The 57,406-nt window shown below is 33.1% G+C and carries 65 protein-coding genes (1 of these 65 cut by a window edge); 24 read left to right on the forward strand and 41 right to left on the reverse strand.

The features are described 5' to 3' along the window. Positions 1–162: 162 nt before the first annotated feature. Together IKS50_RS03120 and IKS50_RS03125 are read right to left on the reverse strand one after the other, a co-directional pair. Entirely contained in the window at positions 163–456 is a 294-nt protein-coding gene (locus tag IKS50_RS03120) for a hypothetical protein (protein ID WP_292845200.1), read from the reverse strand. Then, complete coding sequence (locus tag IKS50_RS03125) at positions 453–836, reverse strand: flagellar protein, FliL (RefSeq protein WP_292845203.1); 384 nt, start codon at positions 834–836, stop codon at positions 453–455. Before IKS50_RS03125 ends, IKS50_RS03120 begins: the two co-directional genes overlap by 4 nt. Before the next feature lie 95 nt (positions 837–931). Between IKS50_RS03125 and IKS50_RS03130 the strand changes: the two genes are divergently transcribed. Together IKS50_RS03130 and IKS50_RS03135 are read left to right on the forward strand one after the other, a co-directional pair. Further along, positions 932–1,138 carry a hypothetical protein gene (locus tag IKS50_RS03130; RefSeq protein WP_292845206.1) on the forward strand — a complete coding sequence of 69 codons (207 nt, stop codon included), beginning with the start codon at positions 932–934 and terminating at the stop codon, positions 1,136–1,138. Positions 1,139–1,234: 96 nt separating this feature from the next. Then, entirely contained in the window at positions 1,235–2,731 is a 1,497-nt protein-coding gene (locus IKS50_RS03135; protein ID WP_292845209.1) for a hypothetical protein, read from the forward strand. Between the two features lie 29 nt (positions 2,732–2,760). On the opposite strand, the gene IKS50_RS03140 is transcribed toward IKS50_RS03135, so the two are convergent. After that, a complete protein-coding gene (locus tag IKS50_RS03140; RefSeq protein WP_292845212.1) occupies positions 2,761–3,276 on the reverse strand; it encodes a flavodoxin family protein in 516 nt (171 codons plus the stop codon). Positions 3,277–3,558: 282 nt separating this feature from the next. Between IKS50_RS03140 and IKS50_RS03145 the strand changes: the two genes are divergently transcribed. From IKS50_RS03145 to IKS50_RS03160, 4 genes are read left to right on the forward strand one after another with little or no spacing between them, the layout of a single operon-like run. Continuing rightward, positions 3,559–4,320: a uroporphyrinogen-III synthase gene (locus tag IKS50_RS03145; RefSeq protein WP_292845222.1), complete on the forward strand. Its 762-nt coding sequence runs from the start codon at positions 3,559–3,561 to the stop codon at positions 4,318–4,320. 4 nt (positions 4,321–4,324) lie between these two features. Further along, positions 4,325–4,594: a signal recognition particle subunit SRP19/SEC65 family protein gene (locus IKS50_RS03150; protein ID WP_292845225.1), complete on the forward strand. Its 270-nt coding sequence runs from the start codon at positions 4,325–4,327 to the stop codon at positions 4,592–4,594. Positions 4,595–4,599: 5 nt separating this feature from the next. Next, a complete protein-coding gene (gene recJ / locus IKS50_RS03155; protein WP_292845227.1) occupies positions 4,600–6,006 on the forward strand; it encodes a single-stranded-DNA-specific exonuclease RecJ in 1,407 nt (468 codons plus the stop codon). A 60-nt stretch (positions 6,007–6,066) separates the two neighbouring features. Beyond that, positions 6,067–6,870: a winged helix-turn-helix transcriptional regulator gene (locus tag IKS50_RS03160; protein WP_292845229.1), complete on the forward strand. Its 804-nt coding sequence runs from the start codon at positions 6,067–6,069 to the stop codon at positions 6,868–6,870. Here IKS50_RS03160 and IKS50_RS03165 read toward each other — a convergent pair whose 3' ends face one another. Further along, a complete protein-coding gene (locus IKS50_RS03165) occupies positions 6,871–8,145 on the reverse strand; it encodes a DEAD/DEAH box helicase (RefSeq protein ID WP_292845231.1) in 1,275 nt (424 codons plus the stop codon). A 35-nt stretch (positions 8,146–8,180) separates the two neighbouring features. Then, positions 8,181–9,041, reverse strand: coding sequence for a radical SAM protein (locus IKS50_RS03170; protein ID WP_292845233.1), 861 nt, complete (start codon positions 9,039–9,041; stop codon positions 8,181–8,183). 59 nt (positions 9,042–9,100) lie between these two features. Between IKS50_RS03170 and cas4 the strand changes: the two genes are divergently transcribed. Both cas4 and IKS50_RS03180 read left to right on the forward strand, forming a co-directional pair. Beyond that, complete coding sequence (gene cas4, locus IKS50_RS03175; protein WP_292845235.1) at positions 9,101–9,787, forward strand: CRISPR-associated protein Cas4; 687 nt, start codon at positions 9,101–9,103, stop codon at positions 9,785–9,787. Positions 9,788–9,792: 5 nt separating this feature from the next. Beyond that, positions 9,793–10,257, forward strand: a complete 465-nt coding sequence (locus IKS50_RS03180) for a thermonuclease family protein (protein ID WP_292845237.1) — start codon at positions 9,793–9,795, stop codon at positions 10,255–10,257. On the opposite strand, the gene IKS50_RS03185 is transcribed toward IKS50_RS03180, so the two are convergent. From IKS50_RS03185 to IKS50_RS03215, 7 genes are all read right to left on the reverse strand, one after another. Further along, positions 10,258–10,896: a hypothetical protein gene (locus IKS50_RS03185; protein ID WP_292845239.1), complete on the reverse strand. Its 639-nt coding sequence runs from the start codon at positions 10,894–10,896 to the stop codon at positions 10,258–10,260. A gap of 2 nt (positions 10,897–10,898) precedes the next feature. After that, a complete protein-coding gene (locus IKS50_RS03190) occupies positions 10,899–11,300 on the reverse strand; it encodes an RDD family protein (RefSeq protein WP_292845242.1) in 402 nt (133 codons plus the stop codon). 9 nt (positions 11,301–11,309) lie between these two features. Then, a complete protein-coding gene (gene hypE, locus IKS50_RS03195; protein WP_292845245.1) occupies positions 11,310–12,329 on the reverse strand; it encodes a hydrogenase expression/formation protein HypE in 1,020 nt (339 codons plus the stop codon). Between the two features lie 111 nt (positions 12,330–12,440). Next, positions 12,441–12,815 (reverse strand): 30S ribosomal protein S8e, encoded by a 375-nt coding sequence (locus IKS50_RS03200; RefSeq protein ID WP_292845248.1) that lies wholly within the window; start codon positions 12,813–12,815, stop codon positions 12,441–12,443. Between the two features lie 192 nt (positions 12,816–13,007). Next, positions 13,008–13,247, reverse strand: a complete 240-nt coding sequence (locus IKS50_RS03205) for a hypothetical protein (protein WP_292845251.1) — start codon at positions 13,245–13,247, stop codon at positions 13,008–13,010. Between the two features lie 5 nt (positions 13,248–13,252). Further along, entirely contained in the window at positions 13,253–13,543 is a 291-nt protein-coding gene (locus tag IKS50_RS03210) for a hypothetical protein (RefSeq protein WP_292845254.1), read from the reverse strand. A gap of 91 nt (positions 13,544–13,634) precedes the next feature. Next, a complete protein-coding gene (locus IKS50_RS03215; RefSeq protein WP_292845257.1) occupies positions 13,635–13,982 on the reverse strand; it encodes a hypothetical protein in 348 nt (115 codons plus the stop codon). 190 nt (positions 13,983–14,172) lie between these two features. On the opposite strand from IKS50_RS03215, the gene IKS50_RS03220 reads away from it, so the two are divergent. Then, the gene (locus IKS50_RS03220) at positions 14,173–14,856 is read left to right on the forward strand and encodes a DNA polymerase domain-containing protein (RefSeq protein ID WP_292845260.1); all 684 of its coding nucleotides are present in this window, start codon (positions 14,173–14,175) and stop codon (positions 14,854–14,856) included. Positions 14,857–14,892: 36 nt separating this feature from the next. Next, on the forward strand, positions 14,893–15,588 hold the full coding sequence (locus tag IKS50_RS03225) for a TIGR02253 family HAD-type hydrolase (protein ID WP_292845263.1): 696 nt from the start codon (positions 14,893–14,895) through the stop codon (positions 15,586–15,588). 10 nt (positions 15,589–15,598) lie between these two features. Here IKS50_RS03225 and IKS50_RS03230 read toward each other — a convergent pair whose 3' ends face one another. The 8 genes from IKS50_RS03230 to hemB form a co-directional block, all read right to left on the reverse strand. After that, on the reverse strand, positions 15,599–16,372 hold the full coding sequence (locus IKS50_RS03230; protein WP_292845266.1) for an exodeoxyribonuclease III: 774 nt from the start codon (positions 16,370–16,372) through the stop codon (positions 15,599–15,601). After that, positions 16,372–17,913 carry a phenylalanine--tRNA ligase subunit alpha gene (locus IKS50_RS03235; protein ID WP_292845268.1) on the reverse strand — a complete coding sequence of 514 codons (1,542 nt, stop codon included), beginning with the start codon at positions 17,911–17,913 and terminating at the stop codon, positions 16,372–16,374. Before IKS50_RS03235 ends, IKS50_RS03230 begins: the two co-directional genes overlap by 1 nt. 128 nt (positions 17,914–18,041) lie before the next feature. Continuing rightward, positions 18,042–18,425, reverse strand: coding sequence for a putative zinc-binding protein (locus IKS50_RS03240; RefSeq protein ID WP_292845270.1), 384 nt, complete (start codon positions 18,423–18,425; stop codon positions 18,042–18,044). Positions 18,426–18,542: 117 nt separating this feature from the next. Beyond that, on the reverse strand, positions 18,543–19,274 hold the full coding sequence (locus tag IKS50_RS03245) for a flavodoxin family protein (protein ID WP_292845272.1): 732 nt from the start codon (positions 19,272–19,274) through the stop codon (positions 18,543–18,545). Continuing rightward, positions 19,275–19,886 carry a GNAT family N-acetyltransferase gene (locus IKS50_RS03250; protein WP_292845275.1) on the reverse strand — a complete coding sequence of 204 codons (612 nt, stop codon included), beginning with the start codon at positions 19,884–19,886 and terminating at the stop codon, positions 19,275–19,277. Continuing rightward, the gene (locus IKS50_RS03255; protein WP_292845278.1) at positions 19,883–20,503 is read right to left on the reverse strand and encodes a TetR/AcrR family transcriptional regulator; all 621 of its coding nucleotides are present in this window, start codon (positions 20,501–20,503) and stop codon (positions 19,883–19,885) included. The genes IKS50_RS03250 and IKS50_RS03255 overlap by 4 nt, the downstream gene beginning before the upstream one ends. 92 nt (positions 20,504–20,595) lie before the next feature. Further along, positions 20,596–21,474 (reverse strand): triphosphoribosyl-dephospho-CoA synthase, encoded by an 879-nt coding sequence (locus tag IKS50_RS03260; RefSeq protein WP_292845281.1) that lies wholly within the window; start codon positions 21,472–21,474, stop codon positions 20,596–20,598. Further along, positions 21,474–22,475, reverse strand: coding sequence for a porphobilinogen synthase (gene hemB / locus IKS50_RS03265; RefSeq protein WP_292845284.1), 1,002 nt, complete (start codon positions 22,473–22,475; stop codon positions 21,474–21,476). Before hemB ends, IKS50_RS03260 begins: the two co-directional genes overlap by 1 nt. Positions 22,476–22,572: 97 nt before the next feature. Here hemB and aroC point away from each other — a divergent pair, with 97 nt between their 5' ends. Beyond that, positions 22,573–23,667, forward strand: coding sequence for a chorismate synthase (gene aroC, locus IKS50_RS03270; protein WP_292845287.1), 1,095 nt, complete (start codon positions 22,573–22,575; stop codon positions 23,665–23,667). Here the strand turns inward: aroC and IKS50_RS03275 are convergent. Continuing rightward, on the reverse strand, positions 23,664–24,587 hold the full coding sequence (locus tag IKS50_RS03275) for an MBL fold metallo-hydrolase (RefSeq protein WP_292845290.1): 924 nt from the start codon (positions 24,585–24,587) through the stop codon (positions 23,664–23,666). The genes aroC and IKS50_RS03275 overlap by 4 nt on opposite strands. 11 nt (positions 24,588–24,598) lie before the next feature. Further along, positions 24,599–25,519 carry a DUF2121 domain-containing protein gene (locus tag IKS50_RS03280; protein ID WP_292845293.1) on the reverse strand — a complete coding sequence of 307 codons (921 nt, stop codon included), beginning with the start codon at positions 25,517–25,519 and terminating at the stop codon, positions 24,599–24,601. A gap of 278 nt (positions 25,520–25,797) precedes the next feature. Between IKS50_RS03280 and acs the strand changes: the two genes are divergently transcribed. Then, positions 25,798–27,894 (forward strand): acetate--CoA ligase alpha subunit, encoded by a 2,097-nt coding sequence (gene acs / locus IKS50_RS03285; RefSeq protein ID WP_292845295.1) that lies wholly within the window; start codon positions 25,798–25,800, stop codon positions 27,892–27,894. 73 nt (positions 27,895–27,967) lie between these two features. Further along, positions 27,968–28,594 carry a DUF447 domain-containing protein gene (locus IKS50_RS03290; RefSeq protein WP_292845298.1) on the forward strand — a complete coding sequence of 209 codons (627 nt, stop codon included), beginning with the start codon at positions 27,968–27,970 and terminating at the stop codon, positions 28,592–28,594. 19 nt (positions 28,595–28,613) lie between these two features. On the opposite strand, the gene IKS50_RS03295 is transcribed toward IKS50_RS03290, so the two are convergent. Then, a complete protein-coding gene (locus IKS50_RS03295; protein ID WP_292845301.1) occupies positions 28,614–29,585 on the reverse strand; it encodes an ABC transporter substrate-binding protein in 972 nt (323 codons plus the stop codon). 171 nt (positions 29,586–29,756) lie between these two features. Next, on the reverse strand, positions 29,757–30,692 hold the full coding sequence (locus IKS50_RS03300) for an ABC transporter substrate-binding protein (RefSeq protein WP_292845304.1): 936 nt from the start codon (positions 30,690–30,692) through the stop codon (positions 29,757–29,759). Positions 30,693–30,741: 49 nt separating this feature from the next. Between IKS50_RS03300 and IKS50_RS03305 the strand changes: the two genes are divergently transcribed. The 3 genes from IKS50_RS03305 to IKS50_RS03315 all read left to right on the forward strand — a co-directional run bounded on the left by IKS50_RS03305 (position 30,742) and on the right by IKS50_RS03315 (position 33,441). Next, positions 30,742–31,356, forward strand: coding sequence for a class I SAM-dependent methyltransferase (locus IKS50_RS03305; RefSeq protein WP_292845307.1), 615 nt, complete (start codon positions 30,742–30,744; stop codon positions 31,354–31,356). Positions 31,357–31,669: 313 nt separating this feature from the next. Further along, positions 31,670–32,677 (forward strand): ATP-binding protein, encoded by a 1,008-nt coding sequence (locus IKS50_RS03310; RefSeq protein ID WP_292845311.1) that lies wholly within the window; start codon positions 31,670–31,672, stop codon positions 32,675–32,677. Between the two features lie 8 nt (positions 32,678–32,685). Next, positions 32,686–33,441 (forward strand): HesA/MoeB/ThiF family protein, encoded by a 756-nt coding sequence (locus IKS50_RS03315; protein ID WP_292845314.1) that lies wholly within the window; start codon positions 32,686–32,688, stop codon positions 33,439–33,441. A 26-nt stretch (positions 33,442–33,467) separates the two neighbouring features. On the opposite strand, the gene IKS50_RS03320 is transcribed toward IKS50_RS03315, so the two are convergent. Continuing rightward, positions 33,468–34,259, reverse strand: a complete 792-nt coding sequence (locus tag IKS50_RS03320; protein WP_292845317.1) for a hypothetical protein — start codon at positions 34,257–34,259, stop codon at positions 33,468–33,470. 192 nt (positions 34,260–34,451) lie between these two features. Between IKS50_RS03320 and IKS50_RS03325 the strand changes: the two genes are divergently transcribed. The 3 genes from IKS50_RS03325 (at position 34,452) to IKS50_RS03335 (ending at position 37,944) form a co-directional block, all read left to right on the forward strand. Further along, entirely contained in the window at positions 34,452–35,636 is a 1,185-nt protein-coding gene (locus IKS50_RS03325; RefSeq protein ID WP_292845320.1) for a coenzyme F420-0:L-glutamate ligase, read from the forward strand. Positions 35,637–35,815: 179 nt separating this feature from the next. Further along, positions 35,816–37,132 (forward strand): hypothetical protein, encoded by a 1,317-nt coding sequence (locus tag IKS50_RS03330; protein WP_292845323.1) that lies wholly within the window; start codon positions 35,816–35,818, stop codon positions 37,130–37,132. A gap of 257 nt (positions 37,133–37,389) precedes the next feature. Then, positions 37,390–37,944 (forward strand): hypothetical protein, encoded by a 555-nt coding sequence (locus IKS50_RS03335; protein ID WP_292845326.1) that lies wholly within the window; start codon positions 37,390–37,392, stop codon positions 37,942–37,944. Between the two features lie 32 nt (positions 37,945–37,976). Here the strand turns inward: IKS50_RS03335 and IKS50_RS03340 are convergent, their stop codons facing one another. From IKS50_RS03340 to IKS50_RS03360, 5 genes are all read right to left on the reverse strand, one after another. Then, a complete protein-coding gene (locus IKS50_RS03340) occupies positions 37,977–38,996 on the reverse strand; it encodes an adenylosuccinate synthetase (RefSeq protein WP_292845329.1) in 1,020 nt (339 codons plus the stop codon). 208 nt (positions 38,997–39,204) lie between these two features. Next, on the reverse strand, positions 39,205–39,798 hold the full coding sequence (locus IKS50_RS03345; protein ID WP_292845332.1) for a hypothetical protein: 594 nt from the start codon (positions 39,796–39,798) through the stop codon (positions 39,205–39,207). A 1-nt stretch (position 39,799) separates the two neighbouring features. Next, on the reverse strand, positions 39,800–40,390 hold the full coding sequence (locus IKS50_RS03350) for a DUF6891 domain-containing protein (protein WP_292845335.1): 591 nt from the start codon (positions 40,388–40,390) through the stop codon (positions 39,800–39,802). Between the two features lie 4 nt (positions 40,391–40,394). Beyond that, the gene (locus IKS50_RS03355; RefSeq protein WP_292845338.1) at positions 40,395–41,087 is read right to left on the reverse strand and encodes a DUF6882 domain-containing protein; all 693 of its coding nucleotides are present in this window, start codon (positions 41,085–41,087) and stop codon (positions 40,395–40,397) included. Positions 41,088–41,096: 9 nt separating this feature from the next. After that, a complete protein-coding gene (locus tag IKS50_RS03360) occupies positions 41,097–42,332 on the reverse strand; it encodes an LL-diaminopimelate aminotransferase (protein WP_292845340.1) in 1,236 nt (411 codons plus the stop codon). A gap of 282 nt (positions 42,333–42,614) precedes the next feature. Between IKS50_RS03360 and IKS50_RS03365 the strand changes: the two genes are divergently transcribed. Continuing rightward, on the forward strand, positions 42,615–44,021 hold the full coding sequence (locus IKS50_RS03365) for a hypothetical protein (RefSeq protein WP_292845343.1): 1,407 nt from the start codon (positions 42,615–42,617) through the stop codon (positions 44,019–44,021). 17 nt (positions 44,022–44,038) lie between these two features. On the opposite strand, the gene IKS50_RS03370 is transcribed toward IKS50_RS03365, so the two are convergent. Together IKS50_RS03370 and IKS50_RS03375 are read right to left on the reverse strand one after the other, a co-directional pair. Beyond that, positions 44,039–44,509 (reverse strand): hypothetical protein, encoded by a 471-nt coding sequence (locus IKS50_RS03370; protein WP_292845346.1) that lies wholly within the window; start codon positions 44,507–44,509, stop codon positions 44,039–44,041. Positions 44,510–44,517: 8 nt separating this feature from the next. Continuing rightward, positions 44,518–46,188 (reverse strand): glutamate--tRNA ligase, encoded by a 1,671-nt coding sequence (locus IKS50_RS03375; protein ID WP_292845348.1) that lies wholly within the window; start codon positions 46,186–46,188, stop codon positions 44,518–44,520. A gap of 97 nt (positions 46,189–46,285) precedes the next feature. On the opposite strand from IKS50_RS03375, the gene IKS50_RS03380 reads away from it, so the two are divergent. Both IKS50_RS03380 and IKS50_RS03385 read left to right on the forward strand, forming a co-directional pair. Beyond that, complete coding sequence (locus tag IKS50_RS03380; RefSeq protein WP_292845351.1) at positions 46,286–47,296, forward strand: aldo/keto reductase; 1,011 nt, start codon at positions 46,286–46,288, stop codon at positions 47,294–47,296. Continuing rightward, the gene (locus IKS50_RS03385) at positions 47,293–48,102 is read left to right on the forward strand and encodes a class I SAM-dependent methyltransferase (protein WP_292845354.1); all 810 of its coding nucleotides are present in this window, start codon (positions 47,293–47,295) and stop codon (positions 48,100–48,102) included. Before IKS50_RS03380 ends, IKS50_RS03385 begins: the two co-directional genes overlap by 4 nt. Positions 48,103–48,117: 15 nt before the next feature. On the opposite strand, the gene IKS50_RS03390 is transcribed toward IKS50_RS03385, so the two are convergent. Together IKS50_RS03390 and hcp are read right to left on the reverse strand one after the other, a co-directional pair. After that, entirely contained in the window at positions 48,118–48,447 is a 330-nt protein-coding gene (locus IKS50_RS03390) for a cupin domain-containing protein (RefSeq protein WP_292845357.1), read from the reverse strand. A gap of 3 nt (positions 48,448–48,450) precedes the next feature. Further along, entirely contained in the window at positions 48,451–49,761 is a 1,311-nt protein-coding gene (hcp, locus tag IKS50_RS03395; RefSeq protein WP_394357517.1) for a hydroxylamine reductase, read from the reverse strand. Between the two features lie 116 nt (positions 49,762–49,877). Between hcp and IKS50_RS03400 the strand changes: the two genes are divergently transcribed. Beyond that, positions 49,878–50,654, forward strand: coding sequence for a TrmB family transcriptional regulator (locus IKS50_RS03400; protein WP_292845363.1), 777 nt, complete (start codon positions 49,878–49,880; stop codon positions 50,652–50,654). Here the strand turns inward: IKS50_RS03400 and IKS50_RS03405 are convergent. Continuing rightward, on the reverse strand, positions 50,651–51,442 hold the full coding sequence (locus tag IKS50_RS03405) for an ADP-ribosylglycohydrolase family protein (protein ID WP_292845366.1): 792 nt from the start codon (positions 51,440–51,442) through the stop codon (positions 50,651–50,653). The genes IKS50_RS03400 and IKS50_RS03405 overlap by 4 nt on opposite strands. Positions 51,443–51,660: 218 nt before the next feature. Here IKS50_RS03405 and IKS50_RS03410 point away from each other — a divergent pair, with 218 nt between their 5' ends. After that, positions 51,661–52,482, forward strand: a complete 822-nt coding sequence (locus IKS50_RS03410) for a nicotianamine synthase family protein (protein ID WP_292845369.1) — start codon at positions 51,661–51,663, stop codon at positions 52,480–52,482. Between the two features lie 44 nt (positions 52,483–52,526). Here IKS50_RS03410 and IKS50_RS03415 read toward each other — a convergent pair whose 3' ends face one another. The 6 genes from IKS50_RS03415 to idsA all read right to left on the reverse strand — a co-directional run. Next, a complete protein-coding gene (locus IKS50_RS03415; RefSeq protein ID WP_292845372.1) occupies positions 52,527–53,357 on the reverse strand; it encodes a F420-dependent methylenetetrahydromethanopterin dehydrogenase in 831 nt (276 codons plus the stop codon). 383 nt (positions 53,358–53,740) lie between these two features. Then, complete coding sequence (locus tag IKS50_RS03420; protein ID WP_292845375.1) at positions 53,741–54,145, reverse strand: hydrogenase iron-sulfur subunit; 405 nt, start codon at positions 54,143–54,145, stop codon at positions 53,741–53,743. Positions 54,146–54,154: 9 nt separating this feature from the next. After that, on the reverse strand, positions 54,155–55,297 hold the full coding sequence (locus tag IKS50_RS03425; RefSeq protein WP_292845450.1) for a Coenzyme F420 hydrogenase/dehydrogenase, beta subunit C-terminal domain: 1,143 nt from the start codon (positions 55,295–55,297) through the stop codon (positions 54,155–54,157). 8 nt (positions 55,298–55,305) lie between these two features. Next, a complete protein-coding gene (locus IKS50_RS03430) occupies positions 55,306–56,334 on the reverse strand; it encodes a hypothetical protein (protein ID WP_292845378.1) in 1,029 nt (342 codons plus the stop codon). A gap of 14 nt (positions 56,335–56,348) precedes the next feature. Continuing rightward, positions 56,349–56,714, reverse strand: coding sequence for a hypothetical protein (locus tag IKS50_RS03435; RefSeq protein WP_292845381.1), 366 nt, complete (start codon positions 56,712–56,714; stop codon positions 56,349–56,351). A 499-nt stretch (positions 56,715–57,213) separates the two neighbouring features. Next, a protein-coding gene (gene idsA / locus IKS50_RS03440; protein ID WP_292845384.1) for a short chain isoprenyl diphosphate synthase IdsA crosses the window boundary here: on the reverse strand, positions 57,214–57,406 show its end. 788 nt of this gene lie beyond the right edge of the window; the window shows 193 of its 981 coding nt (coding positions 789–981); its start codon lies beyond the right edge, outside the window — the gene reads right to left on this strand; it ends in the stop codon at positions 57,214–57,216.

Below are 57,406 nucleotides of genomic sequence, written 5' to 3' on the forward strand. Positions count from 1 at the left end.
CAAAAAACAATGCCAAAATCAAGAAAACGAACATTCAAGACCAAACGAGGCGTTTTAAAACGAATATATCGCAGAGATCTAATTTGGAATGACAATCGCAAAAAGGATTTTGAAAATCAACAAAGTTTTTGAAAGAGTCTAAAAATTAAAAAAAAATAGTAGTTATAATTTGTTAATCGGAAATTCTTCACCTTCATTTTGTCCAAATTTCATACCGTTCAGCAAACCGTTAGGAAGTTCAGACAGGATAATCAGTGGAAATTCCTCATTGGGCTTTATGAACATCATATGAATGACGTTTTGGCGTGTTTTAACTACTATCTTATACTCATTATCCTCAAAACTAAAGTCTCCATCAAGAAATACTTCATTGAAACGTTGATTTAGAAGATAATCCGGTAAATTTTCATTTATCTCAAAATGATTCAACAAATCTTTTAAAATCACTTTAATCATTCCAAACTAGGAAGTTTATCTTGATCTGAATCGTATGATGAACCTATCAACTCACCGGTTTCGGTGTCATACTGTCTAAATCCACCATCTTTATAGGTTACTTCACGATAATATCCTTCACCATTTTGAGCATTGAATTTTACTTCCTCTTTAACAATATCGTTTACAGTATCCACAACAGACCCTCCTGAATTTGAATTTGAGTTTGAACTTCCTGAAGATTCAACATTACGTACTTTATCTAATAATTTTCCAATGATATTAGAATCAGCATCATCGATTCCAACACCCGCTTCGTTCATCACTTCATATGCCACTGCGCCACCAACAACTAAAACGGCCGCAATGATGGCTAAAATAACTAAAATAAAGCCTTTCATATTTTCACCTCATTAAGCTTTTCATTAGTTATATGAATATAGTTATTAAAATACTTTTCTACTAATTTATATCTGATGAAAATTAATTATTAACTATGAATACGAAAGACACTGTAATATTGCTCATATTTTTCCTTTCAATATTAGGATTAATTATTGGAATTTACTATACAGAGGATATTAGTAGTGGCAAACCTCATGAAAAAAGTTTTGAAAGACTTTATGAGGATAATGGAGATGTTCTAACCATCACTTTGGAAAAAAATGAGAAAAGTAGAGATTTAAGTAAATTTTTCACCTAAAACCTTCTTTAAGATGTCATCATCACAATCTTATTTTGGCAAAATAGGTCTAAACTTTATTAATTATTTAAATAGTATATGGAAGTTATTATTTTTATGAATAAAAAATATCTGATTGCCCTTATTGCAATCCTAATCATAATTTGCTCATGTGCTTTTGTACTTACGAATTCAAATAATTCAAGCAGTTCTTCCATTAATATTGATACAAATGCCCTGGAAGATAGAGGGAGTCTTGTTGTAGACTCCGAAAGTTTAGATGAAAGTAATGGTAACTACCACACAGATGATGCCGATGTCAATGCCATTTTAATCAAAAATAATGGAGCATTGAAACTTGCTGATTCATTCGTTAATAAGACTGGAGATACATCAACAAGTGGGGATGATGCTGATTTTTATGGAGTGAATTCCGCTATTTTAGTAAATACTAATGGGTCATTAGAAATTTCAGACGTTGAAATTAACACTAATTCCAAGGGGTCAAATGGAATTTTTGTAACAAATGCTGAAGCTTCCTCCACAGACGGCGGCCAGTCTTCCCAAGGTTCTGGAGAAGGAGGACAACCTCCTGAAGCACAGGGTTCAGGTGAAGGTGGACAACCTCCTGAAGCGCCAGATGGTGGTGGAGCTCCTGATGGGAACGGAGGAAGTCAACCTGGAGAAACAACAGTTGAAGGAACAACAGAAGCCACAATCAAAAATGTAAAAATAACTACTCATTGCGACAAATCAAGAGGTTTGGATGCAACTTACAATGGTATAATTAATGCTGAAAACGTTATAATCAATACTGATGGTCAAAGCTGCGCCGCTCTTGCAACCGACCGTGGAGAAGGTCAGGTCCATGTTAAAAATTCTGAAATTAACACCGGCGTGAGTAAAGATAGCGGCAGAGGTTCACCGCTAATCTATTCAACAGGAAACATTACCTGTGAAAATACCCAAGGTACCTCTTATGTATCTCAAATTGCATGTATCGAAGGTAAAAACTCAATTGAATTAACTAATTGTGATCTAACAGGTTATGCACAAGGAAACAGGCAAGATGGAGACAATTATGTTGATTTAGGAGGAATATTCATTTACCAAAGCATGAGCGGGGATGCAGATGTTGGGACCTCCACATTCACCGCTAAAAATTCAAATCTTGAGATAGCTAAAGAGTCATCAGTTTATGACACCGCCCCAATGTTTCATATCACAAATACCGCTTGTATAATTAATTTAGAGAATACTGGAGTTTCATTTGGTAGTGGAACATTCCTAGAATCCTCCGGTCAAAATCAATGGGGAAACGAAGGATCTAATGGAGGAGTTTGTGAATTAAACACTGAAAACGAAGACATTGAAGGCAATGTTATTGTCGACTCAATCAGCAGCCTCGATTGGAATATGAAAAACACTGCATTTGATGGAGCAATTAATTCAACTGGAAACACTACCGTTAATGTTGGTGAAGGATCTATCTGGACTTTAACTGGCGACAGTTCTGTTTCTTCCCTGGAATTGACTGGAAACATTGAATATGGTGAATTTAGCTTAACAGTTGATGGTCAAGAATATAACAGTTCAAATCCTTTCAAAGGATAGGAAAGATTCAATTCTTTCCTAATTTTTTTTTAACAATCAAAACCTGCTTCATAAACTTCTTTTAACAATTCCGGTTGGGATTTGGCATCACCAAAAACAGAAAATACTCCTTTTTCTGTAGGATTTTTGGAAAAGCTAATAAAGTCCCTGATTCCAGTTAACACATTACCATTATTTGAACCAGCTGCAGTTATAATATAATACTCCTTATTTTCCAGATGCCTGAATATCGGATAACACCTGTCAAAGAACCTTTTTAATGTCCCACACATTGAATAATAGTAAACGGGTGTTGCATATACGATTACATCAGATTCCATCATTTTATCCAAGACTTCAGCAAGGCCATCTTCCTGGAAGCATTTCATTTCAGGAGTCTGGCATTTGTAACATGCCTTGCATGCATGGAACCTGATATCCTCCAGGTTGTATTTTACAACTGCATTATCCGCATCAAGCGCACCCCTTACAAACTCATCGCATAATGTGTCTGAATTTCCCCCGATTCTAGGGGAAGAACTTAAAACAATAACTTTTTTTGACATAATAACTAACTCCCATTGATTCTTAATTAACCTTTAATCTATTCATTATTTGCATAATCCAACTGCAGAATTCCAAATTATCATATCCGTTTCATAGCCATCTTTCCAAGGGTTTTTCGTAAATCCCCTTGCGGAAAAATCAGCGACTGAAATATCAATCAATTCATCGCTATTTAAAAGTAAGTTTTCATATTATATACTTGTTTACATATTAATTATTAAAAAAAAATATAAACAAACAAAAACAAAATATTAATATTATAAATTGAGAAGGTAATATAAATGTCAAAACCTGTCATTGCAATAACAAGACCAAAAGACAGAGCTAAAAAAGCATGTGAAATTGTTGAGAAATTAGGTGGTGAAGCGTTTTTAGCGCCGACACTTGATTTGGAACCTGTGAATTCTCAATCACTTAAAGATTTGGTAGCCAAAAAAGATGAACTTGACTGGTTAATATTCACTTCACCGACAACAATCGTTTCACTGAAAAAATTTCATCCAGACTTTTTGAAAGACTTGAATTGCAAATTAGCAGTTATTGGAAATAAAACCGGCAAATTAGCTGAAAAACAAGGTTTGACAGTTGATTTAATGCCTGAAGAGTTTACAGCCGAAGGTCTTATTGAAGAGTTTAAAAGACAAGGCATAACCGGAAAAACAATTGGAATTCCGAGAACTGCCTCCGCAAGACCAATATTGCCTGAAGAATTAGAAAAACTTGGAAATAAAGTAATATTAGCTGAAGCATACAAATCACTGTTCCCAATGGATGAAAAAGCGGTGCAGAATCTTATTGGAAAAATCGAAAATAAGGAAATTGACGCTATCACATTTACCAGTCCACTGACTGTTGAAAATTTCTTTGAAATAGTGGATGATAAAGAAAAAATAGCTGAATTATTATCTAACAATTTATTAACTGTTTGCATTGGTCCGATTACTGCAAAAGTTTTAGATAAATATGACATTGCAAACATTTACCCTAACACTTACACAGTTCCTGATATGATGGAATTATTATTTGAAGAATTAAATAGGTGAAAAAATGATAACTGTATGGCCACAATATTTAAATAATAAGTTAACTCTTAAAGAAGGACGTAAAATCGCTAAAATAGATGCTGTGAGTGATCCTACACTTTCAGATATTGAAAGAGCCGTTAAAAGACTTGGATTAACATATGAGATTCAAAAGGATGTTGCATATCCTGGAAAATGGTATGAAAAATCTGGAAAAATCCTTGTAGAATGGGAAGGAACAAAATTAGAGCTCATACGTGAAATCAGTAAAGAAATCAAACAAATGAAAAAATGATTAATATGCAAATGCCACAATTAATGTCTGAACAATACAAAGAAGCTAAAAAAATCATTGAATCCTCTGAAGATATTAAAGTATATTCCCATATTGATTGTGATGGAATTTGTTCAGGCGCAATACTATCAACCATACTAGACAGACAAAATAAAGACCATGAAATTGAATTTGTTAACTTAGATGTCTTAGACAACATTGAACTTGACCATGAACTTACAATATTTTCAGATTTGGGGTCCGGTCAATTAATAGATACAAAAGCAAAAAAAGGTCAAAAGATTATAATTCTAGACCACCACCCCCCGCTAAGAGAATTAGATTATAAAAATGACAAAGAATATACCTATTTAGAAATTAATCCTATTCATCATGGCATTGATGGATCATATTATGTCTGTGGAGGTGGCCTGTGTTACTTCCTTGCAAAAGAATTTGGATATGATGATTTAAGCTGGATTGGAGTTTTATCTGCTATTGGAGATATGCAGAATACCCAAACTGGTCATTTTGAAGGATTGAATGAAATTATCCAGCAAGACGCGATTGATGGAGGATATCTTGAAGTTATAAAAAACGACATTAACATATATGGAAGAAATACCCGTCCATTATTTGTCGCTCTTTCTTATTTTAATGATGTTAAACTCCCCATTACCAATAACACAACTGAAACAATGGCAGTTTTGGAAGAACTTGGAATTGATGAAAAAAATAATAGGAAAACATTGAATGAACTTACTATGGAACAAAAAGCTAAGTTATACCAGTGCCTTTCTGGAATGATTGCTAAAGTAGTTCCCGGCAAATATGTTCAATATATCTCACAATTAATTATTGGAGATTCATATACCTTCCTAAAAGAAGATCCTCATAGCTTTTTAAGAGATGCATCCGAATTTTCAACAGCTATGAATGCTTGTGGAAGAAATCATGAAGAAAAAGTTGCAATGGAAGTTCTGAAAGGAGATAGAGTTGTAGCTCTAGATGAACTTGAAGTTGTAAGTCGCGACCATAAGCGCAATTTAGCTCAAGCAATAGAAAAAGTTGCTGATGGTGAACACTCAAATATAATTGAACTGGAAAACTTGCAATATTTTGATGGAACCGGCATAAAACCTGAAATTGTTGGTACTATTACTGGAATGATTTTAGGATATTGTAATTGGAAAAAACCAGTGATTGGATTTACCCAAACAGATACTGACGGCGTAAAAGTTTCACTTAGATGTTCTAGACTGCTCTCCTATGATGGAATTCATTTTGGAAATATTATCCGCAAGATAGCTGGTGATGTTGGAGGTACTGGCGGTGGGCACTCAATGGCATGTGGTGCATACATACCTATTGATAAAAAATCTGATTTTATTGAACGATTCAATAATGAACTGCAAGGCAAACTTACAAATTAGTATATATACTAGTAAAGATAAAAATAATAATTAATCAATTTTAATTGAGGAATGATTATAATGAAAACATTTAAAAAAAGAGGTGCACTCACACATTTCCAAATATTGAGTGAAATATCTAAACAAGATCCTCACCTTAAACAAAAAGATTTGGCTGATAAATTAGGAATAACTATTCAAGCAGTTTCTGAAAATATTAAATCATTAATTGAATTAGGCTATATTACTTCAAAAGATGGAAGATCACCTTATAAAATAACCCAAGCAGGCATTGATAAAGTAAAAAAAGATGCAATAGTTTTAAGGAAATATAGTGACTCCGTTTTAGAAACTATGAATCATTACAAAACAATATGGCCAGCTATTGCAAAAGAACCCCTTCAAAAAGACGACATTGTAGGACTATACATGGATGATGGAGTATTATATGCCCATAAAAAAGAAGAAAGCGCAACTGGTGTTGTTTTAGATGATGCTGAAGCGGACATGGATGTGGCATTAACCAATCTTACTGGAATTATAGATATGAGTGTTGGTGAAGTTACTGTTATTATTGTTCCTACCATCAAAGAAGGCGGAACTAAAGTTTGCGACATAAATTTAATTAAAAATGTCTACGAAAAAGGAACAAATAGCGGAGATAAAATTGATAAAATAGCCGTAGCAGGTACTGTTTCACGTGCAGTAGTTAAAAAACTTGGTTTGACAATAGATATTGAATACGCTGCTCCTCAAGCAACCGCCAATGCTGCTCGTAAAGGATTAAATGTTCTTGCAATTTGTGTTGGAGATATGAGCAAATCATTTACTCGTGAACTTGAAAAAGAAAAAATTAAATTTAATATTATAGATGGTGGAAAATAATCAATTTTCCCTCATCATTTTTAATAACGCCGCAGATAATTCTAAACCATCATATTCAGATTCATCTTTAATTATATTAATATACTCATCTAGATTGCCCTCATTAATCAATGATTTAGCATCTTTCAATATTTTCCTATTTTTTATTAAATTTATTTTCTGAATCGTGGGCAAATCTTTTTCAATTATGTTACCAGGATTTTCCTTTTTAATATTATTAAATCGGGAAATCTCATCTTTAGAAACTAGTGTAAATGCAAAACCGGTATTTCCTGCTCTGGCAGTTCTTCCAATCCTGTGAATATAATCATCAGTATTTTGCGGAACATCATAATTAATTATTACATCAACATTTGCAATATCTAATCCTCTAGCAGCCACATCGGTTGCAACTAAAATGTTAATGTTTCCATTTCTAAATTTATTCATTACTTTATCCCTAGTCTGTTGAGCCATATCTCCATGAAGACTATCAACTTTAAATTCCTGCTTTTTTAAGTGTTTGGCAACGAAATCAACACTTTTTTTAGTATTGCAAAATATCAATGCCAAATTTACATCATAAGCTTCTATCAATCTAATTAATGAATTCAATTTATATTTTATATCGCATTTAAAAGCGTATTGAACTATTTTAGGAATATTTTTCTTTTTATCTGCAATTTTGATAAATTTTGGATTCTTTTGATATTTTTCAGCTATTTTTCTTACTTCTGATGGAATGGTTGCTGAGAAAAGTAAAGTTTGCCTTTGAATTGGTACATTGGTTAAAATTCTTTCAATATCTTCCCTAAAACCCATTTCTAACATTTCATCTGCTTCATCCAATATGACACTTTCAATACCGATTAAATCAAGATTGCCCCTCTCGATATGGTCAATTATACGTCCCGGAGTTCCGACAACTATATGGACGCCTTTTTTGAGAACTCTTGTTTGTTTGCCTATTGGTTGACCTCCATAAACCGCTAAAACCTTGAGTTTCTTGATATTTGCACCCACTTTTGAGATTTCAGATGCCACCTGCATACATAACTCCCTTGTTGGACATAAAATAATGGCCTGTGGAGATTTATCAGGAATAAAAATCTTTTCAAGGACAGGAATTGCAAATGCAATTGTTTTGCCCGAACCGGTTTGTGCCTGACCAATTACATCAAAACCCTCCAAAGCCTTAGGAATTGCTTTTTCTTGAATTGGAGTTAATCTGGTAAAATCCATATTGGCAATAGCTTTTTTAATATCCTGTGAAATGTTTAAATCATCAAAATTCATTACTTTAATATTTAAAAAACAAGTTATATAATTATTTAGATTAATTTAGATTGAACAGTTGTTTGAGGAAATCCAGATAAATATTCGAATATTTTCTCATTATCACTTAAAATACCATGTTCAGATGTTCTTTTTTTAAAAATATTCATTAATTTATTGTTATTTGGACTTGGCAAAACATAATTTTTTCCAAATTTTTTAATGTATTTCTCTTTTAAGCCTGGAAAATTTTCATCTAATTTCTGATAAAAATACTCGCGATTACCTTCTCTTAAAGTAAGACCCATTTCAAAGCATAATACTCCATAAACATTGCTTTCAACACAATAATCTATAATTGCATTAATATTTTCCTCGGTATCGTTAATGTAAGGCAATATTGGACATAACCACACAACAGTTGGAATTCCTTCATCATTTAAAATCTTTAAAACTTCCACCCGTCTTGAAGTTGGGCAAACGTTTGGTTCTAATATGCTGCACAAATCGTCATTTGCTGTTGTTATGGTCATTTGAACAACAACCTTTGTTTTTTCATTGATTTTCTTAAGCAGATCCAGATCCCTTAAGATCAAATCCGATTTTGTAATGCAAGTAAAACCAAATCCATATCGATAGATCAACTCTAGTGATTTTCTAACATACTGCAGCCTTTTTTCAAGAGGAATGTAGGGATCGGTCATTGCCCCCGTTCCAATCATTGCCTTAGGGCGCTTGATTAATTCTTTTTTGAGCAGTTCCAGTGCATTCTGCTTAACTTCAATATCCTCAAATTTATGATTCATGTTATATATTTCGCTTCTAGAATCACAGTATATGCACCCATGACTACATCCCCTATAAAGATTCATCCCATTTTTTGGTGACAGTATACTTTTAGAATTTACATAATGCATAAAATTAGTTTAGCTTTCAAAGTTAATTAATTATACTACCACGAACAAAAAAAACAAACATGGAACAAAAAAACATTACGGGATTTGAAAAGGAGTATGACACAAAAGACCATCCTTCAATAAAAGGCCTTCAGATAATTGAAGGCAAAAACAATTTCCCCATTAGCTGGCTGAACCAACAGGGATATTGTGAATACCAGCTATATCTCGAGTACATGAAAGGTATAGAAACACAACCTACAGAGGCAATGACTCAAGGAACTCGAATGCACAAACAACTTGAAGATACTTTTAAACAAGATTCAACCCCCTCCACATTTGAAGATGCCGTGGAAGCTTCTAAGGAAAACGCATCAATGTCAAGGGAATGTTTTGTAGTGGCTCCAGAATATGGCATTAGAGGATATATTGATGAAATCTGGATGAAACCGGATGAAATCGTGATAATTGATGATAAACCCGGCAGAACACCTTATGAATCAACAATGAACCAAGTAAGAGCATATTGCCTTGCATATAAAGACATGACCGGTGATGAAAGGAAAATCAAAGCTGCTTTAAGAGAAAGAGGAACTGAAAATCTGTTTTGGATTGAAGTATTCACCCCTGAAGTTGAAAAATCAATTAAATTCACAATTAATAGAATTCATGGTTTATTTGATGGAACAAAACCCTTCATAGCCACCAAAAATCCTAAAAAATGTAGGTCATGCAGATTTAAAAACAATTGCGAACATGCCAAATGATTAAAATGAATAAAAAAACTATCTCAATAATTTTATTAATACTGTTTCTAATAACAACAATGCTAACATTAGTTAATGTTTTTCTAGATGATTCCAACACTCAAGAAAATCAAACAGGGACCTTAACCCTTGACAATAAGACCATACGCTATGAAAAAGTAGGAAAATGTCTTGAAGTTATTGACGGCAATACCATCCAGGTTTATGGTGTTGGACGAGTGCAATTAATACAAGTTGACACCCCCGATACGGAACCAGAATTTAGCCAAGCAAAGAACTTTGTTAGTGACAGATGTCTTGGAAAAACTGTTTATCTAGATATTGACGATAAAAATCCAACAGATAAGTATGGACGGACATTGGCCATTATATATACAAAGGATAGTGACATTAACAAAGAGTTAATAGACAATAATCTGGCAAAAATATCTTACTTTACTCCAAGTGAGTTTAAAAAAGGAGAAATATGATTAAACAACTCTATTCAAACCTAAATAAATTTTGTTTTTCTTATACACTTTATCTAAGATTTCATTCCATTCATCAATAGTTATGTGGCCTTTATTTGGAATTAAATTATCTAGCGACGATTCAGTTACATTCAAAATATCTGCAAGAACATAGGATAATGTCCTGCCGGTTAAAGATAAATCATAAGGGTCATAGCCTGTTACTGCTAAAACCCACACATTTTCTTTAGATGAACTATCATATTCCCTCCTAAGTGAATCATACCAGCTAGCTATTTGTGTATTGTCATTTCCAATTCCTTCACCAATGGAGATGTAATAATCTTCACCACTAAAATCAATAGAATCAATAGCTTTTTGGATTTTACTTTTAAGTTCAGGAGAATCTAATTCCAAGTCAAATTCATTATTAGTTATCGTATCTGATAAATAGTTTTCTAGTTCTTTCTTATTTTTAAAATAACCTAAAGGCTCTAATCTATCAGGATCTCGGTCACACAAATCATAAATCAAATCTTCATCAACATCAACAATCTCATATCCGTCTAATTTATGTGATTTATACTCCTTAAAGTCAATGCAATAATTTTCTAAATCTTCTTTGTTCAAATACCAAAGAACCTGCACTTTTTTTATCATATCTATCTATTATCATTAATAACGACAGTACGTGTAATATTGCCTAATATCCTATCAGTATTTAAAAATCTGCCAATTAACCAATCAAAAATAATAGGAACCCAATAGATTTTAGTTAAATTACGTACGACTGCTTGTGGCCAAGATAAATCCGAACCATTTTGTGATTTAACTTGAATATACATTACAGATTTGCCAACAGTGGCCCCAAAATATTTTTCACATAACACAAAATAAATCATTATTAAAATAGGCACCAAATAAGGTAAATATTGATAAACAATATGAACTGTGCTTGGGGTCATTACTGCAAATATAAAGTAAGATAAAATCCACATAATTGCTGAGACTACAAAAAAATCAACAACATATGCAATTACTCTTCTTGTAAATACTGTAGCCATATTATCACCTTAACATACTCTAGGAACTGGATCCGCTATTGGGGCTTCAAGGATTCTTTCACCACCAATTGGAGTGTTAACAATAACATAATCTCCTTCAACAACTTCACCAATTATTGCTGCATTTTCACCATATTTTTCGCTTTTAATAGCTTCAAGGACTGCATCAGCTTTATCGGCTTTAACACCCATCACTACTTTTCCTTCATTAGCTACTTCAAATGGATCAATGCCTAACATTTCAGATACAGCATGAACTTCCTCTCTTATTGGAATTGCATCCTGTTCAAGTACAACACCAACACCCGCTTTGGAAGCCATTTCATTAATTGCATTTGCAAAACCTCCACGAGTAGGGTCTTTCATTGCTGTAACTCCTCCAACATCTAAAGCTTTTTTAATTATATTCCACATAGGAGCAACATCTGATTTTAAATCTGTTTCAAAACCAAATCCTTCCCTAAATGACATAAGACTCATTCCATGGTCTCCTAAACTACCGGTGACAATAATTTTATCACCTACTTCAAGACCAGAATCACGAACCACTTCGCCTTTTTTAGCTATTCCTATACCTGTTGTGACCATAACAATACCTTCAAGCTTATCTTGAGGCATTACTTTGGTATCGCCTGTAATTACTGCAACTCCAACTTCTTCGCAAGCCTCATTTAAAGATTTCATAATCCTATCTAAATCTTCAATTGGAAATCCTTCTTGCATAATAATTGCATTTGAAATAGCTAATGGTTGAGCGCCCATTACAGAAACATCATTTATTGTTCCGGCAGCTGAAATCCTACCGATATCTCCGCCTGGGAAAAATAACGGATCTATTGTATGGCCATCGGTTGTAAAGATAATTTCATAATCTCCTAAAGGGATTGATGCGCCGTCATCCAAATCATCTAAGCTAATTCCGCCATTTACGCTTTTTTTAGTAATATTGTCTAAAACTGTACTAGCAATAAGATTAGCCATGACTTCTCCGCCAGCTCCATGATTCATATTAATTTTATCTTCTGACATTTTATCTCCTAATTCTAATAATAACTAACAAAATAATTTTTGTAAAAACAAGTATATTAAAATTATGAAAAAAAGTTGTATAAAAAAAAGAGAATTTAAAGATAAAAATCTTTAAATTAAAATTCCGTTAATAACACCATCTTGACCAGGTCTAGATGTTACTTTAGCATTACCTTCAGGAGTTTCTACAATAGCCCCTTTGGTAATGATGTTCCTTCTTACATAGTTAGGGTTTGCGGTGTTTTCAATTACTCCTAATATGTCCACTACTTGAGTTTTACCGTTTGCATCGGTAACATTGATTTTATTACCAGTAGCTAATCTGAGTTTTTCGTTTCCACCACGAGTTCTAATTTTTCTTAATTTTTTTTCATCTAACCTAGTTTCAGCTGGGTCTCTTCCTAATTCTGATTTTCTTTTTCCACGGTGTGCAACATTCCTTGCACCAGATGGACTTCTAGTTGATTTTCCTTGAGAAATTGCCATTATTTCACCTAATAAATATAATCTGTAATATAATAATCGCTGTCAATAAGTCCCTTTTCAATTAAGTTATTTGCAAGATTATTAATAACTTAATTTTTGAGAGCAAAAAAGAGCCTTAAAGAATAATGATATTTAGATATTACTTTATCATTATATATAAATGTTATATTTTTAAGGCTAAAAATAAGAATTTTAATTTTTATTTTTTAAAATAAATTCATCAATTAATTTGTCAAATTCCTCTTCACTCAAATTTTCATCTGATGCAGCTTCAAGAATTTCTTGAATATCTTCATCAGAAACATTTTCTCCCAATAATTCAAGCAATAGTTCTTTTAAATCTCCATCATCAATATATGCTTCACCATTAGAAGAAATTGACTGTGAGTTTCCATCTTCATCAAGAGTATAATACGGAATTTCTTTAGCCATTTTAATTATTCCTCATCATCCTCATCGGGAAATTCGTAGTAGACCACATTATATGGATCATCATCAAATTGCCATTCATTCGGTTCATCTAAATAATCTTCATCATCCAAGCCATCATCGCACAATTCTTCAGCTCCTTCCACCTGAATAACGATATTGACCTCTTCACCTAATGATTCAATGTCAATTCCTAATTCCTCTAAATCAAGTTCCAGCTCACCATCTTTAATGGCTTCTTCAGGCACTACAATAACAATTTCATCAACAGAATTAACATCAATTTCTGAATCTTTCAAGATATCACTTCACAATTATTTTATTCTATTATACATTTAAAAGAAGTCATATATAAAATAATCCAAATTTTAAAAAAAAAGAAGATGTAACTTATATGTTACAGTCTATCAGATAATTCAAATTTGGAATTCCGAATCCATTCCTGCATTTTAGGGAACATATTTCAGAATTTTCAACATACATGTTAAATGACAAACAATTCTCATTGCAATCAATACTGATTTTAATATCTGCACTTTCCAAACATTGTTTTGAAACATTTAAAACTTCAGAAGCATTATTTACAACAACTGAAGTAGGAATATTGTTTTTATCAATGTTTAAAAAAACACCTTCAGAAATGCTATAATTAGCATCATATCCATTTCTGCCTTCAATCTTTCCAACGAATGTATCGTTTAACTCATCATAACTTGAAATCAATCTTTGTTTTTCCATGATATCAACTCCATACTACATTATACCCTATAAAACATATATCCAAAGTCCAAGAGCATTTGAAAAGTAATATTATAAATTTTAAACTAAATTTTATCATTTTAAAGCAATGAAATTGAATTGATTTAATAAAATTGACTTCCAAAAAAATATTAACATCATCAAATAAATAATAAGGTAGGTGTAAAAATTGGTTGAAGAAAGCTCCGAACAAATAGCCCTTGAAGCTGAAATTAAACAACAAGCTCAAAAATTCCTAAAATATCTTAATTCAACACTTCCCGAAAGTATGGAATTAGAATACGAAGGATTCTACAGAAGAGGATTTTTTGTAAGTAAGAAGAGATATGCCGTAATTGAAGATGGAGAAATTATAGCAAAAGGTTTAGAGTTAGTTAGGAGGGATTGGGCGCCAATTGTAAAAAATACACAGGAATCCGTTTTAATGGCTATTTTAAAAGAAGGTGATTCTGATAAAGCCATTGAAGAAGTTAAAAAAGTTCTAAAACGAATCAAAAAAGGCGAAGTTGATAAAAAAGAACTAATTATTCACACCCAAATTACCAAACCATTAAACCAATATAAACAAGTTGGACCCCATGTTGTTGCTGCTCAGCGAATTGAGGAACATGGAGTTAAGGTTTCACGTGGAACTATCATTCAATATATCATTGTTAAAGGAAAAGGCTCAATTAGCCAAAGAGCTGTTCCTTATGAATACTGCGAAGGTTATGACTACGATAAGGACTATTACATCAACAATCAGTTAATTCCCGCTGTTGAAAGAATTATGTATTCCTTCGGATATAGTAAAAAAGACTTGCAAGATTTAGCTGCCGGCGAAGTCCAACAAAGTTTAGATGCATTTTTCTAAAAATTTAAATATTTTTAAAATTATAATAAAAATCATATGATTAAGAATGATGATGACCGTGTTGTATTTTTTGATGTAGATGGTACATTACTTGATACCTCTGATTTTGCAGAAACTGCAAGAAAAGCAGCTATAGGATTAATGGTAGATAATGGTTTGCCCCTTGATAAAGATGAGGCATATGGTGTTTTAAAAACTATAATTCGTGAAAAAGGTTCTAATTATGGAAAACACTTCAACGTATTAACTCAAGTAGTTCTAGGCCATGAAGACCCTATGTTAGTTGCTCTTGGTATGATTACTTACCACAATGTTAAAATGGCGCTTTTAAGACCATATCCAGAAACAATTGACACATTAATTTATCTTAAAAGTCAAGGATATCGTCTTGCAGTTATATCCAATGGATTGACCATCAAACAATGGGAAAAACTAGTTAGACTCAATATTCATTCATTTTTCGATGAAGTAATCACATCCGAAGCGGTTGGTAAAAATAAACCAAATAAACTAATTTATGATGTGGCGCTTAGAAAAATGAAAGGAAATCCTGAAAAATCGGTTATGATCGGTAATAAGTTTAAAGAAGATGCATTAGGTGCAGTGAATGCGGGAATGAGCGCAATTCTCGTTAATGCAGACATTACCGAAGAAGATAGGGAATACATTAAACAAGAAAAATTAGATATCACTATCATTGACAATATTGGTGATGTAAATACTATTTTATAATCACCAAATTTTAAAACTTTAATTCTAAAGTTACTGGACAATGATCAGATCCGTAAATGTCTGATAAAATTTTTGCTGATTTTACATTGTCTTTTATTTCTTCATTTACATAAAAATAGTCTAATCTCCAACCAGCATTTCTCTGACGTGCACGGGTTCTGTAACTCCACCAAGTAAAGTTATTTTCACCTTCATCAAACATTCTAAAAGTATCAACAAAACCTGCTTCTTCAAGCCTGTCCAACCATGCTCTTTCTTCAGGCAAATACCCGGATTTCCCTTCACAGTTTTTAGGATTGTAAACATCAATAGGGTTGTGGGCAATGTTGTAATCTCCTGTGATAACCAGGTTCTTGCCTTCATTTTTAAGCTCTACCAGCTGTTCCAATAATGCATCGCAAAAAGCAACTTTAAAATCCAATCTTTTAGCTTCCATTCCGCTGTTCGGGAAGTAGATATTGTATAATATAAAGTCGGGATATTCCACTCTTAAGACTCTGCCTTCAGCATCCAGCTCTTCAACTCCAAGGCCTTTTGTAACACTTAACGGTTCTATTTTAGAGTAGGTTCCAACCCCGCTATATCCTTTTCTTTCAGCTTCATTGAAGCATTGATGGAAACCCTCAACATTAGCTAATTTCTTTGGAATCTTATCTTGTGTTGCTCTAACTTCCTGAAAATTTATAATATCCGCATCAGTATTGTCAAACCAGTCCCAAAATTCTTCTTTTTTGGAGACTGCTCTGATTCCGTTAACATTCCATGAAACTAGCTTTATTGACATTACAATTCGACTCCATTAACTGTAGGCAATTCACGAAGCCATTTAATGTCACTTTTATAAAGCATACGGATGTCTTCCACATCATATCTTATCATGGCAAGCCTTTCGATACCCAAACCGAAAGCCAATGCAGGCTGGTTAATGCCTAATGGTTTTAAAACTTCAGGCCTGAACATTCCTGCCCCTCCAAGTTCAATCCAACTTTCTTTTTCTTCCAAATATATTTCGGTTTCAGTAGATAAATATGTGTAAGGGAAGTATGCCGGTCTGAACCTTACTTCAAATCCTAATTTTTTGTAAAATTCTTTTAAAGTACCTAAAAGATTTTGATAGCTTATTCCTTCATCACAAACTAAGCCTTCCACTTGATGGAATTCAGGCAAGTGTTTATAATCAAAAGTCTCTCTTCTGAATACCCTTCCAACTGAAAACATTTTAATTGGAGGTTCATGATTGAACAAGTGTTTTGTAGAGATTCCTGTGGTGTGGGTTCTTAAAACACTTTGGCGTGCAATGTCTTCACTCCAGTCATATTGCCAGCCGATTGAACCTGTATCCGCACCGGTTTCATGGGTTTCGGCAGTGATTTTTACGAGTGCATCATCAGGCAAATCACAAGTTAAAGGGTTTTTAAGGTAAAATGTATCCTGCATTTCACGGGCTGCATGGTCCTGTGGCTGGAAGAGTGAGTCAAAGTTCCAGAATGCAGATTCGACAAATTCTCCATTGTCTTCTGAAAAACCCATGTTTAAAAAGATTTCCCTGATTTCATCAATGATTATTCTTAATGGGTGTTTTTTACCTGCGAAAATTACGGGAGCTTCAGCTTTGATATCATATGGACGATATTCTAAGCTTTTCCATTCTCCATCTTTTAAATGTTCATGAGTTAATTGAGTAGCTTGTTCTTTGATTTCAAAACCAACTTCAAGAATAGCTTCTCCTTTAGGCAGGATTTTAAATGAATGTGAGGTTTCTTTTTTAATATTTAAGATGTTTTTCCTACCGGTTAACTTTTTAAAACCATCTTTTAAGTCATCGGAAAAGAGTTTGACTCCATCAGCATTTGCTTTAAGATAATCTAAAACTTTTTCATCAACGCCAGCCTTATCTGCGAATTCCTTACCTTCATCAGTAATGTTGATTACGCCTTTATCAATTTGCGCCCAGTTTTTTTGACGTAGCCAACCAAGAGCAATTCCTGTTTCTTTTTTATCGATTCCTGCCTCATTAGCTAAATCTTTCATAGGAATTTGACTTTTTTTGGATAAAACATCTAAAATTTTACGCTCTGGAAGTCCGTTATTGGCATATTTAAGTCCGTCTTCTGTTAAAGAGTAAATCTTTTCAACATCTTTGCGCATTTCAATAATGTCTTTGGACGCAAGTGATCCGGCTGCACTCATTACAGATTTGATATCCATGCCTGTATTTGAAGCAATCCTTATAGGAGTAGCACCAGGATTAGCTTCCAGTTCTTTTAAAAGTTTCTTTTCATAAATATGTAATTCACTAATGGTTTTTTTAATATCCTCACTCATTCAAACACCATAATTTATAGATTAATAATATAATAATATATGTTTAAATTAATTTATAAAGATAATGTTAAATTTAAAAAAAATAGCAGAGAAAAGAAAAATAATAAAAATAATATTTCGCCAACATATTAAAACAATTTTTCGATTGTTTTAATTAATTCTTCTTTCAATATTTTCACACATTCTTCAGCTTCACTATCCAATCTGAACGGATCCTTTGCAGATACTTCAAGGTCGCTTAAAACATCAACAACACTAATTGTATCAGCCACATCAATTCCCTTATTTTCCAATATTTTATTTACGCATCCGTTAGAACAACCATTAACTGCAATTAATGGATACTTTTTAAGCATTTGGTCGTTCTTGCCTTCGATATCCGCTGAAGTTGAACCCATACAAATAGATATTACATTTTCATGTTCTTTTTTACAATCGCCTACTGCAACACGAGACACTAATCCATTTGGACTCATTCCGTTGCATGGAGCCAATGCAATTTTCTCGACCATAATACCCCCGCTTGCCTTTTTCAACATTCATTCATGATGAATTATTCCGTTGTATAAGAGTTATATGTATTATTACATCTTAAATTTTTCTAGAATAATCAATTCATGGAAGTGCACTTACTTTATGACTCTTTTGAGAATAAAAAACATCAATTTTGCAAATGATTTTTTCACAAAATTTAACTTCACGTCCGGCGAAAAATCATGATTCACCAAACCTGTCTTAAACCAATAATCCCTATCCGCTACAATAGGATCCTTTGATACGGCCATTGCCTTCCATACATTGAAAAACATGACATCTCCAAATTTGGGAGAATGCAATTTCTTTGATTCAACATCTTTGGAAAACTTTTGAGCGACTTTATCAATGCCCTTTGTCTCCAGTTCATCTTTTCCACCACATGCCATTGGAAGTTTAAAGACTTTATTTACACCCCAATGCCTTAAAGTTTCATCAATGTAATTGGCTACCTTTTTATGGCCCGCACCTGCTGTTGTAACTACTATCAGTGCTTTTTTGGTGAAAAACTCGGGCCTGTGATATAAATAAGCGGTATGGTCCATGAAGTTTTTCAAAATGGCCGTTACATTCATCGCATAAACAGGTGAGCCTATAATTATTCCGTCGCAGTCCCTTATCTTATCAATTATTGGTTTGATTTTTTTATGGTGAGGGCATTTATCCTCGCCAATCATGATGCAATTGTAGCATCCTTTACATAGTCCAATATCCTCTTTTGCTAAATGAATTTCCTCAAATTCCCCTTTCAAATTAGTTTTAACCTGTTTTATAACTTCACATGTATTTCCCACTCTTGGAGATCCATTGATAATAACATATTTCATTTAAACACCTAACTGTCCTTCTTTGATTAACTTTTCCTTATATTCAAACTGCCTGTCAAATTCATCCACTTCTTTTTCATCTACATTGAACACTTCAGGAATTCGGAATATTCCTAAATCTTTTTTAACTTTACCCTCATCGAATATTTTTATCATGAAAAATGGATTTTCTTCAGCCAAATCAGTTCCATCCAAGTAAAGATTATATTTTGAAGCGCTCTCAAAACCGAATCTTGAATAATAATTTTCATCCCCCACTACGAAAACATAGGGAATGCCGTCATTTTGAGCGATTTTTAATGTGCAATCTATTAATTTTGAGCCTAATCCCCTATTTTGACAATTTTTATCAATTGCAATTGGACCCAATATGGCTGCCGCTTCGATGCCATTTTCATAACCGATTTCGCCTTCAGAATAATTGATATGGCCTATGATTTTATCATCATCCTCGATGACATATGCAAGATTGCTTATGAAGCTTTCATCCTCCCTTAAGTTATGCACTATGAAATGTTCATATGCACCAGGCCGGTATACATTCCAGAAGGAATCTCTAACAAGATTTTCGACTTCTAGGTAATCATTTTCATTTTCCAGCCTTATTTTCATTTAATTCCCTCTATTTTAACTGAATCGAAAATTGTCCTTGCATGCTTTTCTGTCTTTGTTAAAAAATCCTCCAAGAACTTATCATCATCTTCAGGATAGTTTATGAAGAAATGTTCATACAGCAAAAACATTCCATAGTAAAAAAATGATTCTGAAAGCTGGCGCACATCGCAATCATCTTTAATCAATTTTTTTGATTTCATCAGGTTGAATAAGACCATCCATCCCTCAATCGGCCCCTCGATGATTGATTTTTTCAGGAAACTTTTTACCTCCTCGTTGTGATAGGATTCTATGAAAAACAATCTTGTTATCTTCATCATCTTGTCTTCCTTAAGCTTTGATAAAAATGCATCGCAACCAGCTTTATAGAAAAAGTCAAATCCCTTATCCAGGTTTATGCTTGCTTGATCCAATGGTATTTCATCATTTGTCATTTCCTCAACATAATAATCCAAAATAGAGTTCATGATTGCTTGTTTACTTGAATAATGATTATAAATTGAGCTTTCCTTTATACCCACTTCACTGGCAATCTGACGAACTGAAACACCATCAAATCCATATTGTGAGAACAAATCTATTGAAACGTTGAAAATTTTTTCCTTATTATTCATAATATCATAACTAACACTTGTTAGTTAATATTATCTCATAATGTTATATAAAACTAACGATTGTTAGTTTAAAAAATAAATAAAAAAAATAATTATTTGAAATGGGTTTTCAAATAACTTACAAAAATAGAGGCCGCTGTTAAGTCAGCAGTAGTTCCAGGATTATAACCATTTTTGAAAAGATAATCGTCAAATTCAGCAAGCTTATCCTTAAAATCAATTTCATCTTTAAGGTTAAGTAAATCCCTTGTCATCATAGATATCTTAAGAGCTTCATCTGAACCGTATTTTCTGGAAATCAGAGTGTCAGGAACCTGTGATAGAATAGTTAAGAATGTCAAAACGCAAGCGTCACATTGGGATTTCTCTTCTTTTAGCTGATGATAAGCGGGATAACCTATTTCAAAGACTGCCGGCATATCGGAAGTCATTTCACGAGCAAGCATGTCCCATGGAGCAGAAATTTTCAAAACATCATACATTGTCTGATTGTTTTGTCTTAATTCGTTTTTAGCATTATCACTAGCCACATCATATTCATCTTGGTCTCCCATCCCTCCAGCATCTGCAATGTTGATTGCATCATACAAATCACAAGCATCATCAACAGAAGTATTGGCCATTAACAATTTAACGTTTTCTCTTATATCATCAAATGAGTCACTGATGGCTGCTGCAACAGCAATTGGAGTTGTCATCATCACAATTCCCAGATTAGTGTTGTTTTTAATCCATCTGTCAGTTTCGGCAACCGCTTGTAAAATGTATTTGCCGAGTAATGGATTTTCAACATCAACATCACTGCATGCTTCACGGATTGTATCCCCAATTACAATACCGCTTATGAGGAAGTCTTCAAATTCCATATCATCATAATCACGGGTTCTGTGGACATTTCCCGGCTTTGGATATCCGCTCACTTCAAGTGCTGAAGCAATCTGTGCTATTTTTACTATCTCATTTACATCCATTATATCAACTCATTTAAAAGAATGTAAGGTGCAAAATTAGTGATTATTAAGTCTGCTCCAGCTCTTTTAATTGAAAGTAATGATTCTAAAATTGCCCTTTCAGTTAAAAATCCTTTTTCTATAGCTGCCATAATCATTGAATATTCTCCGCTTACATTATAAGCAACCAAAGGCAACATGAACTCATCACTGACCATGCGGACAACATCCAAGTATGGAAGTGCCGGTTTAACCATTAAAAAGTCACAACCTTCAATTACATCAAGTTCACATTCCCTTATAGCTTCAACTGCATTGCCAGGGTCCATTTGATAGGATTTTCTATCTCCCACATGAGGTGATGAACAGGCAGCAACTCTAAACGGTTCATAAAATGCTGATGCATATTTAGCAGAATAAGACATTATCATTACATTATAAAATCCGTTTTCATCTAAACATTCCCTAATTGCCCCGACTCTTCCATCCATCATATCTGAAGGAGCTACAATATCTGCACCCGCTTCAGCATGAGATAACGCAACTTTTGCAATAATCGGAAGAGATTCATCATTTAAAATTTCAATACCATCATCGGTATCCTCATTTTCAACAATCATACCGCAATGGCCATGTGAAGTGTATTGGCATAAGCACACATCACTAATGACAACCAGATTTGTCTCTTTTTTAAGTTTTCTAATTGCTTTTTGAACAATTCCAGTTGCGGAGTAATCAGGAGTTGCAATTTCATCTTTGGTTTCCTCTTTTGGTATTCCAAATACAATTATTGACCTTAAGCCCTTTGCTTCAAGCTGTTTGGCAAATTCAACACCACTATCTAAAGAGTATCTGTATTCCCCAGGAAGTGATGAAATTTCTTCCTTTTCGTCACCTTGAAGTTCTTCTTTAAAATAAATCGGATAAATCAGGTCTTCTTTCTCAAGTTTAGTTTCACGAACTATATCTCTAATTTTAGAATTTTTTCTAAGTCTTCTCATTCTTGTAGTTGGAAATTCCATAATAATCACTTGATTAATAATTTTGATTTAAAATTATTTAAAATTTTTACTTAAAATTAATATAATTAGAAAAACAAATAATTATGAGAGGTTAAAAATGTCAAATTCAATTGGAGAAAAATTTCAAATAACAACTTTCGGATCAAGTCATGGACCTGCTGTAGGAGCTATTGTCGATGGATGCCCAGCAAACTTGGAATTAAGTGCTGAAGACATACAAAAAGAGCTTGACAAAAGAAAACCTGGAACCAGTAGTGTCACCACTCCAAGGAAAGAAGATGATGAAGTCCAAATTTTGTCCGGAATTTTTGAAGGAAAAACTGATGGAACCCCAATTACCGGAATCGTTTTTAATAAAAATCAAAAATCCAAAGATTATTCAATGTTTAAGGATACACCACGTCCTTCCCATGGTGATTTCGGTTGGATGACAAAATATGGCAACTACGATTATAACGGAGGGGGCCGTGGAAGCGGCAGAGTTACAATTGGCCATGTAATCGGTGGAGCAATAGCTAAAAAATTATTGCAAACCCAAAATATTGAAATTATTTCTCATGTGACTCAAATTGGAGATATAAAAGCTTCAGAAAAAGATTTTGACACAATTAAAGAAAACATCGAGAAAAATCCCGTTCGCTGTGGAGATTTAAATGCCGCCCATGAAATGGAAGAGTTGATTTTAGCAAAAAAAGAAGAAGGCGATTCTGTAGGGGGCATTGTAGAAACAATAGCTATTGGAGTTCCTGCAGGATTAGGAGAACCTGTATTTGAAAGACTTGATGGAGACCTTGCAAGGATTCTAATGAATATCGGTGCTGTTAAAGGTGTTGAAATTGGTCTTGGATTTGATGTTGCAAGCCATACAGCTTCTGAGATAAATGATGAATACCAAATTGAAAATGATAAAATTACCACTAAAACAAATAATTCAGGTGGGATTATGGGTGGTATGAGCAATGGCATGCCAATAATTTCTAGAATTGCTGTTAAGCCTACCCCATCTATTTCTAAATGTCAGAATTCAATTAATTTAGAAAAAATGGAAAATAAAAAAATAGAAATACACGGGCGCCATGACCCCTGTATTTGTCCTAGAGTAACCATTGTTGCTGAATCCAGCACTGCAATTGTTCTTGCAGACCACATGATTCGTTCAGGATTTATACACCCTACTAATTTGAAAATCTAATTTTTCCTTAAAATAGATAGTTCATCAAATTCATTATGTTTGAAAGACAATTGGTAGGAGTTTTTTCTTTCATTTTCAAATAGTGTATGATCAGTGCTATGAATTGATGACTGTGTGTCTTTTAAAGAAATTAACCTAAATCGTTTCGGATTATTGTAATTCACATTAAATGATAAACCATCATATGCTGCTATAGTTTTAATTCCTGTAGCTTTAGAAATCTTTTTAGCTTCTGTAACAGGATTGCTTGATATCATTTTAAGTCCCAAATGTGTCATTACGGCAACTTTTGGTTGTACCTCATTGATTAAATCAATGAAATTGCGAGAACACATGTGGCCATTTATTGTCTTGTTTCCTGGTCTTAACACACTAGCAATTAAAATATCTGCACCTTTATGTTCATCGGCCAAACCTTCAAAATAGCCAGTGTCAGATGTGTAAGATAACTTAAAACCATTATAATCAATTTGAAATCCGCATCCTGTTGGATCGCCGTGTAAAGTTTTAGTGCCTTTAATTTTTACATTATGCATTTGATTAAATTCACCTGGTTTTAAAACAATTTTGCCAGATTTTGATTTATGATATGAAGAGATACATGGTCCCCATTTTTCATATCCTTCTAAAACACTTTCACAGCCTACAATAACTCCTCGGGCTTTAGTCATGCCTCTTGTCATTGCTTCGATGAGAATTTCCGCATCATTGTAGTGATCTGTGTGTGAATGTGAAACAATGACTCCACTTAAATTACGTGGGTCAAATCCGAATTGATAAGTTCTAATCAGTGCTCCTGGACCGGGGTCTATATGATAATTTTTTCCAGCGAGGTTATCAATTCTAATACCTCCAGTCATTCTTCTTTGGCTAATTGCGGAAAATCTTCCTCCTCCGCTGCCTAAAAATGTTATTTTCATTCCAATCCCATCTATAATGAGCATAAAATTATATCACATCTTAGAGAAGATTTATCCTTTTTAAGACATAAATCCTCATTTTCTATGACAACTTTATCTCCTATTTTAACATTATCACTGTCTGTAAACATTAATACATTCTGACCTGGAGCTGCAAGTTGTTTCCAATTTGCGTCAACTGCTTGGGTTTTGTCATTTAACTGTACAAATAACATGTCCCCATCAATTTGGACTACCCGACCAATATCGCCCTTATTGAGGATTTTATTAGCCATTTCTATTTCTATATTCTGTTGGACTAATTTTTCAGTTAATTCTTGCCTAAATTTGGTTAAAACTTTAATATCATGGTCAATTGTAACATTTAAATGTCTTTGAGCTTCAGATTTATCAAATTTAGGTTGTTGCATTAATACATCTATCTTATTTCCAACAGTAGGTGTTTTAGAAGCAACTTCTTCCAAAATACTTTGGAAAATTTCCCCCATATACCTTAAACTTTGAGAGGATTTCCATTTTCTTTTTATTAATGTTTCAGCCGTACGTTTTGCATAATCATTTCCAAAGATAATGACACCACTTTCACCGGCTTTACGAGATTCTGTATCTGAACCTAATAATTCAACAATTTGGTAACCATTTGTAGTTCCATAAATACGTCTTCTTCTTGTTTCAAATGTTCCTTTAGTACTTACTTCTCCACGAATGGCATTTCCAATTATCTTGATTTTATTGGCATCGTCTGTTATTTTAACTGAAATTCCGAGTTCGGCGGCTCTTTTTAAAAAGTCATCGTCATTATCGATTTTCCCATCATATAATTCTTTTTCTAATGTAGCTAAATTCTCTTTATCACCAAAATATCCTATTTTTCTTTTATCACTTGCCATTACGCATCCTTTTTTACCAACATAAGCAATAATTAAGCTCATAATATCTCCTAATTTGATATTTTTCTAAATTATTAAAATATCAATAATTTACTATTTATATATAATTATAGTTATCATACATTATAAATGTTAATAAATTAGCACAAAAATTTTATTTAAATAATTAATTAAAAAGAAATAAGCGATTTAAACTAGTTTTTGAATGTTTAAACAATATATTTAAATAATAATATTACAATAGATATAATTATATTAATTGTTAATTATTTATCATTATAAATTAACATGAAGATATAAAAACAACAGGAGAAAAACTTATGATAGATCTCAATAAGATGTTTAAACCTGAATCTGTAGCGGTTATTGGAGCTTCCAATACCCCTGGAAAAGTAGGATATATCATTGTTGACAATCTTATCAATGATGGATTTGAAGGTGAAATATATCCTGTAAACCCAAAAGGCGGAGAAATTCTCGGAAAAACAGCCTACCCAAACATTAAGGATGTGCCTGAAAAAGTAGATTTAGTAATTATCACTATTCCTTCAGTATTCGTAAATACTGCAGTTAAAGAATGTGGTGAAGTGGGCATAGAAAACATGGTAGTTATCACTGCCGGATTTAAGGAAATTGGTGGAGAAGGCGCTAAATTAGAAGAAGAATTAACTGCCCTTGGAAAAGAATACGGTATAAACATCATTGGACCAAACAGTTTAGGAATTACAGATTCACACACTCCTTTAAACGGATCCTTTTCACAAATGATGCCTCCAACAGGAAACATGGCATTCATCTCCCAAAGTGGAGCTATGATGGTAGCTATCATCGATTGGAGCGTAACTTCCGGAATTGGATTCAGTAAAGTTATCAGTTTAGGTAACAAAGCTGGAGTAAGTGAAATTGAATTATTACAATACTTAGCTGAAGATGATGAAACTAATGTAATTATTTGTTATCTCGAATCAATTTCTGATGATGATGACTTTGTAAGAACTATGAGAGAAACCGCTCACAAAAAACCTATTATTGTGCTTAAATCCGGTTCAAGTTCAGCAGGAGCTGCAGCAGCCTCCTCACACACAGGAGCCCTCGCAGGAAGTGACCTCGCATTCGATACTGCATTCCATCAATCCGGAATAATGCGTGTGGAAACAATGGCTGAACTATTCGACTTAGGTCTTGCATTTTCAAAAGCACCTCTTCCAAAAGGTGATAAAGTAGCTATCATTACCAATGCCGGTGGCGGAGGAGTGCTTACAGTTGACGCAATGGAAAAAGCAGGTTTACAGCTCGTTGAATTCGATGAAGAAACCACAGCAAAAATAAAAGAATGCGTTACTGAAGAAGGTAGTGCTAAAAACCCTATCGATGTATTGGGTGACGCGCCAGTAATCAGATACAAAGAATCATTGGAACTTGTTTTAGGTTACGAAGATGTAGACAGTTTAATCGTAATGGTTTGTCCAACAGCATCCGCTGATCCAGATGGAATTGCGGAAGCAATTATAGAAGAGAAAAAGAAATTTGACAAACCGGTTATCGTTGTTAACATGGGAGGACCATCCTTTGAAGACGCAAATGACGCTTTAAGAGAAAATGGTATACCAACCTATGTATTCCCAGAAACTGCAGTAACCGCACTTGAAGCAATGGTCAAATTCGCAAGATTAGAAGAACGTGAATATGATGACGTTATCGAAAACATTGATGACGTTGACAAAGACGCAGTTCAAGCAATATTCGACAAAGTTAAAGCTGACGGCAGAGACACATTACTCGGTAGTGAAGCATATGCTGTTGCTGAAGCTTATGGAATTTCAGCAGCACCAATCAAACTATCAACCTCCGCCGACGAAGCGGCCGAACTTGCAGAAGAAATGGAATTCCCAGTTGTACTTAAAATTGCATCTGACAAAATCTTACACAAATCAGATATCGGTGGTGTAAAAGTAGGAATCAGCAGTGCTGAAGAAGCAAAAGCAACTTATGAAGAAATCATTGCTAATGCTAAAGCCGCTCATCCTGACATTGTCCCTGATGGTGTAGAAGTGCAAAAAATGATGGATTCCGGTGAAGAAGTCATTGTCGGTATGATTCGCGACAAACAATTCGGTCCTATGATTGCATTCGGTATGGGTGGAATCTATGTTAACCTTATTGAAGATGTCTCATTCAACCTTGCAAAAGGTATGAGCTCTCAAGAAATTGAAGAACAAATCGCATCAACCAAAGTATCCAAATTGCTTGAAGGATACAGAGGAGAAGCGCCTTGTGATGTTGAAGAAGTTAAAGAAGCTATTAAAAGAGTAGCCAGATTAACTTTAGACTTCCCAGAAATATCAGAACTTGATATCAACCCAATATTCGTTTACGAAGAAGGATCAAGTGCACTCGATATTAAAATTAAATTATAATTTCTCATATGAGAAATTTCTCTTTTTTTCTTTTATTTTTATTAATAATCAATCTCGTTTTTGGAGGAATTTAATGAACTACGATTTAAGCAAACTTGGAATCGAAAAGGACTTGCAATACGAATGCATTACAACAACCATTAGCAAGGACGGTGTTAAGAATGCAGGAGCCTTCGCATTTATCTATTTGGGAGAGGATAAGGTTCACTGCCACATATTTGAAGGGTCAAAGACATTGAAAAATATCCTGGATACAAATGAATATGTAGTTAACATCACACAAGACCCCTTGGTTTTCACCTATGCAACACTAGATTGTTTGGGCGATGAATATTATACAGATGATGAAGACATTGCCATCATTAGAGACACTCCAGCATACATTATTGTGGATGTTGAAAACGTTGACATCAAGACCCCTGAAAACTTCCCGATAAAGGGTGACAACAGCATATACTTCATCACCGGAAAAATAAGGGATATCGTTGTAAACGATGAAAACATCCAAGCATACAATCGTGGAATGAGCGGATTGATTGAAGGGCTTGTTAACTTCTCAAGATATAAAATCGTTGATGATGAAAAAAGAAAAGAATATATGGACAGGTTAATCGAAAATCAGCGTGTTATCAATAAGGTGTCTGATGAGAAAACAAAAAAAGCCATGGCCGATTTGAGAGCCGAATATGAAAAAAATTAAAAAAGAGCATAGTTAATAACTATGCTTCCCAATATAAATCATCCTGTGAAATAGTTTCGTTTAAGATTCCTAAATCAACTTCTAATTGTTGGAATACATCCACATTTGCTTTATAATCATCAGTTAATCCATAAATGAATGGGAAACTTTCTAAAGATGAAGCTTCAGCGACTGGATCCGCAACAATATCTTCAGGTAATAATTTAACTACTTCTTCAGTTTTTCCATCTTCAATATTTTTATTAATGAATTCAGTTGCTTCTTTGTGAATTGCAATTATGTCTTTTGCAGTTTCATTATTATTTTCTAAGAAATCATCTGATGCCACTACAACACAACATGGGTGTCCAGGTACGATTTCAGATGAATCAGCTAATTCATTAATATTATCATCACTGACTCCAAGACTTACATAAGGTTGGAAAGTGATTGCTGCAGGAATATTGCCTGTTTTTAAAGCATCATTAATAGAAGGCACTTTCATTGCAGATTCGTTAACGTCGTCTAAGGACATTCCGTTATCTTCCAAGTATGCTGCAAGCAATACATGTTGAATTGATGCTTCACCAGGAGTTGCAACTGTTTTACCTGCTAAATCTCCCGCATTCTCAATACTGGAATCATTAGTTATAATAATTCCACTACCTTCTGTCTGAGCGGCAGAAATAACTTTTACTGGAACGCCAGCAGAAATGGAAGATAATACAGGAGAAATACCTACATAACCAACATCAACATCACCACTAGCCATAGCAGTCATCAAATCTCCACCATTATTAAATTGAACAAGCTCTGTGTTAATTCCTTTATCTTCATATAAACCTTGAGCATCTGCTACAAACAATGCAGCATCATGGTCTGAAGGTAAATAACCTATTTTTACAGTGTCATCTCCCCCACCTAAAAAGTCAAAGAGACCTGCACTAGCAGAACCCATTACAAGACATGCTGCAAGTGCTAACACTAAAACAAATGTAATTTTTTTATTCATTTTTTCACCAATATAATAATTTGAATTATTACAATTATTAATATTACAAGTAAGCTATAAATATATTACCTACTAACTTGATTAACAATTGTTATATTTGAATCCCCTATATTTTAATTAATATCTTAAGATATTTAAAAATTTTGTAAAAAAAAGATTATAGGTAGTTAATTAACTACCCTGCCAGAAAATTTGATCTTCAGAAAGTGGTTTCTTTAAAACTCCTAAATCAACTTCCAAATCCATAAAGTCCATTACTTGCTGTTTATAAGCATCATCCAAACCGGATATGAATGGGAAACCTGCCATTGCAGATTTTTCAACTTCAACATCACTAACAATATCCTTTGGAAGCAAGGTTGCTGCTTCATCAGTATTACTGTTAATATAGTCAGTTGCATTTTCATGGATTTCCAATATTTTCTGAGTTTCATTAGGATGTTCTTCAATGAACTTATCTGATGCAACAACTACGCAACATGGATGATTTGAAATAATATCATTAGAATCAACCAATACTTTAGCCCCATTTTTCTCAGCAATTGAAACATATGGTTCAAAAGTAATCATTCCGTCTATTTTACCGGTTTTTAACGCATCATTCATTGAAGGAACTTTCATAGCTGAAACTTTTAAGTCATTAATTGACATTCCATTTTGTTCTAAATAATAAGTGAGCAACATGTGTTGAATAGAAGCTTCACCGGGAGTTGCTATTTTTTTACCGGTCAAATCAGATACTGAATTTATTCCTGAATCTTTTGCAACAACGATTCCTGATCCTTCTGTTTGAGCGGCAGAAATTACCTTAACCGGAACTCCTTTAGATATTGAAGATAGCACCGGAGTTATTCCAACATAACCTACATCAACATCACCACTGGCCATAGCGGTCATCAAATCTCCACCATTATTAAATTGGACCAGTTTTGTGTTAATTCCATTTTCTGCGTATTTGCCTTGTGCATCTGCAACAAATAATGCTGCATCGTGGTCTGATGGCAAGTAACCTATTGTTACCTCTTCACCACTTCCCCCAAAAATGAAAAATGCACCAACGGCAATGACAATGATTGCTATAATGATTGCAATAATTTTATTATCCATTATATCACCAATATTAAATATATTTGAAAAATTATTAAAGGTTTTGATTATGGTAGCTGAAAAAATTGACCAATGCATGAAGCCACATGGCGAAGAAGGAATTCAAACAATCAAAAACATGAATGAAAACCACAAGGAAATCTCTGAATTTGCATTTGAATGTATTGACGTTGGAGAAAATGACAAAATAATTGATATCGGTTGTGGTGGAGGAGTTAATATTGAAAAATTCCTGAAATTGACCAGAAACAATGTGGATGGGCTTGACTACTCTGAAGTATCTGTTGGCGAATCAATCAAAAGGAATCAGTCTGCAGTCGATAATGGAAGATGTGAAGTCATTCAAGCAAATGTGATCGATATGCCAATTGATGATGGAAGTTATGATTTGGTTACTGCATTTGAAACAATTTATTTTTGGCCAGATATTGGCAAAACCTTCAAAGAGGTTTCTAGAATCATCAAAGCAAACGGACAATTCGTGATTGCTCAGGAAACTGACGGGACCCATCCTGATGACGAAAAATGGTTAGCTACCGTTGAAGGAATGAGAGTCTATACTGCTCCCGAATTAGAAAAATATTTATTGAATGCAGGTTTTAAGCATGTGAATGCCTTTAAAAAGGAAAATGAATACATATTAGTTGTTATTGCAAAAAAATAGAGAATAAATCAAAATAAGATTTAAATAAGAATGAAAAACCTTTGTATAAGCATATTAAAATAATGTTTTTCGCATGTAAATAGTCACTTCCATAGTTATCCATTGAACCATTAACATGTCAAGAAAAATTTATATATTAATATAAACTATGATTATTTATGGAAAAAATAACTATTGTTATATTATTTTTCCATATCTACAAAAATTGTATTGAAACTCCAAAATCTAAAATATAATTAAAACATAAATATTAATGAGTTTTAAAATTACCACCTAGAATAATAACTACTCATTAAATGGTTAAAGGGATAAAATGAGCTTAGAAGATAAAATTAATAATGTCAAAAATATTTTAAAAGATAAAAAAGTTGCCATTGGTTTTTCCGGTGGTGCTGATTCTACATTAATCACCTATTTATCTTCCAAGGTTGCAAAAGACACATTAGCAATAACAGTAGACAACCATTTAATGCCTACTGGATTTATTGAAAATGCAAAAAATGCCTGTGAAACATTTGGAGTCAAACATGAAATAATTGATATCAATTTTTATGAAGATGAAGAATTTCTATCCAACAGTTCAAAAAGATGTTTTACATGCCGTAATCTAATGTATTCAACAATCGAAAAGGTAGCTCATGAAAATGGATTTGATTTCATCTGTGATGGAAATAACATTAGTGATTTGGTTGCCGATAGACCTGGCATTCTAATAACCTATGGAAAAAAATTTAAGACACCATTTATCGCAGCTAAATTAACCTCAAAAGATATTCATGAATATCTTGATAAACATGATATTGCTTACTCAAGGTCAACAACATGTCTTGCAACCAGAATCCCGACAAATACCCCAACAACTAATGAGAAAATCAAAAGGATTAGTTGCTGCGAAGATTATATTTATGACAATACTGACTGCGAAATCGTGAAAGTTAGAGATTTAGGAGAAATTGGTATTGTTGAAGTTGATAAGATTAAGGAAGTTTTAAGTGAAGATAAATTTAAACAAATCAACGATGAATTAAAATGCCAAGGTTTTGATAAAGTTGTTTTAAATTTATCGCAGATTGATGATAATGAATACATTAGTATCGACTATGATAACGGATCATTTTCATATCAACTTCCATTTACAATAAACCTTGAGAATACAAAAAAACAGTTAACTGAAATTAACTATGAGTCTAGTGAAAAAATCAAATTGGATAAAATCACCATTTATGAAAGTGGATTGATTAAGGGACATGATCTGGAAACCTATGACATTGCACTAGACGCATTTATGGAAATACTACAAAAATTAAGAAGAAATATTTAGGTGAAAAAATGCCAACAAGATACATCGGGGATGGATACTGGGAAATAGCTTCCCGTCAAATGAGTATAGTAACAAGAAGCGAACAACAAAGATTTAAAGATGCCAAAATCACTGTCATCGGCTGCGGCGGAATCGGTGGAGAAACTATTGAAATGCTTGCAAGAATGGGTATTGGAGAACTTGTTCTAGTTGATAAAGATGCATTTGACCTATCCAATTTAAATAGGCAAACATTGGCGACAATAGCTGATTTAGGTCTTGAAAAAAGCTCAGTTGCTGCCGAAAAGGTAAGATTGATAAACCCTTATGTTAAAACAACCATATTTAATGAACACATTGACCAGACAAACATTGACAAGGTTATTGAAACTTCAGACATTGTAATCGATGCCCTGGACAATGTCTTGACAAGAGTGATTGTGTCTAGAAAAGCAAAAGAAAAAGGAATTCCGTATATTCATGGTGCAATTCATGGAACTATGGGCCAAATTACAGTATTTTTACCAAATAGTGAAAAAACTTATGAAGAAATGTTTAATTTGCCTTCAGTTGGAAAAGAATTAAATGAAGAAACAATTGAAGCTTTAAAAGGAGTGACATCTGGAGTTCCACCAGTTATTGGACCTACACCAAATTTAATTGGTTGTCTTGAAGCTTTTGAAGCTTATAAAATAATAACCGGAGTTGGAAAAGTTACAGTAGCTCCTGAAATTTTAACTTTCGATTTGCTTAATTTAGGTTCATTTTCTCTAGATGAAATCTAAATTTTTTAATAAACGACATAGATGAATTAATTTTTATTTTTTTCAATTAATTCTTCTAATTCTTCTAATTTTTTATTTAACTGTTCGAATTTCTCATTATAGTGTCTTGCTGAAAGCGCCATTGTTAATGTGGCGGTACCCACACCTGAAATAATGAATCCTGACCAAACCAATATTACGCTATTTATTTTACCCGGAACAGTAGTTCCTAAAACAGCATATCCATTACTTGTAAATGCATTAGAAACCATAACAAGAGCATCCAATGGATTTTTAGACTCGACAAACATTGTATTAATTGAACTGATAAAAACTATAGTAAATAACAAAAGAATTGTAATCCCCAAACTATTTGCTTCAGTATACTCCCTAAATTTATCATAATAATACTTAATGTAATAAACCATTATTGGAATGTGAATCAAATCCAATAATCCTATTAAAGAATCGCCAAATAAGATAAATGTTAAAGATCCATAAGGAACTAACAACAAAATAAATAGTTTATGATACCATGAACTTTTATCTGCAGTTATTGCAATGAACAGAGATACAAAAATGTCCAATACCGCAAAATACAGAAAATCCATTGATTGAAAAGTAAATATATAAAGTACACAAATAAAACATGCCGCCATTAAAGATAAGTAGGCTACCTGCATTAATGAATGAATTTCATCTTCCGGAAGATATTCCTTTGGATTGAAGACCCTATGAGTACTTTTAGGTATTTTTTTGATTATTAAAATTCCTAAACCTGTTAAAATTAAAAATAATGCAATTTCTATTAATAATTGTAAAAAAGATATTGTTGACATCCAAAAAAAACCATCCAAAACTCATACCTCCATTTAATTATTTAATTTAAACAATATTAATAATTTGCTAATAAGTGATTTTCAAATAATGAAAAAAAATCTTAACATATAAATAATTAAAAGAATATAAAATAAATGGGTTGTTGGAACTATACTTCCAGCAAACGATTATGGTTTTTAGGAGTAAAAAAAATGAGATGTGTTGGTACAGTTGTACGCGGAATAAGAACACCAATTATTAAAGAAAACGATGATTTGGCCACTATAGTTGTAGATTCATTGATGGCAGCGAAAGAAAGTGAAGGATTTGAATTTAAAGACAAAGATATCGTTGCGATTACCGAAGCAGTCGTAGGTATCTCAGAAGGAAATTACGTGACTGTTGATGATGTTGCACAAGATTTACAAAATAAATTCCCATCTAAGAATATTGGTGTAACAAACCCTATTTTAAGTAGAAACAGATTTTCTATTATTTTGAAAGGTATTGCAAGAGGAATGGATAAAATTACATTATTAACTTCTTTTCCTGCAGATGAAGTGGGAAACGGTATCTTAGATGAAGAAATTTTAGAAAAAAGTGAATATAATTTAGGAAGCGTCATTACAGAAGAAGAATACTATGAAACTTTCGGATCATGGATTCATCCATTTACCGGAATTAATATGATTGATTTCTACAGAGAATTAATTGAAGCTGAAGACTGTGAAGTTGAATTTGTCTTCTCTAATGATGTAAAAACCATTCTTGATTATAACAAAGACATTTTAACATGTGATATTCATACCAGAGAAAAAACCACTAAATTTCTTAAAGCTGAAGGAGCTAATGTCTACGGATTACATGAAGTCTTAGTTGAACCTATTGGAGACTCTGGTTTTAATCCTGAATATGGACTACTTGGATCAAACAAAGCAACAGAAGAAAAATTAAAATTATTCCCAAAAACAGGAGACGCATTAGTCAATGAAGTACAAAAAAGATTAATCGACCTTACCGGCAAACAAATTGAAGTAATGGTTTACGGGGATGGTGCATTTAAAGATCCTGTTGGAAAGATTTGGGAGTTAGCTGACCCTGTTGTTTCACCTGCACATACCAGTGGATTAATAGGATATCCAAATGAAATTAAATTAAAATATGTTTCTGACAATAAATTCGCTGATTTGAAAGGCGATGAATTAAAAGAAGCTATTAAAGAAGAAATTAAACAAAAAGATGAAAATTTAACTGGACAAATGATTACCGAAGGAACCACTCCAAGAGTATTAACCGATTTAATCGGTTCATTATGTGATTTAACCAGTGGTTCTGGAGATAAAGGAACCCCAGTCGTATTCATCCAAGGATATTTCGATAATTTAGCAAATGACTAAATTTCGAAAACCTTTTCTCTTTTTATACTTTTTTAGCCAAACCTGTTTTTGTATGAAATTAATATTTTCTAAATACAAAAACACCCTTATTTGATTTTTTTAACTTCAATTTTTTAAGATATTAAATATTATATACTTTAATTTAAAGATATCATAATTACAATAACGAGGTTTTTCATATGTTAAACAAAAAATACATACTATTTGTTTTGTTAGTTGCCATTTGTCTAATATCGACTGTTAGTGCAGCAGATATTGACAATGCCGACGAACTTACAGATACAGATGATGTTGAAGAAGTTGTCATTTATGAGAAACTTAGCGTAGCACAAGACAGTGACCTGCTATCAGAGGATTTTCTTGTTGATGAAAAAACTTTCAATGCCATACAAACTAAGGTAGATGCAGCTTCTGATGGAGATAGGATTATCCTTGACGGCTCATATGAAGGTTCCGGCTCTCCAATCACAGTTAATAAAAACTTAACCATTCGGGGAACTGGCACTAATACTACATTAAATGCTAAAGGATCATCTGGAATAATAGTTGCTGAAGATGGGGCGCATGTAGTGCTTGAGAATATAATATTTGCCTACGGTAAAGCAACCAACGGCGGGGCAATATATAAAGCTGATGCAATAAACTGTACCTTCATGCAATGTACAGCAACTGAAAACGGTGGTGCGATGTATAATGGAACTGCAATCAACTGTACATTCTCAGGCTGCATTGCTGAAAATGGTGGGGGTGCATACGATTCTACCGTATATAATTCAACATTCTCCTATTGTGAGGCAAGTCATGGTGGAGCAATGTATGAAGGGGAAGCGTATAACACCAGATTTGAATGGTGCAATAAAAGAAGCGCAACTACTGATGGTGGAGTATACTGCGATCCAAATTGTGTAGAATATGAATATGAAGACGACTATGATGGTAATTATGAAGATGAATATGGTGTCACTCGAATTGATTATGAAAAACATCTTAAAGTATACTATCATGCAGGATCATACTGTAAAGTCACTGTTTCATACAGTCCATCCGAATTCTATGAATATGCAAAATATGAATTCAGAATAAAAGGTAAAAAAATAGCTACAGGAAAAACAAATAAAAATGGTGTAGCCAAATTCAAAATTACATTAAAACCGGGCAAATATAAGGTTGAGGTGAGATTCCCTAAACTCAGTGTACGCTCTTCTTTCTACATAACAGTAAAACATGTAGTCTCTCTTAAATCAGTTAATGTTAAAAAATCTGCTAAACTAAAATTAACAGCTACTCTTAAACAAGGTAAGAAAGCACTTAAACATAAAAAAGTCACTTTCAGATTTAATGGTAAAAAATATTATGCAAAAACCAACAAAAAAGGTGTTGCAAAAGTAACCATTCCGAAATATGATTTTAAAAATCTTAAAGTAGGTAAAAAAGTCACCTATAAAGCAACTTATCTTAAAGATACTGTTAAAAAGACTGTAAAAGTTAAAAAATAAGGATTAAACTCCTTATTATTTTTATTTTTTAAGTTTAAAATTAATGTGAACTAATTTTTATAGTCATTTATTTTTCATCTATTAGATTTGCACATTCCAGTGCGTATAAATTGTAAATCTGTTATTTCTAACAAAACCAATCAATAATTATATCTAATTTAATCAGAGACTATAATAGTATAGTAACACGAAATATCAGAAATTATAACAATATTAATATACAAATAGGATAAAAAAATTATAATTAATTGATTGCTATGTTTACTTATCCTCGAATATTAAAACGAAAAGACTTAAAAAAGATTTCCAAATATCAATGTGATGATGAAATAAAGGATGCTTACATCAAATATCTCTCAAATTACTCATTTAAGGAATTTGTTAAATATTGTGAAGACAATAATGAAAAAGATTTAGAAGATCTAATTTTTAGTTTCACAGATTTGCAATTAGAAAGATTTGAACCGAATTCCCTAATTTGGGTTTCACATGTAATGATTAATTTCATGATTTATTTTGAAGTGAATTTAGATTATAACGAATATTATGACGCCTATGCAACAGCCCTTCAATTAACTGTACTGTCTTGCGCTATGGATATGACATTAAAAAAGATTACATTTGATGAAGTGCCATTTCCACAATATCCAGAAATCTGTTTTGAAAAATTATTCAATGCGAAACCTGATTTTGAATTCAATTTAGAAAACGACTGCAATTTAGCTTATAAATCATTTAATACGAATTTTGACTTTACAAGCGAAGAGTTTTACTTGAAAATGAAAGCGCATTTTGATGAATGCAGTTATTAATTATTTTTAAAAAAAAAGGGTGAAAAAAAGAATTATAATAATTCTTTTCTTAAATCGATAGTATCTTTTAAATCTGGCCCAGTAGAAATAATAGTTACTGGCACGCCAGTTTCATTTTGAATATCATCAATGAAAGCTTTAGTTTCAGCAGACAATTCATCGTAGTTTTGTACACGAGCACAATCAAATAACTTATCAACACATGTTAAAGCGATTTGGGTTGCACCATTAATTCTACATGATTCTTTTGCAAGTTCCATGTCAAAGTAACCGATTCTTCTACGACGTCCGGTTACAACACCATATTCTTCTAAACCTTTACTTTCTGCTTCTTCTTGAGTCATTTCAGTTGGAAACGGTCCTTCTCCAACACGAGAAATATAAGATTTGAATACATTGATGACTTCATCGACTTTAGTTGGTCCAACACCAACATCAGCTGCGAAAGTTGATGCGGTAGTATCTTTACTAGTTACATATGGATAACTTCCATAGTAAAGGGATAGTGCAAAACCTTGTGACCCTTCAATAAATACCTCTTCACCATTATCAATAGCTTCATTACATGCTAAAGATACGTCAGTAATGTATTCTTCAAGTTCCGGAATATCTTTTGCTAATTCGATGGTTCTCAATACACGATCGGAATTTGCAGGTCCGCATCCTGAACCGGTACTTCCAATTTTTTTAGATAAATATTCTGATGATTTATCTCTGTTCAAATGATCTTCAGTAATAATAGCACATCTAGGGTCGATGCACATTCTTTCTTTAACATTATATTTCTTTAAGTTTTCAAATTCATTAAATAATACATCTGGATTTACTAAAACTCCCGCTCCAATCATGAGTTTAGCATCAGTATGTACAAAGCCTGATGGGGTTAATCTTAAACCATATTTTTCTCCGTTGAATTCAACAGAATGTCCTGCATTTGGTCCAACACCTGCACGAGCGATAATATCTGGTTTATCAGCATCACAAAGGTAAGTAATACATTTTCCTTTACCTTCATCCCCCCATGCTCCACCAACTAAAATACTACAAGTCATTTAATAACTCCTTAAAATCAATTGTGAAAATTGTTAAATTTCCATAACAATAATATTATGTCATTAATCTATTAAAAAGTTTTTGTAAGATTTCCAAAAATAAACCATTAAATTAAAAATAAGACTATAAATTTAATAGCATTTAAGAAAAATTCTAATTTTAATAGCTATTAAACTAATTTTTCTGAACATTTAAAATTACATGAAATTATTTTTTAGGATACATCAATGGATGATTCTCACACATCGGATCCTTAATTAAATTACGTTTTTGATGATAAGTTAAAAAATACATCATCCATTCATTTGAAAGCTCTCTTAGAGATGCATCATCAAGCCTTTCAAAAGGTGTGAAGAAATCCATCTGATTTGCACCAACTACAAATGCAACTTCTTTAGTTTTGACCAACATGAAAAAATCGTTACGGATGTTGTGAATACTGAAATCTTCGATATTTGTAATTGTTTTTTCACTTTTGTAATCATGGAAAAAGTTATTTAAATATTCAAAATCAATGAAATGCATATCTTCAACTTTAAAGAATATCTCTTCACTAAGTAATTGGTTTTTAAAATCGTATCTTGATAAAAAATCAATGTCCCAGATGTTATTGTAAAAAATTGTAAAAAATGAATCTTCCGCAAAGCGAGCGGTTAAAGACAATCCCTCATCTCCTTTAGGTTTTCCGAGTTCAATATCCTTAAACTCTATATAAATAGAATCTTGGGCTATTTCTATTGAAGTCCATTTACCTGAATTAATAATTACATCACGGATTAATTTTAAAGATCTTGTATTCATTTTAACACCTGTTAGCTATAAAAGCTTCATATGCTCCTTCAATCTCATATTCTTTTTCATCATTATACGATTTATCCCATTTGAAAGGATTAATCTCAATTTGGTTGTTAATGGTTTCGTCCCAAATAATAGTGAAACCTTCATCTTTTAAATATTTAGAAACTGTCTTTCCTATTTCTAAAGCGTTATCTTCATTATTTGCAAAATCCCCGAAGGTGATTTTTAATATATTTTCAAAAATTCCGTCCTCCACATCTTCAAATGTGTAAAAGCAAAATCCCCGAGCTTCATATTTATTATTCAATAGATGAACATGCAATTCAAATGCATCACTAACGCCTTCTTCAATATCATAACCACAATTATGAATAGCTACAATATCCTCTTCAGCAAGATTTGTAAATGCATGTTCCAGTTTAGAGAAATTATTGTTAGATGAATCATTTAATGAAATATCAAATTTAGAAAAATCAATTTCTTCATCAATAAATTGGTCTTCCAATATTTCTATGATTTCACTAACACTAAAAAATCCTGATTTAGTCAACAAATCTATCATAAATTCAATTTCTTCAACTAAATCAGAATCCATATCCTCACCTCTCATCGTCACCGAATATTAAAAGACGAGTTATGTTTCCTCTTTCGGTATACCCTGCCATCACACGTGCTTCACCGATTTTTGCAAGTGCAAAATCGTCATGTGGTTTGAATCCATATCCCTTAAGTTTTGTATATGATTCAAATGCAATCTTTGGATAAATATTGAAATTCTTTTGGAAAGTATAAAAAGTGTCTCTGAATTTTTTAGGGGAATCGTTTTCTTTAATTAAATCTGATTTAATGGCTACAAAAATATCCAAGCCTTCTTCTGATACTGCATAATATGCATCCATAGCTAGAATAGAACTTGCAGTCATTGCCAATGTATGGCAATCATCATAAGTAGCATTCAACATAGGAGTTGTGAATTCCGGAATTTCAAATTCTTCTCCGATTGTTTTGATTTGCAATGCGGATTTAATTAACTTTTCACCAAATATTTCCTCATTATCCCATGCCCATGACCATTGTTTTGATTCCTGCATGAAAAATCCTAAAATTTGAACTTGGAAAATAATATCCTCAAATTTGAGTTCTCCTTTTTCAATATCTAACTCTCCAACTTTTTCGCCAATCAATTCTGACAAATTTTCTTGTTTGTCTAAAGCTAGAGCACCATATTTAGATAGGAGTATTTTGAATGAATCTCCTTCTTCAATTTCAACTGGTTTTTCTATAGTTTTCAATTATAACACCTAAAATTCTAATTTTGAAATTCTATCCATAGCTTCAACAGTATTTTCCAATGTATTGAATGCAGTGAGTCTTAAGTATCCTTCACCGCTTGGACCAAATCCTGAACCTGGAGTACCAACTACATTTGCTTCATTTAATAAAATGTCAAAGAAGTCCCAGGAATCCATGTTGTTTGGAGTTTTTACCCAAATATACGGTGAACTTACACCACCATAAACTTCAAGGCCGATGTCAGTTAAGCTTTCACGGATGACTTTTGCATTTTCCATGTAGTAATCGATTACTTCCTGAATTTGTTTTTGACCTTCTTCAGAGTAAGTTGCTTCAGCTGCTCTTTGAACAGGATAAGATGCTCCGTTAAATTTAGTGGTTTGCCTTCTATTCCATAACGGATTGATTTCAACTTCATTGCCTTCACTATCATATCCTATCAATTCCTTAGGAACAACAGTGTATGCACAACGGGTTCCAGTAAATCCTGCAGTTTTTGAATAACTTCTAAATTCAATAGCTACTTCTTTTGCACCTTCAATTTCATAGATACTGTGAGGCACATCATCTTCAGTGATGAATGCTTCATAAGCTGAATCAAATAATATTATTGCTTTGTTTTCTTTTGCATAATCAATAAATACCTTAAGTTGATCTCTGGTTAAAGTAGTACCTGTTGGGTTATTCGGATAACATAAGTAAATAATGTCTACTGATTCTGCAGGCAATTCTGGAATGAAACCGTTTTCTGCATTACATTTAAGGTAGGTTAAACCTTCATACATTCCGTCATCACCCATTTCACCAGTCCTTCCAGCCATTACATTAGTATCCACATAAACGGTATATACCGGGTCGGTTACCGCGATTTTATTATCAATTCCAAAGATTTCTTGAATATTACCAGTATCACATTTAGCCCCATCACTGATGAACACTTCTGAAGTATCTAATGAAATTCCATATTTTTCATAGTCATTTTTGATAATAGCTTCAGCTAAAAATTCATAACCTTGTTCCGGACCATATCCCATGAATGTTTCTCCATCAGCCATTTCATCAACTGCTTTTCTAAACGCTTCTATTACTGCCGGGACTAATGGTTTGGTTACGTCCCCAATACCCATTTTAATTACATCAGCATCAGGATTATTTTTTATAAATTCTCGTTCTCTTCTAGCTACCTCCACAAAAAGGTAACTGCTTTTCAATTTTAGATAGTTCTCATTAATTTTAACAACCATGATTAATCCTCATAAATATTAATCTAATTTATATATTATTTTTGGAATATATAAAATGAATGATTAATGAAAAATACTTTAAAAATTAAAATTCTTTAAAAAACAATTATAGGATTAAAATCAATGCAAACCGAGGATAATGAAGGAAAATAAATTGTAATCAAATATCAAGGCGCCTTAATAATTTAACTAAAAAAATTAATACTAAACATTTAAACTATGAAAATATTTAAATTATTGAATATTCCATAAATATATACATACTAAATAAGGGTTGGAAATATGATTTTAATAACTATTTTGATTTGGATAACTATTGCGATAATTGCCGCAATAGCCATACTAGGTGTTAGACTACACTATAGAGGCAATGAATTAGAGCATGAAGAAGGGTCAATACTCCCAAGTACAGAAAGCATTGATAAAGTATTAACTCTTGGTAAAGAAAAAATTAACAAAAACAATAATAATTCTCAAAGAAATGCTCCTCGTAGTTTATCCCCAAATATTCCTAAACAACAACACAACCTTAACTTATTTAGAAAAAGTACTGAAACAAAAAGTAGAAATGATGATTACATTGTTCCGGAAGTTGAAAATAGCGACTTTGCAAAATATGAATACCACTCTGCAAATCAAGTACTTATTAATTATGATAATACTGTTGAAAAATTTCAAGAACCAATTAAACAAAGCCAGATGGATATTATGACTCAAAATAACAAAGATACAAGTGAATTAAAAGATTTATTTACTATTGATGAACTGATTAAAGAATCTAAAAGAAAAGATAGTGAAAGAGAAAAAGAATCCCAAACTATCAAAAAGGATGAAGTTGATACTGAATTAAATGAAATTAAAGAAAGTATCAAAAATAAAACTCCAGAACCATTAATAGAAGAAGTTATCAACGAAGAGAAAACTGAAACTATTGGTGATTTAATCAATGATTCTTCTGAACCAGAGGAAAGCGAATCCCCAGTTGCTTCAGAAGAAAGTAATGAAGAAGCGGAAAGCATTTCTGAAGTTGTATTAACCCCTGAAAAAACAGCAGAAATATCTGAACCTTCTCTTAAAACACCAAGTAAAGTTGATAAAAATAAAGATTACGAATTAGGAGCTTCAATTGATGATGCTAACATATTCGGTGAAGCAAAAGAACCAGACAACATGGATTTAGATTACAGGAAAGACATAGATAAAGTTAAAAATAAAATTACTGGATCTAGATTTTTCCAAGATGTCAAAGGAAGATTTGTTAGTGAAACTTCTGAAACTCCTCAAGATGAAATTCAAGAAGAATTCATTAGAAATGTCAATGAATATGAGGAATACGAGCCTATCATCAATGAGACACACGCCGAATATGACACCTATGACGAATATCATGATCAACAATTAAGGCAAGCAAATACAAGACGCGTATTTAATTTGGCTAAGAATTCACCAGAACCTGAAATGGCAAAACCTAAAGTAGGGGAAATTAAAAATAAACCTGAAAGAGACAGCATTAAAATAGAAATCAATAACAGTGAAGCTGTTCTTAGAAAAGGAGATGAAATCATCTTCAACCATGACGGGGAAACTTATTCAAGTCAAGTCTATGCTATTAACGGTGATGACATCTCTGTCAGATACAGACGTAAAGATATTAAAATTAAAGCAAGTGATGTTAAAAAGATATATTAATTATATCTTTTTTTACACTATTTTTCTTCATTATTAATCCTATATTCACCATTTTCAACTATATATTTCGGCACACTAATTTTTAAAGAACGGATAATGTTTAGATAAAAATCATCCAAATCCCTATCCGCATAAGGATATGTGAATTCGAAAATATAGAGATTATTGTCTTCCACATATAAAAATTCGTTTCTTCTGACTTGATTTTCACCATCTGAAAAAGAAGTGATGATAACATAATAGATCTTATCATTTATTAGCATGAAGTCAGAGCCGATTACATTTATCCTCTCATTAGCAGTTACATTCCTTTCGATGTCTGCTTTAATATCTGGAAGTCCTACGAGGGTGGGAGTAGTTGAAAATTTAATGGACATTGGAATTTTAGTATTTACTAAATATAATTCTGTAAATTCATCTTTTGCATTAATCGCCTCAAAATCTTCCGGCATTTGAAGTGTTGAAAATCCATTTGTAAACATTGTCATTTTTACACCTATTTATGTGCAAAGTAGAAAATTAACTCTTCATCGGTTATTTCATCAAGACGTGCAAATCCAACTCTTTCAAATTGAACAATGTCTCCAACTTCCAAGTCTTTGAGTGCACCTTCGCCAAGACCTGTTTTAGTTGATGCATCATCCATCACTATTTTAACATTTACATTATCTTCAACCGGAACCCATTGGATTATTCTGGCTTTAACGCTTCTTGCATCCTCAAATGAAGTGGAATGATAAATTATTTCCTCACCTTTGATGTTGACGTTAACAGCATCCATCAACCTGAATATTCCATCATTGATATCGGCTTGGGCAAGATAAGCGCTTCCATCAAACGGCAAGTGACGATTTCCCCTGTCCATGTGGTCTGCATGCAAAGGTCTTTCAATATCGACTTTGCCGTCTTCATAACCTTCAACAGTGATTAATTGAGGGTTTTCACAGAAGAAATATCTGTTTGCAATCGGTTCCAGGAAATTGCGGTTTTGACCATATATTTTCTTCCAGCTGATTGCAGAATCGGCCATTTTAACGCCTATTTCAATTATTAAATCATAGATTGTTTTAGCTTGAATACCTCTTCTTGCAATTGCTCTTAAAGTACCAAGTCTAGGGTCATCCCATCCACTATAAGTACCGTTTTCAATACCTTCTTTAGCTTTTGAAGTACTGAGTGCAATGTCTTCCATTTTTAACCTACCATAATGGATGTATTCAGGCACATCCCATCCCATATGGTCGTATAAGTATTTTTGCTTTTCAGTATTTGCCAAATGGTCTTTTCCTCTTAAAACATGAGTCAATCCCATTAAATGGTCGTCTACTGATACTGAAAAGTTCATCATTGGATAAATCCTATATTTTGTACCTAATCTTGGATGTTCTTCATCGGCCAATCTCATTGCAACCCAATCACGAATTGCAGGATTTTTGTGATTGATATCAGTTTTGACTCTGAGCACTGCTTCACCGACGTCCATTGTATCGAATTTTTCCCACAATTCCAAATTCTCTTCAACAGAGTTATCTCTACATGGGCAAGGTTTGCAGTTGTCTTTCAGCTCTTTAAATGCTGCTCCATCACAGGTACACATATAAGCTGCCCCTTTTTCAATTAATTGGCGAGCAATATCATAATAAATTTCAAATCTATCAGATTGATAGATTATTTCATCTGCTTTAACTCCTAACCATTCCAAATCCTCAGGAATCATTTCATAAGCAGGTTCGAATACTCTTTTTGGATCAGTATCTTCAATTCTTAAAATTAATTTACCGTTATGTCTTTTTACATACTCCGCATTCGGTACAGCTGCACGGGAGTGTCCAATATGTAGCGGTCCGCTTGGATTTGGAGCAAATCTCAATACAATGTTTTCATGAGTGCCGGGAAGTTCTTGTAAGCCCACTTCTTTTGCTTTAGATTTTTTCTCTTGGACTTCCACACCTAATTTCTCCATTTCAGTTTTCTGTTCTTCTGGAGATAATGCATTAACTTGTGCTACAATTTTACCAGACATTGGACCTATTTCTTTTGCCCTGCTTCTAAGTTCAGGTTCATTTGACATGATTGAACCCATTACAGCACCCGGATTAGCAGATCCTTTATGTTTTGCTGCATTGAGTAAAGCATGTTTATAGATAATCTTTTCTAAATCATTCATTTAATCATCACAATAATCAATTCATTTATAAAAATAAGTAATATTATTTATTTAATTGAAGATATATAAAGATTAAGAATTATATGGGTATGATAAAATGAGGCTTGGAAAAACAAACCTGGAAGTTAATAAAAATGGTTTTGGAGCACTGCCAATACAGAGAAGGAACATGGCGGATTCCATTGAAATATTGAAAACCGCATATGAAAACGGAATTGATTTTTATGATACTGCCCACTTTTATACAGATAGTGAGGAAAAAATAGGTAACGCCTTTGAAGATGTGCCTAGGGAAAGTATTTATCTTGCAAGTAAAACCGGCGCAGAAACTACAGAAGATTTTTGGAGTGATTTAGAGACATCCCTTAAAAGTTTAAAAACAGATTATCTGGATTTGTATCAATTCCATAATATCTCATTTGTTCCTAAAGCCGATGATGAATTATTTAAGGCAATGCTGGAAGCTAAAAACAAAGGAATGGTAAGGCATATTGGAATTACTACCCATAAAATCACTCATGCCCATGAAGCATTAGATAGCGGCCTTTATGAAACATTGCAATATCCATTTTCTTATTTAAGTGGCCAAGAAGAGCTTGAATTAGTTGAAAAATGTAGGCAATTAGATGTTGGTTTTATTGCAATGAAAGCGATGGGAGGAGGCTTGCTAAAAAATTCCAAAGCAAGTTTTGCATACATCAACCAATTTGATAATGTTTTGCCTATTTGGGGAATTCAGAAACTCGAAGAGTTAAATGAATTCTTATCATATGATGAGAATACTATTTTAGATGATGAGCTTAAAAATGCCATTGAAAATGATAAAAATGAACTTGGAGAAAACTTCTGCAGAGGATGTGCTTACTGCATGCCTTGCCCTGAAGAAATTAACATCAGTTTGTGCGCAAGAATGTCCCTATGGATTAGGCGTTTTCCAACCGAACCGAATATGGACGAAAGAACTCAAGGGATAATGAAAAAAACCCTAGATTGTGTCGAATGCTATGAATGCGTTGACAAATGCCCATATGAACTTAACATTCCTGAATTATTAAAAGAAAATTATGAAGATTACATGAATGTTCTGGAAGGGAGGACCATCATATGAAACAATGTATAGAAAACCCGAATGATGTTGATTGGGCAAGTTTTTGGGCCGAAAGACTCGCCGGGAAAGTTAACAAGAATTGGGATGATGCCGCTCCAGGATTTTACAAAAGAACAAAAAATGAAGATTATCAGACTGCACTATTTGATAAATTAATCCTTGATGAAACCGATACTGTTCTAGATGTTGGATGCGGCGAGGGATCCGTTACAATACCAATAGCTAAAAGAGTTAAAAAGGTAATTGGTATCGATTCATCACCTAAAATGCTTGAATACTTAGAAAAAAGAGCAGAAGACAATAAAATTTCAAATATTGAAACAATTTTAAAACCGATTGAAGAAATCGCTTATGATGACATTGGGGACGTTGATGTTGTCGTTTGTTCAAGGTCTTTAAATGGAATCATTCCGATTGAAGAAGTGTTGAGCGAATTAAATAAAATTGCCAACAAGTATGTTTTCATAACCATTTTTGGGCCTGAAAACAAAAAATTGGAAAAAGACTTTGATAAAAGGCTCGGCATACAAACAGAAGATTTCCCAGATTACGATTATTTCTTTAATATACTGTTCAATATGGGAATCTATGCAAATATTGAACGTTTTGACCTTAAAAACTACAAAATATATGACAGCATTGAAAATGCTATGAATAATGGCAAGTTTAGGCTTGATTTATACTCAGATAGTCAAAAAGAGGAACTCGTTAAATATTTAGATGAAGTTCTCGTGAAAGATGAAAACGGAAAATTATTCAATGAAAAAGATAAAGCCGATTGGATAATGGTTTGGTGGAAAAAATAGAAAAATAAAATGAAATTAATCACTTCTAATCATGGTTAAAATCATTTTATAATGACTGTTTTCAGCTTGAAGTGCATGTGGCTCATTTGCAGGCATTATGATAATTTCACCTGCCCTAACAGTGTGCTTTTCACCGGAAATAGTGATTTCTGCTTCACCATCGATTACTTGAACCATTGCATCAAATGGAGCGGAGTGTTCAGACAATCCCTGACCTTGATCAAAGGCAAAGAATGTGACTGTTCCTAACTCTTTTTTGATTACTTCGCGGCTGACAACAGTGCCTGATTGGTAGTCTACTAATTTTTGGATATCAAGAGCTTTTGCCATAATATCCCCTCTCATGAGTTATTCCCCCATAATTGTTTTTATATCTGCTATTGCATCTCCAGTTGTTGGAGTCAAGTTATAGTTTTCAACCAAGACATTTAAGATGTCTTCATTTGCCCATGCAGGAAGCACAGGTCCAATCCACATGTCTGTTTTTCCAAGGTATAACAATGCCCAGAGAACTGCTGCAGCTTTTTGTTCCATCCAACTGAGAACAATTGTTAACGGCAATTCATTTAATTCCATGTCAAATAATTCGCATAATGCAACAGCTACATCAACTGCAACAATTGTATCGTTACATTGACCTACATCGAGCAATCTTGGAATTCCTTCAATATCTCCCAAGTCCAGATCATTGAATTTGTATTTGCCGCATGCCAATGTTAAAATTACTGTGTCTTCAGGCAAGTTGGCTACGAATTCCCTATAGTAATCATTGTGTTTTGCTGCCTTGTCACATCCCCCTACAACAAAGAATCTTCTTATTTTACCTTCTTCAACTAATTTCTTAATTGCATCTGCATGTTCTACAATAGCTCCTGCACTCCAACCAGTTGTGATGGTGGTTAGTTCTTCTGCTTCAAGGCCTCCTAAAGATTTTGCACATTCAATAACTTCTGAAAAGTCATAATCTTCAACAGTTTTTACTCCTTCAAGTTTTGCTACATCCATTGTGAACATTCTTTCCTTGTATGAGTCTAATGCAGGCAGTACACAGTTGCTGGTTCCAACAATTGCTGCATTGTATTTTTTAAATATTGTTCTTTGATCGTGCCATGCTCCGCCGAGTTGGCCTGCCAAGTTTTCATATTTGTTTAAACCAGGATATCCGTGAGCAGGCAACATTTCTGAATGTGTGTAAACTTTAATGTCAGTCCCTTCAACTTGTTTTAACAATTCTTCTAAAGCTTTTAAGTCATGGCCGGTTACGATAATTGCAGGCCCTTCCTGTGCACCTACACTAACTTCAACAGGCTGTGGTTCACCATATGCTTCGATGTGTGCATCTTTGAGCAATCTCATTACATCAACACTTACCTTACCTGCTTCCAAAGCTAAATCAACCAAGTCGCCTGCATCAAAGTTGACATTGGTTAATGTGGTGTATAGTCCTTTAGTCAAGAATGCATCTATTTCAGGATTGAATTTTCCTAAAACATTTGCATTGTAGTTGTATGCACTAATACCTTTCATGGTAAAAATCAAGTTATCTTGTAATCTTGCTACGGTTGGTTTTTTGCCGCAAACTCCGCTTACGGTACATCCAGTACCTTTAGCGGTTTGGGAACATTGATAACAAAACATATCTAAGCTTTCGTTTGACATAATCATATCTCCTAAATAATTGTTAATCCTAGTTTGAAATAAATCATATATAAAGATATTGTCACTATTCAAGGGTGAAAAGTAACATTTATATGCTCCCAAAACATAGTATCATCATGGATGAAAATATAACTGTACTTAAAGGAATGGGACTGACAATGTATGAAGCTGAGGCTTACGTTACACTTACTTCTCTAATTTCATCAAATGCAACAGAAATTTCTGAAAAGTCCGGAATTCCCAGAAGCAAAATTTATGATGTGTTGAAAGGTTTGTATAAAAAGAACTTTATTGACGTTGAGGACGGAAGGCCACTGACATATAACGTCAAATCTCCAGTTGAAGTTTTGAATCGTGAAAAGGAACGGATTAACGGAGAAATAGATGATGCAATATCCCGTTTGACAAACATATATGAAAACGGAATGAGTCAAGTTCAAGCACCTATCTGGAGAATATACGGCGTTGAAAAAATCATCAATCAGGAAGTGGAAATCATCAATAGGGCAAAATCTTCAATAAACATGAGGATAGGCTTCCTATTTGAAGGCGAAGGCAAGGCATTGGTTAATGCATTCAAGAGGAGGCGTGGCTTAAGAGTTAATATTTTGGCTTCACCAACATGTTACATCAACAATGAGGAAGTAGACATTATTAAAATGTTTGAAGATGCGAACATTAACATTCAAAAAGCAGATATTCCCTTTGTAAAGGTCCTGATTTCCGATTCAAAAGAGATGATGCACACATACACCAAATTCAGTGAAGATAAGCGTAATGTCATTCCAGAAACCGCCATCGGAATATGGAACAAATACGAAGACGTGGCTAAAAACTATGATGAAAGGTTCATGAACCAATTGAAAAAGTTAGAAAAGAAAAACAAGCCTTAAAATTCGTTCATAAATTTCTCTTCAAAATCGATGAAAACATTCAAAAGCCAATAATCCAAACGATGAATGGATTTATATGAAATATTTTTAGGAACATCCCAATAAGCTGAAGCAATACTTCCTGCAATGGCAGCTTGCGTATCGGCATCACCACCAAGTGAAACGGCATTTCTAACAGCATCCTCAAAGTCATTGGCATCTAAAAAACAGATTATAGACTCCGGAACACTGCCTTTGCAAGAAACATCAAAAGAATAGGTCGGCCTTATCTCGTCAACGCTGCGGCTTAAATCATAACCGTACCTAAGTTCAATGTGGTCTCTAATCTCATCCTTATTGGCTCCTATTCTGGCCAGATATATGGCATCTGCAGTAGATAAAGCGCCCTTAATTCCTTCGGGATGGTCATGGGAAACAATTGCTGACATTCTGGCAAGTCTTTGAACCTCTTCTAATGAATCTCCAACCCATGCAACGGGAGAGACCCTCATGGCTGATCCGTTTGCCCAACTGTCATAAGGTTTAGGTGAATCCTGCCTTAACCAAGAAGTGAAGCTTGCACCATAGGCTACAGGATATGCATTTCCCAAATCCTGCAGATTGTTAATTAAAACACGAGTTGAATCCTTATCTTCACATAACCACTTTGCAATAGCCAATGTTAACACTGTATCGTCAGTAAATTCAGATCTTTTTGAAAACAAGGAAAAATCTTTAGTTTTAATTGGATTAAACTCATAAGGAGAACCTATGATATCCCCTGCAATCGCGCCAATAATTCCTTTCATGATAACCTATTGAGTTTTTCCATTAATATAATTAGTTATTTCTAACCGGGTAAAAATTATCTATGTTTCCAAATAGATAATTTAAAAAAAGATTTTTGAATTATATTTTTTTAAAAAAGGAATTTTTAATACTCTAAGAGAGATTATTATTAATTTTAATTTTAGAAAAACTAAAAGCTTATTTACTATTAAGTTTATATCATTTCATAGTGATTAAAATGAGTTGCTGGAAATATTGGCCAAAAATAGAAGAAATTGCTAATAAGTTAGAAAATTATGGTGTCGACTCTTTAGATGACATATCTTCCTTAAATGATGTTGATTTAGATGAAGTTACCGCATTATTGGATGAAATTGAAGTTATTGCACATGACGAAACAATAGACTTTGATTCAGCAAAACACATCCTAGATGATGAAAAGATGAATAAGGCTCTAAAACTAATCAGAAAATTCTATTTGTATATCGGTGCCAGACTGGAAACAAACAATGCACTGGAAATAATTGAGTCAGATGACCCTCATGCAACACTAGACAAGTTTCATTTCTATGAAAGATATCAGGGTTTGCTCACCAATGAATCCAAATTGGCACATTGGCATGAAGACAAAACCTTTGTCTTTGTTGGAAGCGGTCCTTTGCCATTGACTTTGATATTGTTCAGACAGAAATTCGGCTGCAAATGTATCGGTATCGAAATCCAGGAAGATGTTGCGGAATTGTCCAGGAAAGTCATAAAAAAATTGGGCCTTGATGACGGCATAGAAATAATAGTCGGAGACGAAACAACCCTCAAAGACATTGATTATGACATACTAATGGTGGCAGCATTTGCCGAACCTAAAGAAAGAGTATTTTCGAATGTTTGGGAAATCGTTGATGAAAAAACACCTGTTCTTGTTAGAACATACAGTGGTATGAGAGCCATCCTTTATGCTCCATTAACCGATACCATCCTCAGAGGATTCCATAAAGAGGTAATGTTGCTTCCAATAGGAAACTCTAACAATACAAGTGTATTGCTAAGAAAAGTGGTTTAAAAACTTCTTTTCTTTTAAACTTTTTTTAAAAAAAAATAGTAAACCTATTGAGGTTTACTGATAAGATCTGTTTTACAACCTGGATTTCCTTCTTTCATGTGAGGGGTTCTTAAAACAGTATCATTAGCTTTTTCGATTTCTCTTGCTTCCTGTGCTAATTTAGCAGCACATGCAGCAATTTCGTGAGCAGCAGCTACTAATGGGATGAAGTTTTCGAAACCTTTTGTCATGAAACAACCTTTCATATCTAAGTTAGCAACGGATCCTGCCATTTCATAAGCAGCGATAGCTTTTGCTTTTGCGTATGGGTTAGCAAATCCACCAGCTTCTGCAGCTTTTTCAGCAGTGACTATGAGTTTTGGTAATTCGATTGCTTCTCCAGCGTCAGCTTGAGCAATTACAGCATCAATGGTTTTTTGAACTAATCTTAATGCACCAGTTTCTGCAAGTACTTTTAAGATGTCTGAGTTGAAAATAGCCATTTCAGTTGGGTCTAACCATTCTCTTTTTGCACCAATCATAGGATCAGACATCACGATAATGTAACCGAGACCTTGTTCGTCCATTTCATCTTTCTTACCTTTACCAGGTGCGTCACCAATGATAATAGCAGGGATATCTTTAGCAGATAACATTTCTCTTGCTTTAGCTGGTCCAGGAGCTCCTGGGTTTGGGCTAATGAAAATTGCGAAATCAGGTTCGAAAGCGTCAATTTTAGGAACAACGTCTTCTACTTGTTCTGGGTTCATTTTTGCACCAGATCCAAATGTTCTTACATCGATATTTGGTCTGTCTGCTCTTTCGTCTAACAATAGGTCAATAACTGGTGAAGTACCAATATTACCACTTTTAATAATAGCAATTTTAACTACCATAATTATCACATCAAATTTTTCTAAAATTTTTTAAAAAAAAATAGCTATTAAAGACTAGAGGAGAGATTGCTTTAATAGCTATTGTAGACAGTGAAAGAAACCTATATGAGTATACAAATTTCTTTTTTTATTAATTATCATTACATTGATGGAGAAAATAAAAGCAATATTGACTGGTTATGCCAGCAGCCAGCATCACTTTTGGCTAATGATGAAATATATCAACATAAGATAATCAACATGAAAAACAGCCAAAATATTCTCTATTTTAACTATTTTTCTAACATTAGTGATGTCTCACTAATCTTAGAAAGACAGCTAAAGAGTTAAAGTAAATAGCTAATTAATAGCTATTTACAGTGTGACTGGCTATTTTTTAAACTCTATTTTAATTCCAATGGACCCAATTTTGTGAGAGTTTTATGGAATTCCTCCATTGTTGTTTGGAATTTTTCTCCTTCTGATGCGGAGATCCATTCATGGCGGAACCTTTCCTTTTCAATCCCAAATTCCTCAAGAATGTCTTCTACAATTTTGGAACGTCTGGACCATTTGTAGTTACCTGCATCATAATGACAGTCCCCAATATGGCAACCTCCTACAAATACTCCATCAGCACCTTCATCAAAGGCTTTGAAAATCATTGAAGGATTAATTCTTCCGGAACACATTACACGAATGATTCTAACATTTGGAGGATATTGCATACGTGCAGTTCCTGCAGTATCTGCACCTCCGTAACAACACCAATTACATAATAAACCAACAATTTTTAAATCATCAGACATTAAACCACCTCATAACTCCACTTTATCTGGACTGTATAACGGAGGTTTGCTATCAGTTGAAACTCCGGCTACATAACCAGTTCTATTACAATATTTTTTCTGCAATTTGTCAAAAATCAATGAAACAGGAATATCCATCGGACATACGTCATCACATTGGCCACAGTCACAACAACTGAAACTCATATGGGACAATCTAACCCCCTGAAAAGCAATAGGGCTTGGAGGTATATCTTTCTCATCAAAGTAAGATTTGTTAAGCTCACAATTTTCATAACACCAACAGATTGGGCAAATATCCCGGCAAGCATAACAACTTATGCATCTGCTCCAGTCATCGATTCCATTAACTGAAGGATAAGTTGCATCTTGATTTTTCTTAGCCATTTTTATCATGATGTTTTCAACTTTGGATCTTCCTTCAACTGCAGCATCACTCGGTGATTTAGTTTCTAGAATTCCAGCTTTTTTAGCACCGTCAATTAATTCCTGGCCTTTTTCATCATTAATTTCAATGAATGTCCATCCGTCTTCTGCTCCCCAGTTCCCACATGCAAGGTTTGCTTTTCTAGGGATTTTAACATCACATCTTTGACAGTTATTACGACGACCATAACCTTTTTCTTCCAAATCATGGATTTTGACAGCTTCTTCACTTCCATCAGCAAGTTCAATTATGAATTGTCCTTTATCAATTTCTTCTGAAATAACATCATCAGGATTAGCTTCATAGAACAAATCAATCATTTTTCTACCAGACACTGGAGAAACGGTACCTCCACAATTTAAACCAATTGTATAAAGATTATCCGGATTGATTTTGTGTCTTTTAATAAGCTCATCAATTGATCTTATATCACATGGCTTTACAGAAACTGCAATTTTTTTATCTATAAGGTATTTTTGAATTAGGTCCCCAACCATTGTTGGAGCACAGTGATAAGAACCTGCAGTTCCGATTAAATCTTCAGAATTAGTAATAAGTGTTGGCACACCATCATAAACATCATCACAAGGGCGTAAAGCCAAAACACCATCAACAAGGCCTTCGTCTAATAAATATTTGAAAATACTAGTGACTGCTCCTCCACATTCACCAGCTTTATGAATCTCTTCATCTTTAGATTTAGCTAAAACATAACTCATAAAAATCCCCCAAATCAACCTTTAATTTTTTCAATAACTTCCTCAACACTTAACACATCAGATTCCATAACCGGAACAAATGTTTGAGTTTCGCCCATCGCATTTACGACAGAACCTTCATACTCTAACCAAGATTTGATCGGAATAACAATATCTGAAATTTCAGTGGTGTTATTTTTAAATGCAGAAAAACTAATTACCTTAGATATGGATTTGAAATCAAAATCAAAATCGTCCACTACATCATCATTAAAGATTAACAAAACTTTGGTATCATTCAATGCTTCAATGATTTCCTCTTTTGAATTGGAATCGGCAATACTTAAGATACCTTTTGTATTAGTTTTACTATATACCGGCAATATTTTAAATCCTAACTCTTCAATCTTATCCAAATCATCTTCACAATCAACAGTGTTAAATACCACTACAGATGAATCATCTAAATTATCTTTATAAGTATCTAGGAATTCCTGAACAGAACCGGAAGTTGTTTCATCAGAAATGTTTGCAGTTACGGATTTTTCAGCTTTAATATTAGAAAATATTTTTGCTCCATTCTGTTTTGCATGAACAATTCTTCTTCCAATTAAAGGATTCTCATACAAAACGTCACCAATAACTAAAACACAAGATGCATCTTCAACATCATCATAGGAAGCAACATCTTCAAAGTTCCTTAAATCATCAGCATAGAATACTAAATCAAGATTTTTCTCCTCACTAAAAGATTTAATTGCTTCAGCATCAGCTAAACTGTTGTTTCCAGATAAGAATACTGTAACCTTATCATTAGCATTAATTTCTTTGGAAACTTCCGCAAATGCCTTATCCAAATCAACATTTGCCTGAGAGATACTAGCTTCATTTATTTTATTTACAAAATTTCCAATAGAATTTCTTCCATTTGCACAATTTTTTCCTGCATTTACCGGATGTCTTTTGTATGGAAAAGTACCAACAACCGCATTATTCTCCAAAATCACATTAATACCACAACCAACACTACATGAAGGGCATAACGTGTGTTTAATTTCTAACATAATACATCACCAAATTAGTTAAAAAGAGTACTTGAAATATGTTCACTGCCAAAATCTGATAAATTATCCGGATTTGATAAAATATGAGTTGATTCTCTAGTTAATGAGATCATATCCATCAAAATAGAACATGATTTATGGAAAATTAATTTGGAAACATCTTCTTGAATGAATTTTTCCAAAGCATATAATTCCACAACCCCCTCTATTTTAAAATCTACACAAAATTGATGTAAAGACTTTAAAATCATGTTAAATCTTACTTGATTTTTATCAGTATCCCAATATTCAACTGACCAATCAATATCTAAATTTAAATTTGAATTTTTTGGATTAACATCCGGCCTTATCATCGCAATTTTTTGCACGTATATTTTCATCCTACTCCCCAACAATTATTACATTTTTATTAAAATTATCCAATTAAGAATTTAATTAAATAATCTACAATATAGTAATGAGTAATAACTATATAAATCTTTTTAAAGTATTACATTGAATTTTTGAGCTTTAAAAATAAAATAAATGATTCTAAGGGATTTAATTTTTTTATAAATATCATAAACGAGTAATTGAAAAGAATTCTAAATCGTGCATTCCTTAATTAAAATTAGTAATAATTCTTAAAAAAAATAGCAAATTAGAAATCGGCAACTAAATTTCAAATAAGACTATTTAAAGAAATTAAATTGAAAAAACAACAGAAATAGAAATTTTTATAAAAAATAAACAATGCCATGATGAAATATAGTTAAAAAAGTATTGAGTATAATAATTAAATTAAGTAATACTTTTTCTAAATTTATTACTACTTTAAAACATACAAATTTATAAAAAAGTATTATAAAAATATCTAAGATTAAAAATAGAAAGACAAATCTATGAATGTCTTTCCAATACAAAATCTGCAATGTCAACAAGTATTTGTTTAGATGAAGAGTCCTCTAATATTTCGAGCACTTCTTTTGCTTTTTCCACATATTCTTGTGCCAAATTATGAGCATATTCAATAGCACCACAATTTGTTAAAATTTCAATTGCTTCATCTACCTCATCTTGAGAATTATTTTCA

Origin of the sequence: Methanobrevibacter sp., from assembly GCF_017539065.1 — an archaeon.
In the GTDB taxonomy this organism is placed as follows: domain Archaea; phylum Methanobacteriota; class Methanobacteria; order Methanobacteriales; family Methanobacteriaceae; genus Methanocatella.

What these genes read in the sequence shown, in the direction of transcription:
- IKS50_RS03415 (WP_292845372.1), bottom strand. Translation starts at nt 53,357, where the DNA reads ATGGTAGTTAAAATTGCTATTATTAAAAGTGGTAATATTGGTACTTCA.
- IKS50_RS03275 (WP_292845290.1), bottom strand. Translation starts at nt 24,587, where the DNA reads ATGAAAATAACATTTTTAGGCAGCGGAGGAGGAAGATTTTCCGCAATT.
- IKS50_RS03300 (WP_292845304.1), bottom strand. Translation starts at nt 30,692, where the DNA reads ATGGATAATAAAATTATTGCAATCATTATAGCAATCATTGTCATTGCC.
- IKS50_RS03345 (WP_292845332.1), bottom strand. Translation starts at nt 39,798, where the DNA reads ATGAATACAAGATCTTTAAAATTAATCCGTGATGTAATTATTAATTCA.
- IKS50_RS03325 (WP_292845320.1), top strand. Translation starts at nt 34,452, where the DNA reads ATGAGATGTGTTGGTACAGTTGTACGCGGAATAAGAACACCAATTATT.
- IKS50_RS03245 (WP_292845272.1), bottom strand. Translation starts at nt 19,274, where the DNA reads ATGAAATATGTTATTATCAATGGATCTCCAAGAGTGGGAAATACATGT.
- IKS50_RS03280 (WP_292845293.1), bottom strand. Translation starts at nt 25,519, where the DNA reads ATGAGCTTAATTATTGCTTATGTTGGTAAAAAAGGATGCGTAATGGCA.
- IKS50_RS03140 (WP_292845212.1), bottom strand. Translation starts at nt 3,276, where the DNA reads ATGTCAAAAAAAGTTATTGTTTTAAGTTCTTCCCCTAGAATCGGGGGA.
- IKS50_RS03335 (WP_292845326.1), top strand. Translation starts at nt 37,390, where the DNA reads ATGTTTACTTATCCTCGAATATTAAAACGAAAAGACTTAAAAAAGATT.
- IKS50_RS03190 (WP_292845242.1), bottom strand. Translation starts at nt 11,300, where the DNA reads ATGGCTACAGTATTTACAAGAAGAGTAATTGCATATGTTGTTGATTTT.
- hypE (WP_292845245.1), bottom strand. Translation starts at nt 12,329, where the DNA reads ATGTCAGAAGATAAAATTAATATGAATCATGGAGCTGGCGGAGAAGTC.
- IKS50_RS03180 (WP_292845237.1), top strand. Translation starts at nt 9,793, where the DNA reads ATGAATAAAAAAACTATCTCAATAATTTTATTAATACTGTTTCTAATA.
- IKS50_RS03295 (WP_292845301.1), bottom strand. Translation starts at nt 29,585, where the DNA reads ATGAATAAAAAAATTACATTTGTTTTAGTGTTAGCACTTGCAGCATGT.
- hcp (WP_394357517.1), bottom strand. Translation starts at nt 49,761, where the DNA reads ATGTCAAACGAAAGCTTAGATATGTTTTGTTATCAATGTTCCCAAACC.
- IKS50_RS03350 (WP_292845335.1), bottom strand. Translation starts at nt 40,390, where the DNA reads ATGGATTCTGATTTAGTTGAAGAAATTGAATTTATGATAGATTTGTTG.
- IKS50_RS03310 (WP_292845311.1), top strand. Translation starts at nt 31,670, where the DNA reads ATGAGCTTAGAAGATAAAATTAATAATGTCAAAAATATTTTAAAAGAT.
- IKS50_RS03365 (WP_292845343.1), top strand. Translation starts at nt 42,615, where the DNA reads ATGATTTTAATAACTATTTTGATTTGGATAACTATTGCGATAATTGCC.
- IKS50_RS03120 (WP_292845200.1), bottom strand. Translation starts at nt 456, where the DNA reads ATGATTAAAGTGATTTTAAAAGATTTGTTGAATCATTTTGAGATAAAT.
- IKS50_RS03400 (WP_292845363.1), top strand. Translation starts at nt 49,878, where the DNA reads ATGGATGAAAATATAACTGTACTTAAAGGAATGGGACTGACAATGTAT.
- hemB (WP_292845284.1), bottom strand. Translation starts at nt 22,475, where the DNA reads ATGGAATTTCCAACTACAAGAATGAGAAGACTTAGAAAAAATTCTAAA.
- recJ (WP_292845227.1), top strand. Translation starts at nt 4,600, where the DNA reads ATGCAAATGCCACAATTAATGTCTGAACAATACAAAGAAGCTAAAAAA.
- IKS50_RS03390 (WP_292845357.1), bottom strand. Translation starts at nt 48,447, where the DNA reads ATGAGAGGGGATATTATGGCAAAAGCTCTTGATATCCAAAAATTAGTA.
- IKS50_RS03170 (WP_292845233.1), bottom strand. Translation starts at nt 9,041, where the DNA reads ATGCATTATGTAAATTCTAAAAGTATACTGTCACCAAAAAATGGGATG.
- IKS50_RS03165 (WP_292845231.1), bottom strand. Translation starts at nt 8,145, where the DNA reads ATGAATTTTGATGATTTAAACATTTCACAGGATATTAAAAAAGCTATT.
- IKS50_RS03225 (WP_292845263.1), top strand. Translation starts at nt 14,893, where the DNA reads ATGATTAAGAATGATGATGACCGTGTTGTATTTTTTGATGTAGATGGT.
- IKS50_RS03200 (WP_292845248.1), bottom strand. Translation starts at nt 12,815, where the DNA reads ATGGCAATTTCTCAAGGAAAATCAACTAGAAGTCCATCTGGTGCAAGG.
- IKS50_RS03185 (WP_292845239.1), bottom strand. Translation starts at nt 10,896, where the DNA reads ATGATAAAAAAAGTGCAGGTTCTTTGGTATTTGAACAAAGAAGATTTA.
- IKS50_RS03135 (WP_292845209.1), top strand. Translation starts at nt 1,235, where the DNA reads ATGAATAAAAAATATCTGATTGCCCTTATTGCAATCCTAATCATAATT.
- IKS50_RS03235 (WP_292845268.1), bottom strand. Translation starts at nt 17,913, where the DNA reads ATGAGTGAGGATATTAAAAAAACCATTAGTGAATTACATATTTATGAA.
- IKS50_RS03330 (WP_292845323.1), top strand. Translation starts at nt 35,816, where the DNA reads ATGTTAAACAAAAAATACATACTATTTGTTTTGTTAGTTGCCATTTGT.
- IKS50_RS03370 (WP_292845346.1), bottom strand. Translation starts at nt 44,509, where the DNA reads ATGACAATGTTTACAAATGGATTTTCAACACTTCAAATGCCGGAAGAT.
- IKS50_RS03435 (WP_292845381.1), bottom strand. Translation starts at nt 56,714, where the DNA reads ATGAAAATATACGTGCAAAAAATTGCGATGATAAGGCCGGATGTTAAT.
- IKS50_RS03215 (WP_292845257.1), bottom strand. Translation starts at nt 13,982, where the DNA reads ATGGAAAAACAAAGATTGATTTCAAGTTATGATGAGTTAAACGATACA.
- IKS50_RS03125 (WP_292845203.1), bottom strand. Translation starts at nt 836, where the DNA reads ATGAAAGGCTTTATTTTAGTTATTTTAGCCATCATTGCGGCCGTTTTA.
- IKS50_RS03260 (WP_292845281.1), bottom strand. Translation starts at nt 21,474, where the DNA reads ATGGATGTAAATGAGATAGTAAAAATAGCACAGATTGCTTCAGCACTT.
- IKS50_RS03305 (WP_292845307.1), top strand. Translation starts at nt 30,742, where the DNA reads ATGGTAGCTGAAAAAATTGACCAATGCATGAAGCCACATGGCGAAGAA.
- IKS50_RS03385 (WP_292845354.1), top strand. Translation starts at nt 47,293, where the DNA reads ATGAAACAATGTATAGAAAACCCGAATGATGTTGATTGGGCAAGTTTT.
- cas4 (WP_292845235.1), top strand. Translation starts at nt 9,101, where the DNA reads ATGGAACAAAAAAACATTACGGGATTTGAAAAGGAGTATGACACAAAA.
- IKS50_RS03150 (WP_292845225.1), top strand. Translation starts at nt 4,325, where the DNA reads ATGATAACTGTATGGCCACAATATTTAAATAATAAGTTAACTCTTAAA.
- IKS50_RS03375 (WP_292845348.1), bottom strand. Translation starts at nt 46,188, where the DNA reads ATGAATGATTTAGAAAAGATTATCTATAAACATGCTTTACTCAATGCA.
- IKS50_RS03420 (WP_292845375.1), bottom strand. Translation starts at nt 54,145, where the DNA reads ATGTCTGATGATTTAAAAATTGTTGGTTTATTATGTAATTGGTGTTGT.
- IKS50_RS03160 (WP_292845229.1), top strand. Translation starts at nt 6,067, where the DNA reads ATGAAAACATTTAAAAAAAGAGGTGCACTCACACATTTCCAAATATTG.
- IKS50_RS03230 (WP_292845266.1), bottom strand. Translation starts at nt 16,372, where the DNA reads ATGTCAATAAAGCTAGTTTCATGGAATGTTAACGGAATCAGAGCAGTC.
- IKS50_RS03130 (WP_292845206.1), top strand. Translation starts at nt 932, where the DNA reads ATGAATACGAAAGACACTGTAATATTGCTCATATTTTTCCTTTCAATA.
- IKS50_RS03340 (WP_292845329.1), bottom strand. Translation starts at nt 38,996, where the DNA reads ATGACTTGTAGTATTTTAGTTGGTGGAGCATGGGGGGATGAAGGTAAA.
- IKS50_RS03430 (WP_292845378.1), bottom strand. Translation starts at nt 56,334, where the DNA reads ATGTTAGAAATTAAACACACGTTATGCCCTTCATGTAGTGTTGGTTGT.
- IKS50_RS03410 (WP_292845369.1), top strand. Translation starts at nt 51,661, where the DNA reads ATGAGTTGCTGGAAATATTGGCCAAAAATAGAAGAAATTGCTAATAAG.
- IKS50_RS03380 (WP_292845351.1), top strand. Translation starts at nt 46,286, where the DNA reads ATGAGGCTTGGAAAAACAAACCTGGAAGTTAATAAAAATGGTTTTGGA.
- IKS50_RS03360 (WP_292845340.1), bottom strand. Translation starts at nt 42,332, where the DNA reads ATGGTTGTTAAAATTAATGAGAACTATCTAAAATTGAAAAGCAGTTAC.
- acs (WP_292845295.1), top strand. Translation starts at nt 25,798, where the DNA reads ATGATAGATCTCAATAAGATGTTTAAACCTGAATCTGTAGCGGTTATT.
- IKS50_RS03145 (WP_292845222.1), top strand. Translation starts at nt 3,559, where the DNA reads ATGTCAAAACCTGTCATTGCAATAACAAGACCAAAAGACAGAGCTAAA.
- IKS50_RS03240 (WP_292845270.1), bottom strand. Translation starts at nt 18,425, where the DNA reads ATGGTCGAGAAAATTGCATTGGCTCCATGCAACGGAATGAGTCCAAAT.
- IKS50_RS03320 (WP_292845317.1), bottom strand. Translation starts at nt 34,259, where the DNA reads ATGTCAACAATATCTTTTTTACAATTATTAATAGAAATTGCATTATTT.
- IKS50_RS03315 (WP_292845314.1), top strand. Translation starts at nt 32,686, where the DNA reads ATGCCAACAAGATACATCGGGGATGGATACTGGGAAATAGCTTCCCGT.
- IKS50_RS03405 (WP_292845366.1), bottom strand. Translation starts at nt 51,442, where the DNA reads ATGAAAGGAATTATTGGCGCGATTGCAGGGGATATCATAGGTTCTCCT.
- IKS50_RS03255 (WP_292845278.1), bottom strand. Translation starts at nt 20,503, where the DNA reads ATGAATAATAAGGAAAAAATTTTCAACGTTTCAATAGATTTGTTCTCA.
- IKS50_RS03250 (WP_292845275.1), bottom strand. Translation starts at nt 19,886, where the DNA reads ATGAAAATAAGGCTGGAAAATGAAAATGATTACCTAGAAGTCGAAAAT.
- IKS50_RS03205 (WP_292845251.1), bottom strand. Translation starts at nt 13,247, where the DNA reads ATGGCTAAAGAAATTCCGTATTATACTCTTGATGAAGATGGAAACTCA.
- IKS50_RS03290 (WP_292845298.1), top strand. Translation starts at nt 27,968, where the DNA reads ATGAACTACGATTTAAGCAAACTTGGAATCGAAAAGGACTTGCAATAC.
- aroC (WP_292845287.1), top strand. Translation starts at nt 22,573, where the DNA reads ATGTCAAATTCAATTGGAGAAAAATTTCAAATAACAACTTTCGGATCA.